The following is a 55,529-nucleotide window of genomic DNA, read 5'->3' on the forward strand; positions in this document are numbered from 1 at the left end:
GAGGCCACCGAGTTCCGCCTTCAGGTCGAAGGGGCCGGAGGCCCGCGGGGCCGTGCTCATGTGGACGCTGCTGCCCGTGACCGAGCCGGCCATGATGCCGACGGTGCTGCCCCGGGCGGTATTGCTCACGTGCCGCCCGGACCGGTCGTCCGCGTGGGCCTTCTCGTCCCGGTGCGCGGCACGTTCCTCCTGTTCCCCCGCCAGCTCCACTGCCAGCCGTGCGGCGAACGCCGCCGCGTTCGCCGCGGCCTGCGGCTGCCGGCTGCGGTCGTCCGCGCTGTTCTTCGTCCCGTCCGCACGGTCGCTGATACCCCGGATGATGGCCACCGGCGCCCCGTTGAGATGGGCGGCCTGCGCCACACCGGCCGCCTCCATCTCGATGGCCAGGGCGTCGTTGTAGTGCTGCCGGATCCACTGGGCTTCGGCCGAGATCCTTGAGTTCTGGACGACCTCACCGGCGGCGATCGCCCCGAAGCGCACCTGCGGCGTGTCCTCGGGATCGGACGCGGGGTCGGTCCAGTCGTTCAGCCGGGCCACGTGCGAGGCGATCTGGCTGATGCCGTGCGGTGCTTCCCACACCCGCGGCCGTGCTTTGAGCCCGTCGTCCTCGCTGGTACCCCCGTGGTACGCGTACACATGGGACGCCACCACCACGTCACCCAGCCTCGTGGCGTCCCACAAGGCGCCCGCGACCCCGACGAACAGCACGGCGAGCGGTGAGAACTCCTGGATCGCGCGTTCGGCGATCACGGCGGCGGAATGGTTCCCCTTGTTCGTCAGACCGAGCGCGACACGGCACGACGTACCGTGCACGGTCCCCACCTCGAACCGCGTTCCACGTTCGTGGCGGTGCACCTGCGGACCGGTCAGCTTCTGACGGACGGCCTGGTACTCCAGATTGAGGGCGGTGAGAATCACCACCGGAGCCTTCGACATCTACTCCTCCTCTTTCGTCTTCTCTCCCGTGGCCGACGGCACGGGGCGGATCAACGGGGGGAACAGCACGGTCCTCGGGCCGGCCCGGTACAGCCGGGCCGGGCGCCCACCCGTGGTTCTGCGGTCCGCGCCGGCAGGGACGATGAATCCCTTCACGGCCTGGACCTTCCGGTAGAAGTTCCGGGTGTCGAGTGCGGTGCCCCAGACGGCCTCGTACACCTGTTGCAGCTCAACGATGGTGAACTCCTCGCCGCAGAACGCCGTGGCCAGCGATGAGAACTCAAGCTTGGTGCGGGCATGTTCGATGCCGTCCGTGGCGATGCGGCGATGGTCGAAGGCCAGCTCCGTCCTGCCCGACAGCACGGCCTCCGCAGGAACCCATGCCGCGTCGCTGGCATCCGTCCCCGCGACCGGATCGGGAAGCTCCGGCGCGATCGCAAGGTGCGCCACGGAAACGACGCGCCCCCGGGGATCTCGGCCCGACTCTCCGTACACACCCAGCTGTTCAAGGTGCACCCAGCTGGATACCAGCGCCGTCTCTTCGTTCAGCTCGCGATGAGCGGCATCCAGAATCTCCTCACCGTCGTGATTCAGGAACCCGCCGGGCAGGGCGAACATGCCCCGGAACGGGGCCTCGCCCCGCTCCACCAGGAGGACGTGCAGCCGGTTCTCCCGCAGCGTCAGGATCACTAGATCCACCGTCAGCAGGACCGACGGTGGTGACCATGCGTCATCGTGCATGCTCTGCAAGGTAGGCGCGTTACTGTCACTTGCACAATAAGGCGGCAACGGGTTGGCCGGAACTGGCCTGTCCACAGAAGCTGCACATCAGAGGTGACAGTCCTGAGCGGTTCGACGTCCGCCCCGTCCGTCCGTGCCCCCACCCGTGGCGCGTGGGTGTCACGTCGGCGGGTGCGTGCGGATGGGGGCATGGCGAACCGACTTGCGCAGTCCACCTCCCCGTGCCTTCAGCAGGCTGACAATCTCGTGGGCTGGTGGGAGTGGTCACCCAAGGCCTTCGCGGAGGCCGATCGGCGGAACGTGCCGGTGCTGCTGAGCGTGGGGTACTCCGCGCGTCACTGGTGCCAATGAACTCGTGGCCCCAGTGGTCGGTGGTGCTTACACGTCTCTGATGATCACGCGCTTCCCGCAGAGCTTCGACCAGTCGTCACGGTCGGAGGTCAGGACGATTACGGGGGCCGGGGCGCGGAGCGCGAGCGCGGCGACGAGGGCGTCGATGGCGTACTTGTGACCGTGCAGCCCGCCGGCGTCCCGGAGCAGCGCCACTGCAGTGAGGGAATCCTCTTGACTGACCGGCTCCACTTGCAGTCGGGACAGCAGCCACTTCAGCCGTGCAAGATCGGTCTTCCTTTGTGCTGCTTCAACGATGGTCAACGCAGACACCAGGACGGGAACCCCGGCCTGCCGGGATACCTCGATGCGAGCCGCCATCCTGCGGTCGTTGCGCAGGAGCAGGGAGAGCGCCTCGGAGTCGAGCACCAGCGCGCGGGCCGGCTGCTCCTTCACGCGGCGCCCCGCTCGACATCCTCGACGTTCACGTCTCCGAACAACTCGCGACGTGCGGCTTCGATCTCCTGCTCTGTGAGCGCTCCGTGCTCTTCCTCGTGGGACGCCACGATGTCGGCGAGTCCGTCCATGGCGAGCTGGTGCCTGACGGCTTCGGTGATGTAGCCGGACAGCCCGCGGCGGCCGGTTCGGGAGCGGAGCTCGCTGACCAGCTCGGCGGGCATGGACACCGAGATGTTCTCGGTGGTTCCGGAGCGGGAGGGCTTCATGACCTCAGTGTAATACATTGTCTATTACAGGGGGAGGGTTTGTGAGGGGTTGAGGGCTTGCGGTGCTCCCCGTACTCCGAGGCCGACATGGCGGGGGGCCTTCCATGGTGTACCTCCTTCGAGGAGCCTCAGCAGTTCAGGTGCTGCCCAGGCCGGCCTGCTGACCGTCGATGCCGCGATGCCCGGCATCCGCGGCCCGGCTCCTCCCACCTGCCCTCTCACGTGCCCACCCGTGGCGCGCGAGTGTCCCGGGCGTGGGTGCGTGAGGATGGGGGCATGGCGAACCGACTTGCGCAGTCCACCTCCCCGTACCTGCTTCAGCACGCGGACAACCCCGTCGACTGGTGGGAGTGGTCACCCGAGGCCTTCGCGGAGGCCGAGCGGCGGGATGTGCCGGTGCTGCTGAGTGTCGGGTACTCCGCCTGCCACTGGTGCCACGTCATGGCGCACGAGTCGTTCGAGGACGAGGCGACGGCCGCGTACATGAACGCGCACTTCGTGAACGTGAAGGTCGACCGCGAGGAGCGGCCGGATGTGGACGCGGTGTACATGGAGGCGGTGCAGGCGGCGACGGGGCAGGGGGGATGGCCGATGACGGTGTTTCTGACGCCGGGGGCGGAGCCGTTCTACTTCGGGACGTATTTTCCGCCGGAGTCGCGGCACGGGATGCCGTCGTTCCGGGAGGTGCTCGAAGGGGTGGCCGGGGCCTGGACGGAGCGGCGGGAGGAGGTCGGGGAGGTGGCCGGGCGGATCGTGCGGGATCTGTCCGAGCGGAGTCTCGCGCACGGGGGCGACGGGGTGCCGGGGGAGCCGGAGCTGGCGCAGGCGCTGCTGGGGCTGACGCGGGAGTACGACGCGACGTACGGGGGATTCGGTGGGGCGCCGAAGTTCCCGCCGGCGATGGTGGTCGAGTTCCTGCTGCGGCACCATGCGCGCACGGGGGCCGAGGGTGCGCTGCAGATGGCGGCCGACACCTGCGAGGCCATGGCGCGCGGCGGGTTGTACGACCAGCTGGGCGGAGGGTTCGCGCGGTACTCGGTGGACCGCGAGTGGATCGTGCCGCACTTCGAGAAGATGCTGTACGACAACGCGCTGCTCTGCCGCGCGTACGCGCACCTCTGGCGGTCGACGGGGTCGGAGTCCGCCCGGCGGGTGGCGCTGGAGACGGCCGACTTCATGGTGCGGGAGCTGCGCACCGCGGAGGGCGGCTTCGCCTCCGCGCTGGACGCGGACAGCGAGGACGGGGAGGGGCGGCACGTCGAGGGGGCGTACTACGTGTGGACGCCGGCCCAGCTGCGCGAGGTGCTGGGGGAGGAGGACGCGGCGTTCGCGGCGGCGTACTTCGGGGTGACGGAGGAGGGGACCTTCGAGGAGGGCGCCTCCGTGCTGCGGCTCATGCCGACCGGGGTGGTCGACGCGGAGCGGGCCGCCGATGTGCGGGCCCGGCTGCTCGCCGCCCGGGACCGGCGGGCGCGGCCCGGCCGGGACGACAAGATCGTCGCGGCCTGGAACGGGCTGGCGATCGCGGCGCTCGCCGAGACGGGGGCCTACTTCGACCGGCCCGATCTGATCGAGCGCGCCACGGAGGCCGCCGACCTGCTGGTCCGGCTCCACATGGGCCCCGTCGCCCGGCTGGTGCGCACCTCCAAGGACGGCCGCGCCGGGGAGCACGCCGGTGTCCTGGAGGACTACGGCGATGTCGCGGAGGGCTTCCTCGCCCTGGCGTCGGTCACCGGGGAGGGGGCCTGGCTGGAGTTCGCCGGGTTCCTGCTGGACATCGTGCTCCAGCACTTCCGGGGCGACGGGGGTCAGTTGTACGACACCGCGGACGACGCCGAGCAGCTGATCCGCCGCCCGCAGGACCCCACGGACAGTGCCACCCCGGCCGGCTGGACGGCGGCGGCCGGTGCGCTGCTCTCGTACGCCGCGTACACCGGATCCGAACCCCACCGGACCGCCGCCGAGGGCGCGTTGGGCGTCGTCAAGGCGCTCGGGCCGCGCGCGCCCCGGTTCATCGCCTGGGGGCTCGCGGTCGCCGAGGCGCTGCTCGACGGACCGCGCGAGGTGGCCGTCGCCGGGCCGGTGGGCGGCGAGCTGCACCGTACGGCACTGACCGGGACGGCGCCCGGGGCGGTCGTCGCGGCGGGGGAGACCGCCGGGGCGGAGTTCCCGTTGCTCGCCGACCGGCCCATGACGGGCGGTGCGCCGACCGCGTACGTCTGCCGGCACTTCGTCTGCGAGGCGCCGACCACCGACCCGGAGGTGCTGGCCCGCGCGCTGGGCGGTCGGTGAAGGAGGGAGCGCGCCCTTGCGGGTGTCAGAGGCGCAGGCCGTTGCCCAGGGCGTCCAGCGCCTCGTCGATCATCGCCAGCAGATCGCCCTGCTGGCCGTGCTCGCCCCAGTACAGCGTGACCTCCCGCAGCGCGCTCAGCACCGCCGCGACGAAGATCCGGACGCGCAGGTCGTCCGCGTCGCGGCCGGTGCGGTCGGCGAGCACCCGGGCGAGCATCCTCGCCGTGTCCGACATGGTCTCCGTCATCCGGGCCCGGATGGAGGGGATCTCGACCATCAGCCGGGTGCGCCGGCGCAGTTCCTCGTCCTCCGAGGTGACGAACTGCCCCAGCGCCTCGCGCATCATCAGCCGCAGCGACTCCAGCGGCGGTTCGTCCGCCGGACGGCTCCGGAGCACGGCCTCCATGACCGGGTCGTACTCGTCGGTGAGGACGATGTCCTCCTTGGTCGCGAAGTAGCGGAACACGGTGCTCGGCGAGACCTCCGCCGCCTCCGCGATCTGCTCGATCGTCGTCGCCTCGTACCCCTGCGCCTCGATCAGCCGGTACGTGGCCCGACGGATCGCGACGCGGGTCTTGAGCTTCTTGCGCTCACGCAGGCCCATCGGGGGCTGTGCCCCGGCTGCGGTGAAGGAGGGGGTACGGGAGGAGGCGGCCATGGGCGCCATTGTCAGGCATCGACCGGTGCCCCGGCCACGTCGGCGGTGCGGCCGGCCGGCCGGTCCGCCGGGGGCAGGAACGCCCCGACCAGCAGCGCACCGGCCAGGGCGGTGGCCGCGACGACGACGAGGACCAGGCTCATCCCGTGCAGGTACGCCGCGTCGGCGGAGTCCGCGAGCCGCTGCGCGCCGAGCCGGGCGGCGACGGCGTGGGCGGCGACGACGGAGTCCCCCGCGGTGTCCGCGGCGGCGGCCGGCACTCCGGTGGTGTCGAGCCGGTTCCCGTAGGCCGCCGCGAGCACGCTGCCCAGCAGGGCGATGCCGAGGGCGCTGCCGGTCTGGCGGACGGTCATCAGCAGGCCCGAGCCCCGGCCCGCCCGGTCCGCGGGCAGGGCGCCGAGCGCCGCGTCCATCGAGGGGACGACCGCGAAGCCGAAGCCGATCCCGGCGACGGAGAGCCACAGGGCGGTGAAACCGTATCCGCTGTCGACGGTCGTACGGCTGCCGAGCAGCGCGGCGAAGGCGAGGACGGCGAGCCCGGCGGCGACGGTGGCGCGGGCCCCGAACCGGGCGGTGACCGGTGCGCCGGCCTTGGCGGTGAGCACCAGGCCGCCCATCAGCGGCAGGATCCGCAGACCGGTGCCGAACGCGTCGTGACCGAGGACGGCCTGGAGATAGCCGGGCAGGACGAACATCAGCCCGGCGAGCACGAACATCACCAGGGTCGCGGCGAGCGTGCTCAGCAGGAACGTCCGCTGCCGCAGCAGTCCCAGGTCGAGCATGGGCACCGCGGTGCCGCGCTCGCGTACGACCAGGCAGCCGAGCAGCACCGCGCCGGCCGCCGCCGTGGCGAGGACCAGCGGGTCGCCCCAGCCCCGGCCCGGGGCCTCGATGATCGCGTAGATCAGGGCGCCGAGGCCCGTCGCGGTGAGCGCGGTGGAGACCGGGTCGACGCGGGGTGCCGCCGGGTCGCTGGTCTCGGGGAGCAGGAAGACGCAGGCGGCGATCCCGAGCGCGACCATCGGCACGTTGACCAGGAAGACCGAGCCCCACCAGAAGTGGTCGAGCAGCCAGCCGCCGACGACCGGGCCGAGCGGCATCCCGATCGCGGAGGCGGCCGAGACGATGCCGACGGCCTTGATCCGGTCCTCCGGTTCGCCGAAGAGCGAGGGCAGGACGGACAGGGCCAGCGGCATGACGAACGCGGCTCCGGCGCCCATGACGCAGCGCGCCGCCACGACGGCGGGCACCCCGTCCGCCAGGACGCCGACGAGGCTGCCGGCCAGGAAGACGGCGAGTCCGCAGATCAGCATCCGGCGGCGGCCGAAGCGGTCGCCGAGCAGCCCCGCCGGGAGCATCAGGGCGGCGAACACCACCACATAGGCGTCGGCCATCCACTGCTGTTCGCCCGTCGTGGCGCCGAGATCGCCCGCGAGCGTCGGCAGCGCCACATTGAGGATCGTCATGTCGAAGCCGAGGACGAGCATGCTCGCCACGAGGGCTCCCAGAGCCCACCACCGTCGAGTCACCGTACGTCCACCCCGTTCTGTTTTGAGAGTTGCAGTCAAGTGGCAGTAACTCTCAAAATGGAGAGGGTGTCAATGTGTCGGTGTCCGGGCACGGAAAAGGGCCGCGGCTCGGAAGCCGCGGCCCTGATCGGGAAGGGGGGAGGTCAGGTGTGGTTGTACGCCACCAGCGAGATGCCGACGTAGTGCACGACGAACGCGGCGAGCGTCAGCGAGTGGAAGACCTCGTGGAAGCCGAACCAGCGCGGTGACGGGTTCGGCCGCTTGATGCCGTAGATGACCCCGCCCGCGCTGTAGAGCACCCCGCCGACTATGACCAGCACCAGCACGGCGATGCCGCCGGTGCGCATGAAGTCCGGCAGGAAGAAGACCGCCGCCCAGCCCATCGCGATGTAGCACGGGGTGTAGAGCCAGCGCGGGGCGCCGACCCAGAAGACCCGGAAGGCGATCCCGGCCACCGCCGCCGCCCAGACCGCCCACAGCAGCGGTGTCCCGGTGGACTCCGGCAGCAGGAGCAGGGTCAGCGGGGTGTACGTGCCCGCGATGATCAGGAAGATGTTCGCGTGGTCGAGCCGGCGCAGCACCGCCTCGCCGCGCGGCCCCCACGTGCCCCGGTGGTACAGCGCGCTCACACCGAACAGCAGGCACGCGGTGAGCACGTAGATCCCGCAGGCGACCCGGCCGCGCGTGCTGTCCGCGAGCGCGACCAGCGCGATCCCGGAGATCAGCACCGCCGGGAACATGCCGGCGTGCAGCCAGCCGCGCAGGCGTGGCTTCAACGGGAGGGCGTCGGTCCCGGCGGCGGGCGGAGTCGCGGCGGTGGCGGCAGTCATCCCCGCATCGTATCTACGCCTCCGTAGGTAGCGGATATGAGTGGTGATGCTCACGTGGGCGGCCCCCTGGACATATGGGCGGAACGGTCGGATGATCAAATGAGTGCGGTCGGCACCGGATGAGCGCCGGAGGGTTCGAAGGGGTAGAAGCATCCGGGCCGCAGCCCCCACGGGGCCAACCAGACAGACACCCTCATCAAGGAGCGATCGTGGCGCGCGACATCGCGGCTCCCCTCACTGTCCCCACCAACCACCGGGAGCTGGTCTCCTGGGTCGACGAGATCGCAGCCCTGACCGAGCCGGACCGCGTGGTCTGGTGCGACGGTTCGGAAGCCGAGTACGAGCGCCTGTGCGGGGAGCTCGTCGCCAAGGGCACGTTCACCAAGCTCGACGAGATCAAGCGCCCGAACTCCTACTACGCCGCCTCCGACCCGAGCGACGTCGCCCGCGTCGAGACCCGTACGTTCATCTGCTCCGCCGAGGAGGAGGACGCCGGTCCGACGAACCACTGGAAGGACCCCGCCGAGATGCGGGAGATCTTCACCGGTGAGAAGGGCGTCTTCCGCGGCTCCATGCGCGGCCGCACCATGTACGTCGTGCCCTTCTGCATGGGCCCCGTCGGCTCGCCGCTCTCCGCGATCGGCGTCGAGATCACCGACTCCGCCTACGTCGCCGTCTCGATGCGCACCATGACGCGTATGGGTCAGGCCGTCCTGGACGAGCTGGGCTCCGACGGCTTCTTCGTCAAGGCCGTCCACACCCTCGGCGCCCCGCTGGCCGAGGGCCAGGAGGACGTCCCCTGGCCCTGCAACGAGACCAAGTACATCTCGCACTTCCCCGAGGACCGCGAGATCTGGTCCTACGGCTCCGGCTACGGCGGCAACGCCCTGCTCGGCAAGAAGTGCTACGCGCTCCGCATCGCCTCCGTCATGGCGCGCGACGAGGGCTGGCTCGCCGAGCACATGCTGATCCTCAAGCTCACCCCGCCGCGCGGCGAGTCCAAGTACGTCGCGGCCGCGTTCCCGAGCGCCTGCGGCAAGACCAACCTCGCCATGCTGGAGCCCACGATCCCCGGCTGGACCGTGGAGACCATCGGCGACGACATCGCCTGGATGCGGTTCGGCGAGGACGGCCGGCTGTACGCGATCAACCCCGAGGCGGGCTTCTTCGGTGTCGCGCCCGGCACCGGCGAGCACACCAACGCCAACGCCATGAAGACCATGTGGGGCAACTCCGTCTTCACGAACGTCGCGCTCACCGACGACGGCGACGTCTGGTGGGAGGGCATGACCGAGGAGCCGCCCGCCCACCTCACGGACTGGAAGGGCAACGACTGGACCCCCGAGTCCGGGACGCCCGCCGCCCACCCCAACGCCCGCTTCACCGTCCCGGCCGGGCAGTGCCCGATCATCGCCCCCGAGTGGGAGGACCCGAAGGGCGTGCCGATCTCGGCCATCCTCTTCGGCGGCCGCCGCGCCTCGGCCGTCCCGCTGGTCACCGAGTCCTTCACCTGGCAGCACGGTGTCTTCCTCGGCGCCAACGTCGCCTCCGAGAAGACCGCCGCCGCCGAGGGCAAGGTCGGCGAGCTGCGCCGCGACCCCTTCGCCATGCTGCCGTTCTGCGGCTACAACATGGGCGACTACATGGACCACTGGCTGAAGGTCGGTGCCGACAAGGACCAGTCCAAGCTGCCGAAGATCTACTACGTCAACTGGTTCCGCAAGGACGACGCCGGCCGGTTCGTCTGGCCCGGCTTCGGTGAGAACAGCCGCGTCCTGAAGTGGATCGTCGAGCGCCTGGAGGGGAAGGCCGAGGGCGTCGAGACCCCGATCGGCGTCCTGCCGGCCAAGGGCTCCCTCGACACCGAGGGCCTGGACCTGTCCGACTCCGACCTCGACTTCCTGCTCACCGTGGACAAGGAGGTCTGGCGCGAGGAGGCGGCCCTGGTCCCCGAGCACCTCAACACCTTCGGCGACCACACGCCCAAGGGACTGTGGGACGAGTACCGGGCCCTGGTCCAGCGCCTGGGCTGACCCCGCCCCGTAGAACTCCGCGGCCGGTCTCCCGGCATCCACCCCGACCCGTGGGGTCGGGGGCCGCCGCGGCAGGGGACGTGCACGAACACGGCCCCCCCCGGCCCCCGGAACCTTCGCGGTTCCGGGGGCCGTACACGTTTCGTCGTGCGGTCGTGATGCTTCCGAGCTGTCGGCGGGAGCGCGCGGAGGCCTACGTTCGGAGCGGGCCGTACCGGGGGGTGCGGGAGGGGCGGGGGCCATGACGGACACGAAGTATCCCGAGTATCCGGAACATCTCACGGCGCGGTATCCCCGACATCCCCCTACGCCGCTGCCGCGGCGGCGGCGGAGGATACCCGTCTGGCTGGTCGTTCTGATCACGGTGCTCTCCGCGGTGGTGGTGCTGTCGCCGTTCGCCGCCGTCGTCGCCTTCTTCTACGCGTACGGCGAGGTCCACGCGAACCTGCGTTTCCCGTCCGACGACGTGACCCTCTCCTCCTGCCACCGGGACGCGGCGACCGGGGCCCCCGTGGCCCGTATCCGGGTGGAGAGCGGGGCTGCCCGGCCCGGCAGCTTCAAGGTGTACGTCCGCTTCCGCGACTCCCGGGGCGAGAACGGGGGAGCGGGCCGGGGCGTGCCGGCCGGGAGAAGCACCGTGGTCGTCGGGGAGCTGGCGGTCGGTGCCGTGGCGGACCGGGACATCGTCGGCCCGGTCCCCGTGCGCGGCCGTCCGGAGTGCGAGATCCACGACGTGGTGTTCCGGTCGTCCGAGCTGGCGGCCCAGGGGTCGCCCTTCCCGTCCGCCGGGCCCTGAGCGGGCCACCTTTCCGGTCGCGGACTCCGCCCCCGGCTCCGCCTCGGAACGCGGAAGAGGGCCCGGGGCGGAGAACAGCACAGCGGCCCCCGTTCCGTAGGTCCTACGGAACGGGGGCCGCACGAGGTGGCACCCGGTCCACGCGCCTCCACGGCCGTGGACCGGGGCCGTTCAGTGGGCGCCGACCAGGCGCGCGGGGGTGGGGGACGGGTCGGTGTCGGCGGCTTCGGCGGCCGCGGTGTGGGCGTCCATCCGCTCGGCGGAGAGGATCGCGGCCACGGTGTCCGCCCGGGACGCGGCCACCACCAGGGCCCGGCCCGCGAGGGCGTGGGCGCGGCGGTGGAGTGCGGCCGCGGGGGCGTCGGAACGGCCGGCGTGACGGGCGGGCGGTGCGCCGCGCAGTCGGGCGACCTGCTCGGCGATGCGGTCGCCCGCGGTGTCGAGCCCCAGTTCGTCGGTGACCGCGAGAAGCGCGGCCAGATGGCCGGCGAGCTGGATGTCCAGCTCCTCCTCGCGGCTGCGGTGCGGGAAGTCGTCCGAGTGCTCGGCCGGTGTGTGGACCGATGCGGTGCGGATCGGTTCGTACATGGAGGGCCTCCTCGTGACGCTGGGAGAGCCATCCTAGCTTGGATTGAGTCTAAAGTTGTCCATCTTCGAGATCGACGGGGGCGGACGGGGCCGCGCCCCTCGCTACACCTGGCTGTATCCGTCGAGGAAGTGCGCGATCCGGCCGATCGCATCGGTCAGATCCTCCGTCGAGGGGAGGGTCACCACCCGGAAGTGGTCGGGCTCCGGCCAGTTGAACCCGGTGCCCTGCACCACCATGATCTTCTCGGCCCGCAGCAGGTCCAGGACCATTTGACGGTCGTCCTTGATCTTGTAGACCTTGGGGTCGAGACGCGGGAAGAGATACAGCGCCCCCTTCGGCTTCACACAGGTCACGCCCGGGATCTGCGTCAGCAGGTCGTACGCCGTGTCCCGCTGCTCCAGGATCCGGCCGCCCGGCAGCACCAGATCGGTGATCGACTGCCGTCCGCCGAGCGCGGTGGCCACCGCGTGCTGCGAGGGCATGTTGGCGCACAGCCGCATATTGGCGAGGATGGTCAGCCCCTCGATGTACGAGGAGGCGTGGGCCTTGGGACCGCAGACGGCCAGCCAGCCGGAGCGGTATCCGGCCACCCGGTAGTTCTTCGACAGCCCGTTGAAGGTGAGCACCATCAGGTCCGGGGCGATCGTCGCCGTCGGGGTGTGCGTGGCGCCGTCGTACAGGATCCGGTCGTAGATCTCGTCGGAGCAGACCACCAGGTTGTGCCGGCGGGCGATCTCCGTGAGCCCGCGCAGCAACGCGTCGTCGTACACCGCGCCCGTGGGGTTGTTGGGGTTGATGATGACGAGGGCCTTGGTGCGGTCGGTGATCTTCCGCTCGATGTCCGCCAGGTCGGGCATCCAGTCCGCCTGCTCGTCGCAGCGGTAGTGCACGGCGGTGCCGCCGGCCAGTGCGACGGAGGCCGTCCACAGCGGATAGTCCGGGGCCGGGACGAGGACCTCGTCGCCGTCGTCGAGCAGCGCCTGCATCGACATCTGGATCAGCTCGGAGACGCCGTTGCCCAGGTAGACGTCCTCGACGTCCAGGTCGATGCCCTTGGTCTGGTAGTGCTGCATGACCGCCCGGCGTGCGGACAGCAGCCCCTTCGCGTCGCCGTATCCGTGCGCCCCGGACAGATTGCGCAGGATGTCCTCAAGGATCTCGGGCGGGCACTCGAAGCCGAACGCGGCGGGGTTGCCCGTGTTCAGCTTGAGGATGCGATGACCCGCTGCTTCCAGCCGCATCGCCTCCTCGAGCACGGGGCCCCGGATTTCGTAACAGACGTTGGCGAGCTTCGTGGACTGGATCACCTGCATGTCTGCGAGCTTACGACTGTGTTTCACGGGCCGCCCGGCTTTGCCCGGCCCGTCACCCGCGCGAGGAGCGCGGCCCGGCCGCCCCGGCTTCCATCGCCATGCGCCCGCCGTCCCGGACCGTGGGAACCCCGGGCGCGGGGCGCGGCCCGGCTTGGAATGGGGTGGAGGAGGGACGTGACGGAGCGGATCGGGTGAGATGCGCCACGACGCGGGGCGGGGCCGGGCCCGGGACCGGGCCCGCGGAGGTGCCGCGGGCCCGGTGCGCGTGCTCGCGCGTGCCCGCTCGGCGGTCGCGTGCGCTCACTCCGGAAGTACGGCTCCCTCCGGCACCCGGATCCCGAAGGTGTCCGTGAGCAGGCGGACCGTCTCGGCCTCGTCCGCGAGCTTCCGCTCCTCCCGGCTGCCGTCGTTGCCCGTCACCACCAGCGTGCGGCCGGTGAGCGACAGATGGGCGTCCGGGGTGACGTGCTGGGCGTACAGCCGCTGGGAGAACGGGGAGCGCGGGTTGGTCGCGATGTGCCAGTTGATGGCCTCGAAGTCGGGCGCCTCGAACGGCTCCTCCGTGAACACGTACTGCGCCTGCCACTCCTCCGCGCCTCCCGCACCCTCCGCGCCCTCGGAGCCCTTCGCGGCCCGCAGCTCCCAGAGCGGCAGCGGCCCGTCGTGCGCCACCCGGACCAGCCGGTGGCGGCGCGGGGCGTCCGCCACCTCGGCGCCGTCGGTCAGCGGGACCGGCTCCAGCAGCGCGCCGATGCCGCCGAAACCGACGTCCGCGACGAACGGCACGGGCTCGTCCGCCGCCGTGACCAGCATCAGCATGTGCGTGCGCGGCCGGACGTCCCCCGGGCGGGCGCCCAGCACGACCCGCGCGGCCAGCAGCCGCACCCGGAAGCCGAGGGCCCGCAGCGCGGCGGCGAGCAGCGTGTTCTGCTCGTAGCAGTACCCGCCGCGGCCGCCGCGCACGAGCTTCGCCTCCAGGTCGGGCAGGGCGAGCGAGGGCACCGTGCCCCGCACCGGGTCCAGGTTCTCGAACGGGATGCCCAGCGTGTGCGCGCGGTGCACCGACCGCAGCACGGCGGCGGTGGCGGCGCGCTCCCCGGACCAGCCGATACGGGCGAGGTAGGCGTCGAGGTCGAGTCCTGCGGAGGCGTCACGAGTCATACGGAAATCCTGCCAGGAGGGTCCGACAACGCCCCGCGGGCGGGCCCCCGCCGGGACCGCGCGGAATCCGTGTGACGGCCGCGCGGCGGCATCGTAGGGTCGCCGCATGGACCGGTACACCAGGCACGATTCCGGCGACCGGGCCCTGCGGCACGTCGCCTCCCTCTCCTCGGGGGACCCGCTCGATCCCGCCCTGCGGCTGACGCTGAACCTGCACCCCGACCGCGTGTCCGCGGGCCTGCCGGTCCTGGAGGCCATGGCCCGGGACGGCGTCTACCACTCGCAGTTCGTCACCGGCACCAGCAACGGCGGTCTCACCGCGCACCCGGGCGGCGACCGCTGGCTGTGGGAGAGCCGCATCTTCGGCGGCGCCTACGACGAGGCCCCCGCCGAACAGCGGCCGGTGTACGGGGCGTTGAACTTCCGGCGCTCGCCCGTCGGGGCCGCGCCCCGCTTCGGCTCCGCCCATCTGCGGCTCACCGGCGAGACCCTGCACCGCGCCACCTTCTGCTATCCCGACAGCGCCGCCGAACCGTCCGACTTCGGCGTCGCGGCCGGGACGCATCTGATCGCCCTGGCCGAGGCCGACGACCAGGACGCGCTGGACGACTACATCGAGGCCCAGGTGCACGGTCCGGTGCTGCTGGACCGCGATGTCGAGGCCCTGGTCCTCGACCCCTGCTACCGGGGCACCGCGGTCGAGACGGCCGCCCGCGCCCTGCCCTTCCGTACCGAATGGCACGCCGGATTCCGGCTCACCGTGGAGCGGCTGCGCGGGCACGGCGGCTACCGGGGCGAGGAGTTCGTCGTCCTCGGCGAGAGGATCGCCGAGGACGGGGTCCTCGATCCGCGGATCATCGGGGACGCCGCCCGGACCGGCCGCCACGACCTCCAGGCGCTCAAGCGGGTCTGGCACCTGCTGGCCCGGTTCGGCGCGCCGCCCCTGCCCGGCGGCCGCACCCGACCGGACCGGGCACAGGATGTCGGGCCCGGCACCCCCGCCCTTTCCTAGCGTGGTCGGCGTAAGGAAAGAAGGAGACTGGAGTGCTGGAACAGCTGAATCTGGCCATGGACCACATCGAGGAGCGGCTGACCGGTGAGGTCGACGTGGCCGAACTGGCGGCGATCGCGACGACGTCCGAGTACCACCTGCGGCGGATGTTCTCGGCCCTGGCCGGGCTGCCGCTGTCGGAGTACGTCCGACGCCGGCGGCTGACGCTCGCGGGTGCCGAGGTGCTGGCCGGTGAGCGGACGCTGCTGGACGTGGCCGTGCGGTACGGATACGGCTCGGGCGAGGCGTTCGCCCGCGCGTTCCGGGCCATGCACGGCATCGGTCCGGGCGAGGCCCGGCGCACCGGCGCCGCGCTCAGCTCCCAGCCCCGGATGTCCTTCCGTCTCGTCGTCGAAGGGACCAGCAGCATGCGATACCGGATCGTGGAGAAGGAGGAGTTCCGTGTGGTGGGCAGGAAGGCGCGTGTTCCCCTGGTGCACCAGGGGGTGAACCCGGCCATCGCCGAGTTCATCAGAGGGCTCGGCCGGGACACGGTGGAGCGCATCGCCGCCCTGTCCGACCAGGAGCCTGAGGGCATCGTCGCGGTCAGCGACGATCTCGACCCGAGCCGGGCGGAGGGCACCGAACTGGACTACTACCACGCCGTGGTGAGCTCGGCGCCCGCGCCCGAGGACATGGACGTGCTCACCGTCCCGGCGGGCACCTGGGCGGTGTTCGACAACGAGGGTGCCTTTCCGCAGGCCCTCCAGCTCCTCTGGCGGGACGTGTTCACGGAGTGGTTCCCGTCCAACCCGTACCGCAGCCGCCCCGGCCCGGAGATCCTGAGCGTCCGCCTCTCGCCCGACGGGGCCGAAGCGCGGGCGCAGTTGTGGATCCCGGTGGAGCGCGCCGCCGCCGGCTGACGGGCCGTCCGTCCCAGGTGGCGGCCGCCGTCCCCCGTGAGAGCTACGCGCAGGTGTCCACCGCGCGGTGACGCTCTCCGTTCGCCGGATCCGTAGCGTCGGAGCGAAGCCGCGGAAGAGGTCCGGGGCTCCGGAACGAGGGGGACGGCATGAGGACCGCAGAGGGACGGACGAAGGCCGCACGGGGACGCGTGGGCGTCGTGTGGCAACTGCTGACGGTGGTCGCGGTCTGGGCGGCGGGCGGTCTGACCGTCCAGGCCGTGGGCGGGAATCCCTGGCTCGCGCTGGTGACCGGGACCGTGACCGCCGTCCTCTCGGTGGTCGCCTACCGGTGGATCGTGGGGCGCACCGAGCGCCGGCCCGTCACGGAGCTGTCCGGCGACGGCGCCGCGCGGACCACGGCGCTCGGCACCCTGCTGGGCGCGGGCCTGTTCGCCGCCGTCGTCGTGAACCTGGCGTTCCTCGGGGACTACCGGGTGGACGGCATCGGTTCGGTCTCCGGCGCGGTGGGGCTGGTGGGCTTCATGGCGGCCGCCGCCGTGACGGAGGAGGTGGTCTTCCGCGGAGTGCTGTTCCGGGTGGTGGAGGAACGGCTCGGGACCTGGGCCGCACTGGCCCTGACCGGTGCGGTGTTCGGGCTCATGCATCTGTCCAACCCGCACGCCGACCTCTGGGGCGCCTTCACCGTCGCGGTCGAGGGGGGCGGGATGCTCGCCGCCGCGTACGCCGCGACGGGACGGCTGTGGCTGCCCATCGGTCTGCACTTCGGCTGGAACTTCGCGGGGGCCGGGATCTTCGGTGCCGAGGTCTCGGGCAACGGCTCCTCCGACGGCCTGCTGGACGCCTCGACCTCCGGCCCCGATCTGCTCACCGGCGGCTCCTTCGGCCCCGAAGGCAGCGTCTACGCCCTCCTGTTCACCGTGCTGGTGACGCTCGTCCTGCTGCGGATCGCCCACCGGCGCGGCCGGATCGTGCCCCGGCGGGGGCGGCGTGCGGAGGCGTCCGGGGCGCGCACTACGGTCGCCCCGTGACCCTTCCCCGTACCCTCCCGGCGTTCTGGCAGCGGCTGGACGTCACGGTCCGCGACCTCCCGCTCGGACTGCTCCTCGCGGTCATGTCGTACCTCCCGGGCCTCCAGCACCGGGGGACGGAGCTGGGCGGGCTGCCGGGGCGCTCCTTCGACGCCCTGACCGCGCTCGCCGTCGCCCTCCAGTGCCTGCCGCTGGCGGTGCGGCGGCGGCTGCCGGCGGTCTGCCTGGCCCTGGTGACGCTCGGCTTCGCCGTGGACCAGCTGCGCGGCTACCACCTGATCGCGGGCATCGCGCTGCCCGTCGCGCTGCTGAGCGCGGGCTCCCATCTGGAGCGGCACCGGCGCACCACCGTGCTGGTCTTCACCACGGCGTACGCGGCGCTGGCGGTGGCGCTCTCGGCGGCCGGCCCCGGCGAGACCCCCGTCGGCTACGCCGGGTTCCTGTCGGCGCTGGCCCTCGCCTGGGGCGCCGGAACGTGGCTGCGGCACACCCGCGCCCTGGAGGCCGAGCACCGCCGCCGGGTCGCCGAGGACACGCTGTTGTCCGAACGCACGCGAATCGCCCGGGAGTTGCACGACATCGTGACCCACCATGTGACGGCGATGGTCGTGCAGGCCGAGGCCGCCCGCTATCTGACCGCCGCCCCCGACCGGCTCGACCGGACCCTGGAGACCGTGGGCGACACGGGCCGCCGGGCCATCGCGGATCTGCGGCAGCTGCTGGACCTGCTCAGCCCCGGGGAGGGCGGCGGGCCGAGGACCCCGGCAGTCGGCCGGATCCGCACGCTGGTGGAGCGGACCCGCGACTCCGGCCAGCCGGTGGAGTTCACGGAGGAGGGCACCCCCGCCGCCGCGACCGGCAGCGCGGAGCTGGTGGCCTACCGTGTGGTGCAGGAGGCGCTGACCAACGCGCTCAAGTACGCGCACGGCAGCCGCACTTCGGTGCGGGTCCGGCACACGGGGAGCGAGATCACGGTGGAAGTGGGCACGGACGGGTCCGGGACCCGGGCCCCGGTCGCGGGCGGCAGCGGACGCGGGCTCGCGGGGCTGCGGGAGCGGGTCGGCGTCCTGGGCGGCGACTTCGCCGCGGCCCCGAGCGGCGACGGCGGATTCCTCGTCACCGCCCGGATACCCGCCGGGAGCACCTCGTGACCGAGCCCGCTCCCGCCCCCGTTCGCGTCCTGGTCTGCGACGACCAGGTCCTCGTCCGCACCGGACTGGCCACGATCATCGACGCCCAGCCGGACCTGGAGGTCGCCGGGGAGTGCGGCGACGGGCGGACGGCGGTCGAGATGGCCCGCCGGCTCCGGCCGGACGTCGTCGTGATGGACATCCGCATGCCGGTCCTCGACGGCATCGAGGCCACCCGCCTGCTGGCCGGGGCCGGGGTGGCGGACCCCGTGAAGGTGCTCGTGGTGACCACCTTCAACCTGGACGCCTACGTGTACGAGGCGCTGCGCGCCGGGGCCAGCGGCTTCCTGCTGAAGGACGCGCCGCCGGCCCAGCTGCTGCACGGGATCAGGACCGTGCGCACGGGTCAGGCGCTGCTGGACCCGGAGGTGACCCGGGCGCTGGTCGGGCGGTACGCCGCACGGATCCGGCCCTCCGACGCCGGCCCGGAGGTCACCGCGCTGACCCCGCGCGAGCGGGAGGTGCTGCGGCTGATCGCGGACGGCCTCTCCAATGGCGAGATCGCGGCGGCCCTGGTGATCAGCCCGGAGACGGTGAAGACCTTCGTCTCGCGGATCCTCGCCAAACTCGGCCTGCGCGACCGCGTGCAGGCGGTCGTGTACGCGTACCGCCAGGGGCTGGTGTCCTGAATTCGCTCCTTGTGGCGATCCCCCGTGTGCGTAACCATGCGCATGTCAAACCGGAAGAACTTCGGTTGCAGAGGCCCCACACGCTCTGCACAGGTCACTTGAGGGGACCCCCACATGAAAAAGCCTCTCGTCGGTGCGCTCTTCACGGTGCTGCTCCTCGGCGCCGGCACCCTGCCCGCGGTCGCGGCCACCGGCCAGGACGCGCCGACGCCCCGGGCGGACGTCCGGGCGAAGGTCAAGCCCAAGGCGGTGAACTTCGCCGGGACCGTCGCGCTCAGCAACTGCTCCGGATCGGTCGTGCGCACCCCCGACTCCCAGCCGGGCGACCCCGCCCTCGTCCTCTCCAACGGGCACTGCCTGGAGACCGGGTTCCCCGGACCGGGCGAGGTCGTGTTCAACCAGCCCTCCACCCGGTCCTTCACCCTGCTCAACGCCTCCGGCAGCGGTGTGGGCACCCTGCGGGCGAGCAAGGTCGCGTACGGCACGATGACCGACACCGACATCTCGGTGTACCAGCTCACCTCCACGTACGCCCAGATCGAGAGCACCTACGGCATCAAGGCACTGGAACTCAACACCGCGCACCCGGTCCAGGGCACCGCCATCACCGTCGTCTCCGGGTACTGGAAGCGCACCTACAGCTGCAACGTCGACGGCTTCGTGTACCGGCTGAAGGAGGGGGCGTGGACCTGGAAGGACTCGGTCCGTTACACCTCCGCCTGCCAGACCATCGGCGGCACCTCCGGGTCCCCCGTCGTCGACAACGCCACCGGCAAGGTCGTCGCCGTGAACAACACGGGCAACGAGGACGGCCAGCAGTGCACGGACAACAACCCGTGCGAGGTCGACGAGAACGGTCAGGTGACCGTCCGCGAGGGCATCAACTACGCCCAGGAGACCTACGGCATCGCCGCGTGCATCGGCACCGGCAACGTCTTCGACCTGAACCGCACGGGGTGTGTCCTGCCCAAGCCGTGACGGCCGGACCGCTCACCCCGGGGCGGAGGGGTGCCCCGCCCCGGGGCGCGCGGCGGTGACGCGGGTGACCCGGACAGCTCAAACAGCCTGCTCAATGGGCGTTATGGGCGAAATGCGGCTATAGGCTCCGCGCATGATCAGCCATGCCCTTCCCCTGGCGGCGTCCGGTCTGAAGATCGACTGGACCAAGATGCCGACGTACAACACGATCATGTCCGTCGCCGCGGGCGCCGGACTCCTGCTGGTGGTGGCGCTCGGGTACCAGCTCCTCGACTCCCGGCGCACCGTCACCCCCGAAGGCTGGGCCCTGGCGTTCGGTGCGATCGGCTTCACCCTCGTCACCACCGGCCTGCACATGACCCTGACCTGGCCGCTGGCCGGACAGGGCTTCCCCTTCGACAACGTCATCTTCGGCGAACCGGCCCTCGCCTTCGGCGTCTTCCTCCTCGCCGCGGGCTTCTACCTCTGGAAGCAGGGAGCCGTCGTCGCCGGCGACGCCGACCGCGTCGCGCGGACGGCCCGGATCGCCGGCCCCATCTCGGTCTTCGTCTTCGGCCTCGGGCTCGCCTGCTTCGGGATCGCCGCGGCCGGCTGGAAGTACACGCTCTTCGCGGCACCCCCCGAGGAGCCCATCTCCGGCGAGTTCGCGGACATGCCGATGCTGGAGGCCAGCTTCATGTCCGGGCTGTACGTCCTCGTCGGCATCGGCGCCCTCCTCTTCCCGTTCGCGCTGCGCCGGCCCCGGACCTGGATGAGCCCCGTCATCGGCGTCGTCTGGGCACTGGCCGGCCTGGCTTTCCTGTTCTTCGGCGGGCTCAACTACTTCACCCACATCGGACTCATCGTCAACACGATGTGAGCCGTCCCGCGCCGCGCCAGGGCCCGTGCTGGCAGCATGCTGCCGCCGGCTGGCAGCTGACTGCCGCACGGCGCGGCCCCGGCGGCCCCCGCCGGCTGCCAGACTCGGCCGCGACGCTCCGGGCGCACCGCCCGGAGCGAGCGACGGACCTCCGCGGGGGCCGCGGAACGGGGGAGCAGCGCGAGATGAACGACGACAGGAACCGCAGGGGGGCCCGCACCGGGGGACGGGCGCGGCGTACGGTCTTCGGCGCGCTGGCCGCCGCATGCCTGGCGGCGGCCGTCGCCGGCGCCGGAGGGCTCGCCCCGTCCGACACCGCGCCGGAGGGCACGCGCATCGCGGCGGTGGGCTTCGACCCCCGTGTCTGCGACGTGAAGTGCGTGGCCAACGGCTGGCAGCGGGACGACCGGTAGGCCGGGGGCGGGCGGTTCAGATCCAGCCGCGCTCACGGGCGAGCAGTGCCGCGTGGGCGCGGTTCTCCGCGCCCAGGATCTGGAACAGGTCGGAGACATGGCGCCGGTACGTGCGCAGGGACACCCCCAGCTTGCGGGCCCCCGCCTCGTCCTTGGCGACGGTGCACATCGCTTCGAGGACCCGCAACTGGAGCGGTGTGACCCCGACCGCGGCGTCCTGCGGCGTCTGCCCGGCGGCGGTCTCGAAGTCCTCCGCCGCCTCCCAGAGCCGTTCGAAGTTGTTGATGATCGTCGTGACGATGCCGCGTTCGCGCGAACAGAGCGCGCCCATGGCGGTGTCCGAGGGGTCGATCGGTACCAGCGCGGTGTGCCGGTCGTAGATCAGGATCAGCTCGTCCAGGCCGTCCAGGACCCGGATCCGCGCCCCCGCCGCGTTCAGCTCGCGCAGATAGGACAGCGTGAGCGGGTCCGCGAGCGCCGAGGCCCGGACCAGATTGCGGATCACCACGCCCCGGCGCAGGCACCTCATGTCGAGCGGGCGCGCGTGGGCGATGTTCTCCGGTGTCAGGGCGTCGTAGGGCTCAGCCGACTGGACCTCCGAGCGGGCGAAGAAGGAGAGCTCGTCGAGACGGGTGCGGATGTCCGCGATCTCGGTGAGGCGCTCGGTCGGGCCGTCCGCCGCCCCGGACTCCCGGGCCGGGGACTCGCCGGCCAGCGAGTCGATGACCGGTTGCAACCGGGAGAGCATGCGGATGCTCTCGTACAGTTCCTCGAGGCGCTGCTCGGCCAGGCGCCCCACGACGGCCTCCGGGGAGTGGGCCCACACCCGCCCGCCCTCCTCCTTGAGCAGCCGCAGCTCGCGGAAGCGGCGCAGCGCGCCCTCGGTCTCCTCGGGCGCGCACCGCAACAGGATGTGCACGTCGTCCAGTTCGGCGCCCGGGTTGCGCAGGAGATGCCGGTAGACGTCCTCCTCGGCCTCCGTCAGCCCCAGTATCTGCATGGTGTGCGCGAACAACGCCGACGCCCCTCCCCCGTGAGCCGCGCTCCGGTGGGGCCGCGCGGTCCGGGGGAGTGTAGAGCGCGAGCGCTCGGACGGTAAAGGGGCGCCCGTGCAGGGGAGTTGAGCAGGGGCGCCGCTACGCGTCCGGGTGCGCGGCGAGCACGGTCAGCGACCAGCGGACGCCCTCGGGGGCGTCGACCGACAGCCCGTACTCCTCGTCGCTCAGCACGCCCGCCTCGAACTGGTTCCTCGACTCGGTGACGGCCGGCCACTGGTCGCCGCACGGTACGTCGAAGGTCGGCTCGGGCGTCATCGCGACGGTCACGGAGCCCTTGCCCCGGCAGTCGACGTAGATCCAGTGCTCCCGCCCGCCGTCGGCCCGGAACGAGCCCAGGTCCTTCTTCCCGGTGCCCGGCCGGGCGGTGAGCACGACCCGGCACGGCTCGGGGTCGCTCTCCCCGCACGGTCCGGAGCGCGGCACCCCCACCTCGGTGGCGGGGGCCGGTGGCTTCGACGCACCGGCGCGCGCCGCCGTCCGAGGGCCGGGGTCCGCGCCGCATCCGGCGGCCAGCAGCAGGGCGCCGCAGGCGAGCAGCGCGCCCACCGGGCGGGCCGGTGGCGCGAACCGTCGTGTTCCCCGCATGGTTCCTTCTCTTCTCGTCCGCATCGGTACTCCGCCTCACTTCGGGGACGGGTGCCGGCCGGCCGCACGGGAAACGGCCGGCCGGCACCCGGGATCAGATGCGTCAGCGGGAGACGACGGTGAACTTCCACCCGTTCTCGTGGGTGGGGGCCCAGGCGCTGTAGCCGCTCGCCAGGGTCGTCGTGGAGCAGTTGCCGTTCACCCGGTAGTAGCGCCAGTTGAACTTCTTGCCGAACGAGCCGTAGCGGGACTGGAGGTACTTGCCGGACGGGATGTTCTTGGTCACCTTGTGCCCGACCGTGATGGAGGAGGTCTTGGTGACGGAGGCGCCGGTGGTGACCTTGGCCTGGGCGATCACCCCGCCGACGCTCGCCTCACCGCTGACGGAGAAGGAGTACTTCAGCGATCCGCTCTTCTTGACGGACACGGTGACCTTCCCCGGGCCCTTGCCGTCCTTGAACCGTGCCGAGGCGATCGAGTGGTGGACGGTCTTGACCGAGGTGACCGAGTAGTTGCGCTCGGTGGGGCAGCCGGTGGCGACCCGGCCGGTGGCGGCCGCGGGGGTCGCCGCGAGCAGGCCGCCCAGCAGGACGACCCCCGTTCCCACGGCGGTGGCGCGAGCGGTGAACTGTCGGGTGGACATGGTGGACTCCTCGTCCTCGGCGCGCGGAGCGCGCTCGGGCTCATCGTGGAAGACCCGCTCCCATGGGCCGGCTGTGTGCCGTCGTCCCCGGCGGGCAGCGCCAACGATGGCAGGACGCGAAGGGCGGCGGGCCGCTCCTGACGTGCACCAAGTGGCCATGGACTGGCAGCATCCTGTCGCCCCGTCAGGAAGCCGGAGGCCCTCCTCGGGCGTCGTCGGGCGTCCCGTGCTCAGCCCCGCCTCCGCCCCGCCCCCCGGACCGCCCGCCCCGCCAGGGCCTGGGTGCGCTGGCCGTCCTCGATGACGAAGCGGCCGTCGACGAGGACGTGGGGGATGCCGGTGGGCGGGGTGCGCGGGGCGTCGAAGGTGGAGCCGGCGGCCACCGTGTCCGGATCGAAGAGGACGAGGTCGGCCCGGTAGCCCTCGCGGACGTGTCCGCGGTCGGGCAGGCGCAGCCGGGCGGCCGGGCGGGAGGTGAGGTGGGCGACGCACTCCTCCAGGGACAGGACGCCCAGCTCCCGTACGTACCGGCCCAGGTACTCGGGGAAGGTGCCGTAGGCGCGCGGGTGCGGTTTGGCGCCCTGGAGGATGCCGTCGCTGCCGCCGGTGTGGACGCGGTGGCGCATGATCCGGCGGACGTTCTCCTCGTGGCCCACGTGCTGGAGGATCGTGGTCCCGAGCCGGTCGCCGAGGAGCAGCCGGCGCGCGGTCGTCCAGGGCTCCTCGCCGCGCAGCCGGGCCGACGCGGCGACCGTGCGGCCGACCTCGCCGGCGAGCGCCGGATCGCTGACGCCGGAGATCTCGATGGTGTCCCACTCGATGGGCACCCCGTGGCAGCCGTCCGAGCCCACCACCTCCAGGTCGTGGCGGATGCGTGCGGCGGTCTCCTCGTCGGCCAGGCGGGTCAGGACGGCCCCGGGCCCGCCCTCGCCCGCCCAGCTCGGCAGCATCGCGACCAGGGTCGTGGAGCCGGGGGTGTACGGGTAGGTGTCGAGGGAGATGTCGGCGCCCTCGTCCAGGGCCCGGTCCAGGAGCGCGAGGAGTTCCGGCGCGCGGCCCTCGTTCACCCCGAAGTTCATCGTGGCGTGGGCGAGGTGCAGGGCGCAGCCCGCGGCGCGGGTGAGCCGCACCATCTCCTCGTACGCCTCCAGCGCCCCGGCGCCGTACGAGCGGTGGTGCGGGCAGTAGTAGCCGCCGTAGGAGGCCACCACCCGGCACAGGGCGGTGAGTTCGGCGTCGTCCGCGTACATGCCGGGGGTGTAGGTCAGCCCGGAGGACATGCCGACGGCGCCCTCGGCCATGCCCCGGGCGACCAGCTCCCGCATCCGGTCCAGTTCGGCGGCGGTGGCCGGGCGGTCCTCCCAGCCGAGCGCGTACATCCGGACCGTGCCCTGCGGGATCAGATAGGCGGCGTTGACGGCGATGCCCTGCCCGCCGAAGTTGCGGTCCAGACGGTCGAGGTACTCGCCGACGGTGGACCAGTCGAAGTCGATGTCGTCGCCGTCGCCGTTCCAGCCGGTGATGGCGCGCCGCACCTCGGCGCGGGTGCGGTCGTCGACGGGGGCGTACGACAGGCCGTCCTGGCCGAGGACTTCGAGGGTGACGCCCTGGGCCGCCTTGGCGCTGTGGTCGGGGTCGCGCAGCAGCGCCAGGTCGCTGTGGGCGTGCATGTCGACGAAGCCGGGGGAGAGCACGAGCCCGGAGGCGTCCAGGACGCGGGGCGCCGACGGTCGGGGGCCGGGCGCGTCCGCGCGGTGGATCTCCGCGATCCGGCCGCCGGCCAGGGCCACGTCGGCGCGGTAGGAGGGGGTGGCGGTGCCGTCGACGACGCGGGCGTCGCGGATGACCAGGTCCATGGGGTGCCTTTCGGCGGGTCCGGGGCGGCCGGGGCGGTGCCTTCGGACCCGCCCCGGGCCCGGACCCGGGCTCGTCGATGGGCTCAGAAGTACGTGCGGACGTAGTCCGTGACGGTGCCGTCCGCCTCCACCAGCGGGATCAGCTGCCACTTGTCGAAGCTGGTGCAGGGATGCGACAGGCCCAGGCCCACCCAGTCCCCGACCTCCAGCTCCGCCCCGGCCCCGGTCCGCAGCCAGGTGTGCTGGTCGGACAGGCCGGTGACCTCGATGTCCGTGGCCGGCCGCTCCGAGCCGTCCCGCCCGGACCGTACGACCTGCGCCTCGGGCAGGTCCAGGTCGTGCGCCGCGTCGCGCTTGCCCGCGTTCAGGAAGGCCTGGCCGGCGTCGGGACGGGAGACGACCTGGGCCCAGAGCCGGAACGCCGGCCGGAGCGCGCCCTCGTCGGGGACCCGGTTGAACGGCGTGAGCCGGCGGTAGTGCCCGTCGTCGTGCGAGACGTACGCCCCCGAGCGCAGCAGCTTCAGCACCGGGCGCGAGAGCGCGGGGATCCCGGCGAACACGTCCGCGACCGCGTCGAACCAGGCGCTGCCGCCCGCGCTGACGACGACCGGCTCGTCCTCGCCCAGTTCGGCGAAGCGCCCCGCCGCGTCGAACTCCGCGGCCAGCGCGACCAGCCGGCCGAGCCACGCCCGCACCCGCTCGCCGGTGGCCTGCGGGACCTCGCCCTCGTACCCGGCCACCCCCACCAGGCGCAGCGTCCCGGCCGCCGCCACCGCGTCCGCCACGGCCGCGCAGCCGGCCTCGGTGCGGACGCCGGTGCGGGCCCCCTCGCCCGCGCCCAGCTCCACGACGACGTCCACGGGGCGGGAGGCGCCCGCCGCGCGCAGCGCCTCGTCCATCAGCTCCACGCCGCGCACCGAGTCGACGTAGCAGACGAACGTGAAGTCCGGATCGGCGTCCAGCTCACCGGCGAGCCAGCGCAGTGCGGCCGCGTCGACCAGTTCGTTGGCGAGGAAGATCCGGCGGACCCCGAACGCCCGGCAGACGCGCGCCTGGTGCGGGACGGCCACGGTGATGCCCCAGGCGCCGTGCTCCAGCTGGCGGGCGAAGAGCCCCGGGGCCATCGAGGTCTTGCCGTGCGGGGCGAACGCGAGGCCGTGGCGCTCGGCGTACGTCTCCAGCAGCGTGAGGTTGTGCGCGACCGACTCGGCCGACAGCGCGAGCACCGGGGTGGTGAACCCGCCCGTGAACAGGTTCCGCCGCTCGGCGGCGAGCGCGCCGACGGTCAGCCCTGCGGCGTCGGGCGGCAGCCCCTTGAACCGGTGGTCGACCGGCTCGTCCGCGAGCCCGGCGAGTCCGGGCCGTCCGGTCACGGGGTGCTCGACAGCCATGGGGCCTCCTCGGCCGAAGTGGGTCCTGCGCGGATCCCGTACGGGCGGTGCCCCGCCCGTACGAGGGGATTGCAGCATATGCAATGCCCATTGCGTATATCGCTCAGGGCTGTCTAACATCCGAGCCGATACCCGGTCAATGCCACGACCGGTGGAGCCCGCCCGACCCCGAGGAGCCCGCGTGCCCGGAACCCCGGCCAGGACCGACGCCGCCACGGCCCCCGACGTCGTGTGCCTCGGCGAGTCCATGGTGACGTTCCTGCCCTCGCGACCGGGCCGCCTCGCCGACGTCCCCTCCTTCGGGCGCGGGATCGGCGGCGCCGAGTCCAACGTCGCCTGCGCGCTCGCCGCGGCCGGGCACCGCGCCGCCTGGGTCAGCCGGGTCGGCGCCGACGGCTTCGGCGACCACCTCGTCGACACCGTCGCCGGCTACGGGGTCGACACCTCCGCCGTGGAGCGCGACCCCGCCCGGCCCACCGGCATCTACTTCCGCACCGCGACGGACCGCGCCACGGACGTCCACGAGGTGGCCTACTACCGGGCCGGCTCCGCCGCCTCCGCCATGTCCCCGGACAACGTCCCCCGGGCGGCGCTGTCCGCCGGCCGGATCCTGCACCTGTCCGGCATCACCGCCGCGCTCTCCGACAGCTGCCTGGACCTGCTGCGCGCGCTGACCGCCCCGCGCCCCGGCCGCCCGCTCGTCTCCTTCGACGTCAACCACCGGCCCGGACTGTGGCGCGGCCACACCCGCTCGCCCGGGGTCCTGCTGGAGCTGGCCCGCCGCGCCGACCTCGTCTTCGTCGGCGAGGACGAGGCCGAGGAGGCCTGGGGCCTGCACGGCACGGCGGCCCTGTGCGCCGCGCTCCCCGAACCGTCCGTGCTCGTCGTCAAGCACGGTGCCGAGGGCGCCACGGTCGTCTCCCGCGCCGACGGCGGCGAGACCGTGACCCATGTCCCCGCCCTGCGGGTCGACGTCGTCGCCCCCGTCGGCGCCGGTGACGCCTTCGCCGCCGGCTTCCTCTCCGCCACCCTGCGCGGACTGCCCGACCGCGAGCGGGCCCGGCACGGCCATCTGATGGCCGCCGCCGTCCTCACCGTCCCCGGCGACCTCACCGACCCGCCCGCCCGCCACCGCGCCGACCGGCTGGCCGCCCTCGACGACGCCGCCTGGGGGAGACTGCGTCTCGGCCCCGGGTGGACGGGGGACGACCAGGAGGTACGTACGCCATGAGCCAGACCGTCGACCGGGCGCTGAGCATCCTGCCCCTGCTCGCCCAGGGGCCCGCCGACCTCGGACAGGTCGCCGACCGGCTCGGCGTCCACAAGTCCACCGCCCTGCGGCTGCTGCGCACCCTCCACGACCACGGGCTCGTCTACCGCCAGGACGACCAGCGCTACCGCCTCGGCGCCCGCCTCTTCGCCCTCGCCCAGGAGGCCGTCGAGAACCTCGACGTACGGGAGATCGCCCACCCGCACCTCGTCGCCCTCAACGCGGACTGCGGACACACCGTCCACCTCGCCGTGTACGAGGAGAACGAGGTCCTCTACATCGACAAGGTCGAGAGCCGCTACCCCGTACGGATGTACTCGCGCATCGGCAAACCCGTCGCGATCACCGTCGCCGCCGTCGCCAAACTGCTCCTGGCCGACCTCTCCGAACCGGAGCGGCGGGCCGTGGCCGAACGGCTCGACTACCCCATGTACACGTCCCGTTCGACCCCCGGTCCCGGCGCCTTCCTCAAGGAGCTGGCCACCGTGCGCGAACAGGGATGGGCCACCGACCTCGGCGGCCACGAGGAGTCCATCAACTGCGTGGGCGCCCCCGTCCGCGGCGCCGACGGGCGCGTCGTCGCCGCGATGTCGGTCTCCGCGCCGAACGTGGTCGTCACGGCCGAGGAACTCCTCACCCTGCTCCCCCTGGTCCGGCGCACCGCCGACACCATCAGCCGGGAGTACTCCGGCACCACCCGACCCAAGAGAGTCTGATCAGCGATGACCGACAAGACCGCCCTCACCCCGAGCACCCACACCACGCCGCCGGCGAAGTTCTCGCACGGCGTGCGGAAGGGGAACATCCTCCAGGTCGCCGGCCAGGTCGGCTTCCTGCCCGCCGTCGAGGGCCAGGCCCCGACCCCGGCCGGCCCCACCCTGCGCGAGCAGACCCTCCAGACCTTCGCCAACGTCAAGGCGATCCTGGAGGAGGGCGGCGCGAGCTGGGACGACGTGATGATGATGCGCGTCTACCTCACCGACGTGGACCACTTCGCCGAGATGAACGAGATCTACAACGCCTACTTCGCCGAGCAGGACCTGACGCAGGCCCCGGCCGCCCGCACGACGGTCTACGTCGGCCTGCCCAAGGGCCTGCTCATCGAGATCGACGCCCTCGCGGTCCTCGGCTGACCCGCACCGGACGGACCCGGCACGGCGCCCCCTGACAGGCGCCGTGCCGGGTCCTTCATTCCGAGGGGCCCGCGCGGTCTACGCGGCCGAGGCGCAGATGATGCTCCGGCCCTGGTTCACCGGCCAGTACCAGAACCGCTCGCCCCGCCCCGCCGGACAGGTCCAGTTCTCCCCGGCCTTCGGCGCCCGGTAGAAACCGGTGATGCGCAGGATGGACTGCCCGGCCTCGGGCACGGTCGACGCGTTGCAGTTCCACACCACGGTCAGGTCCGCGTTGGTCGCGCCCCGGACCTTCGCGGGGAAGCACTGGCCCACCTGGTACACCCGGTCCAGGCAGAGCGTCCGCGTGATCCCGTCGTCGCCGGACCGGCTCCACCAGGTGAACCCCGCGCCCGTGTCGCACGAGGCCGAGGCGCCGTCCCGGGTGCTGACCCGGTTGACGTGCATGTACGCGTTCGAGGCGCGGCAGCCGACCCGGATCGGGCGGTCGGCGCTCATGTTGTCGTGCCCGTCGTTGTACACGTTCAGGCAGTCACCGGCCCGCACCGCCGCGAACGCCCGGTCGGTGGCGTCCGGGGTCGGCGTGGGCGTGGGCGTGGGCGTCGGGGTGGGCGTGGGCTCCTCCGTCTCCTCGTCCTCCGAGGAATCGTCCGAGGAGCTGTCCGTCGAGCCCGTGGTGCTCCCGGCGCTGTCCGTATCGGTGTTGCTGTCGTCCGTGTGGGTGCCGAGGCCGCCCGAGGCGACGGAGCCCGCACTGCTGCCCCCGGACGAACTCCCGCCCCCCGAACCGCTCGTCGTCTCCCACGGGTGCCAGACCAGCAGGGCGACGACGAGCCCGACCGCCACCAGCCACCCCAGCGCCGTCGAACCGCCGGAGGACCCCGAGGACGGCGTGCCCGGGGCCGCCGGACGTCCGGACCCGGACGAGGACGGTGTGCCGCCGGACGACGACCGGGACGGGGACGAGGGCGAGGACGGGGACGACGCCGCACGGGCCTGGGCCCGCGCCGCCCGGCGCCGCGCCTCCTGCTCGGCCCGCTCCCGCGCCGCCCGCTGCCGCTCGGCCTCCTCCCGGGCCGCCCGCTCCCGCGCCTCCCGCGCCCGCTCGGCGCGCTCCCGCTCAAGGCGCTCCCGCTCCGCACGCCGCTGGGCGCGCTCGCGCTCGGCCCGTTCGTGCTCCTGCGCCGCGCGCTCCCGCTCACGCCGGGCGCGGTCGGCCTCGGCGCGCTGGGCGGCCAGCCGCTCGGCCTCCTGGCGGGCCGCCTCCGCCCGCTCGGCCTCGGCCCGCTCCTGCTCGGCCTGCTCCGCCCGCCGCTGCTCGGCCAGTTCGGCCAGGGCGGCCATCTCCCGGCGCGCCCGGTCGGTGCGCGTGCGCTCCTTGCGGGCCCGGTCCCGGGCCGCGCGGGCCAGCCGCTCCGGCGGGTAGACGAGCGTGGGCGGGGGCGGCGCGGTGCCCACCCGGGTGGGCCCGGGGACGGTCGCCGCCGTGGGGGCGCCGCCGCCCGCCGCCGGGCCGCCCGCCAGCTCCAGGCCCTGGGCGGCGTACGTACCGATCAGCTCGGTCCAGCGCGGCGGCAGCCACCGCGTCCCGCTGTGCGAGGCCGGCAGATGGGCCTGGTCGCGGCGGAAGCGGGTGAGCAGGTCCGCCGGGGTCGGACGGCCCTTCGGATCGAGGGCCAGACAGGGCCGGATCGTCGCCACCAGCTCCTTGGGGAGCCCGGTGAGGTCGAGTTCGCCGCGCTGCACCCGGGCCAGCAGCCGCAGGGTGTCGCCGTCGGCCCGGTAGGGCGGGCGCCCGGTGGCGAGCAGGAACAGCGTGGCGCCCAGCGAGTAGACGTCGGACGCCGCCGTCGACGCCTCGCCGCGCGCCTGCTCGGGCGAGGTGAACGCGATGGTGCCGAGGGTGAGCCCGGTGAGGGTGAGATCGCTGGCGTGCGAGATGCCGAAGTCGATGACCCGGGGACCGTCCAGTGGCAGCAGCACGTTCTGCGGTTTCACATCGCGGTGGACGATGCCCTCGCCGTGCAGGGTGACCAGGGCCTGGGCCGTGCCGGCGGCGATCCAGCGGACGGCGGAGGCGGGCAGCACCCCGCAGGAGCGCACCAGCTCGGAGAGCGGCGGGGCCGCGATGTAGTCGATGGCCATCCAGGGCCGCTCGGCGTCCGGATCGGCGTCCCGCACCCGGGCGGTGAACGCGCTGTCCACGCGCTGCGCGAGCGCGACCTCGCGGGCGAAGCGGCGCCGGTCGACGTCGCCGACGGTGCCCTCGGCCAGCAGCGTCTTCACGGCGACGAGCCCGCGCCCGCCGGGCCGCGCACGGGCCAGATAGATGCGCCCCATGCCGCCGGACGCCAGCCGTCCGATCAGCCGGTACGGTCCGAGCGTCGCCGGATCGTCCCCGCCCAGCGCCTGAACCCGCGCCCCGGCCATGTCACTTACCCCCTGTCCGCACCACCCTCGGGCCCCACAAAGGTGCCACGCGTGCGCCCGAACAGCCATCGAACCGGCCCGTCCCGGGCACACTGTTGCGCGTCCGGGACAGGGCCGGTACGGACCGCGGGACCCCGGACGTGCAGCAGCGCCACCGGGGGAGCGGCGGCGCTGCTGGTCAGAGGTGGTCCGGGGCGCCGGGGGCGCCGGCCGGCCGGTGGCCGGGGGATGTGACGCGGGGACGCGCGGTCCGCGCCCCCGTGTCACCCACCTGCTACGGGAGGCCGTGGACCTTCGGGGCGACCGCGTTCGACCAGGCGTTGCCCGCCGTGGCGTCCCAGTTGGTCGACCAGGTCATCGCACCGCGCAGACCCGGGTAGGTCTTCGACGGCTTGAAGGTGCCGCAGTTGGTGCCCGCCGTCAGGCAGTCCAGGGCCGCGTTGACGACCGAGGGGGCCACATAGCCGCTGCCCGCGCCGCGGGTGGAGGCGGGGACGCCGATCCCGACCTGCGAGGGGTCGAGGCCGCCTTCCAGCTGGATGCAGGCGAGCCCGGTGAGGAAGTCCACCGAACCCTGCGAGTAGACCTTGCCGTCGCAGCCGAGCATCGCACCGCTGTTGTAGTACTGGGTGTTGACGACGGTCAGGATGTCCTTGATGTTGAGCGCCGTCTTGAAGTACTCGGTGCCCGTCGACTGCATGTCGAGGGTCTGCGGGGCCATCGTGATGACGAGACCGGAGCCCGCCTTCTGCGACAGCGAACGCAGCGCCTTCGTCATGTACGTGGAGTTGATGCCGTTCTCCAGGTCGATGTCGACCCCGGTGAAGCCGTACTCCTGCATGAGCGAGTAGACGGAGTTGGCGAAGTTGGTGGCGGAGGCGTCGCTGTTGACCGCGACGGACCCCTTCTCACCGCCGACCGAGATGATGACGTTCTTCCCGGCGGCCTTCTTCGCGGCGACGTCGGCCTTGAACTGGTCGACGGTGTAGCCGTTCAGGCCGGCCGAGTCCAGGTTGAAGGCGACGGTGCCCGGCGTGGACGTGGCGTCGGCGAAGGAGACCGCGATGATGTCGTAGTTCGCGGGCACGTCGCTGAGCTTCTGCACGGTCGCGCCGTTGTTGAAGTTCTGCCAGTAGCCGGTGACGGCGTGCTTCGGCACGGTGGTGCCGGGGTTCGGGTTGCCGCCGCCGTCCTTGGCAGTACGGCCGCTGACCGTCGCGGACTTGACGGACTCGCCGGCCGCGTTGGTCGCGGTGACCGCGAACTGGTACGCGGTGTCGGCCGCCAGTCCCGTGATGGTGGCCGAGGTGCCGGTGGAGGTGGTGGCCTTCACGCCGTCCTTGTAGACCGTGTAGCTCGTCGCGCCGGAGACGGAGTTCCAGGTCAGGCCGAGGGAGGAGGTGGTCGCCGTTCCGACGGCCAGACCGCTGGGGGCCCCGGGGATGGACGGACCCGGGTCCGTGCCGCCGCCGCCGTCGGGGCCGGTCACCGAGATGTCGTCGGCCAGATAGGCGGCCTGCCCGTACCAGCCGTGCGTGTACACGGTGACGGAGGTGGTGCTGGGCCCGGTGGTGAAGCTGGTGGAGAGCTTGGTCCAGCTGCTGGAGCCGGGGGACCAGGTCGCCACGTCGGTGGTGCCGGTGCCGCTGGCACCCAGGTAGGCGTAGCCGCCCTGGACCCAACCGCTCAGCGCGTAGGTCGAGTTGGGCTTCACGGCCACGGTCTGGGTGCACTTGGCGTTGTCCTGGCCGGCCGGGGTGGCCTGGAGGGCCGCGGTGCCACCGTGCACGGGGGAGGAGACGGTGGTGCCGGTGCCGCCGGAACAGGTCCAGTTGGCGAGGCCGGACTCGAAGCCGGCGTTCTTGGCGACGTTGACGTCCGCGGCCTGGGCGCTGCCGACGAGGCCGGTGAGGGTCAGGGCGCCGGCGGCCACCACGGCCATGGCGGAGCCGAGGAGCGGACGGGTGTGCCGTCTGCGGCGGAGCGGCGCACTGCTTTCCGGGGAACGTTCCACTTGCTGCCTCCGTGGGGGAGTCGGGGGGAAGACGGGGATGTGGGGGAGGGGAGCGGCACGGGGGTGCCGGGGGTGTGGAATCGAGGAACGGTGGCCACCGCTGGGCGCTAAAACTGGTCCAGACCAATCAAGTTGTCAAGACCTCTGGCAGTGATGGCTCACAACGTGCGTGGTGGGAGGGGGTGCGGGCGGCTCGCGACAGGTGCGCGTGGGAGCGCGACCGGGCGGCCCGTGCGACCGCGGCGGACATCCCGAACGGATACCGATCCGATCCCGGGGCGGCGCTCTGGGCCCGGGGGCCCCAATCGGGGCCCAGAGTTCACCTTGGGCCCACCCGCCTCGGAAGGGCCCCGGGAATGAAAGCGCTCACGCGCGCCTGACGTGCGCGGAAGCCGAATGGATCATGAATTGCCTTGGTGGGCACGACTAAGCCGCTGAATCGTACGGAATTTAACAACAAGCCACTTGGGTCGATTTGTCATGCGAACGCCCCGGCGTGAGTGGGTGAGCCCCACCTCACTGGGCCCTGAAGGGTGTTCTCTGCCTCCCCGTACGTGGATAAAGTGCAGAGGTAGGGGTGCCCGAACGAGGAGCACAAGGCAGGACGATTGCGGCCGGCTGTACGCGGCGGCCGGAAGCCGAACGGGGAACAGCGTGCCGACAGCAATAGCAGTGACCAGTGCTGACCTCGTGCTGCCGCCGACCGATCAGCAGACACCCACGGCCGTCGTGCTGCGCGCTCCCGACGAGCAGCCGCTCGAACAGGCCATCAGCGATATGCACATGCTGCTTGAGCAGCACGGATACGTCATCGCGGTCTATCCGGCCAGCATCGCGCCCACGCACGAACGGCGGCTGCACACCATCCGGTCCGTGCTGGAAAGCGACCGTATCGCCCTGCTCAAGGTGGATCTGCCTCCCCTGGGTGTTGCGGTGCTGGTGCGCCAGTTGCGGCAGTTGTCCATCTGCGACTTCAGTGCCGGAGTTGTCGCCTCCGCCGCGCGGCTGCTCTCCCACTACATCTACTCGGGCGCGCTCCTCAACTCGGTCACCAAACTCGACCGGGTGCCCGTCAGCCTGAAGACCCATGCGAAGTCCTGGGTCCCGGGATCCCAGTTCGGAGTAGTCGCCAACCCGACCCCGCAGCTCATCAAGATCGGGAACGGCGACCTCACCGGACCCGAATTCGGCACCCATCTCCTGGTCGCCAAGGGGCAGTTGCAGTCCGACTGGGTGGCGAACACCATCGCACCGGCCTGGCAGGTCCAGGCAGTGCACGACGCCGCCCTGCCCGCGGAATCGCCGCGCTGGTGGGGCACGTCGAAGATGATCGAATTCGCCGCGTTCCTGCCCGACATCTCCCTGATTTATCAGCTGGTTTCCTCGGTGCGCAGGGAGGTCTGCACCTGGTGCGGAAATGAGCTGATCGGCGACCGGTGCGGCCTGTGCTCGGCCCCGCTGAAGCCGCCGGAGAACCAAACGTACGGATCCGGTGTCCTGAACCAGGGAGCACCTATGCGCCAAGGCTCGTAGCCACCGCGGCGCCCGTGCCCCACCGGCGCGCCCGCGGCCCGGGAAACGGCGCGCCGCGCCGTTCCGCCCACGCTCTGCTCCACCCGCTCTGTCCGCTCATCGGCCCACGTCTCCCAACGAGGTTGCTCCGCTCATGAACTCACGGCAACGCCGCGGCGTCATCCTTCTCCTTCTCTCGGTCCTCTGTGCCTTCGGTGCGTTCGCCGGTGTGCTCTCCGTGATCAGTGATGTGAACTCGAAGGTCGGTCCGGAGGTGACTGCCTACCAGGTCAAAAACGACATAGCCCCGTACCGGCCCCTGGACCCGAGTCAGTTCGAGAAGGTCTCGATGCCGAAGCGCTGGCTGTCGAAGAACGCGGTCACCGACCTCTCGGTCCTCAACGGCAAGATCGCCGTCACCAACCTCCGCAAGGGTTCGCTGCTCCAGGACGACATGCTCGTCAAGCGGCCGAAGCTGGAGAACGGCCAGCAGGAGATCGCCATCATGATCGACGCCGCCACCGGCGTCGCCGGCAAGATCCGGCCCGGCAACCTGGTCAACATCTACGCGACCTTCGCGGGCCAGACCGACAAGGACAAGCCGACCTCGCGCGTGATCGTCCCCAACGCCAAGGTCATCGACGTCGGCCAGCTCACCGCGCTGGAGCCCAAGGAGGACGACCGCAGCGGCCCGAAGCAGGCCGTGCCGATCACCTTCGCCCTCGACACCACCGACGCCCAGCGCGTCGCGTACGCCGAGTCCTTCGCAGAACACGTCCGTCTCGCCCTGCTGCCCGACGACAGCCCGACCACGCTCCGTCCGGGCGAGGGCAGCTACAACCTCGACGAAGACAAGAACAAGTGAGGACTGGATGAGCACGCGAATCCTCCCGGCGGTCGGTGACGCCGACGCCGCCCGATCCATCACCACGCTGCTCGCCCAGCTCCCCGACGCGGAGCCGGCCGGGCCGCTGGGTGATTCGACCTCCCTGCTCGACACCCTGGCCCGGCTCGCCTCCGAGTCCCTGGACGAGCTGCCCGAGGTCGTGCTGGTGCACGAGCGGATCGGTCCGGTTCCAGCCCTTGAGCTGATCCGGGAGGTGGCCCTGCGCTTTCCCGCGGTCGGGGTCGTGCTCGTCACCGCCGACGCGAGCCCCGGGCTCTTCTCGGCAGCCATGGACTCCGGCGCCCGCGGCTTGGTCGGCCTGCCCCTCTCGTACGAGGAGCTGGCCCAGCGCGTCCAGGCCGCCGCCGGCTGGTCCGTCGGTGTCCGCCGCCACCTCGGCCAGGGCCCCGAGGTCTTCACGGGGCCCGGCGGCACCGTCGTCACCGTCAGCGGCGCGAAGGGCGGCGTCGGCACCACCGTCACCGCCGTCCAGCTCGCCCTGGCGGCGGCGGCCTCCGGACACTCGGTGGCCCTCGCCGACCTCGACCTCCAGTCGGGGGACGTGGCGTCCTATCTGGACGTGCAGTTCCGCCGTTCCATCGTCGACCTCTCCACCATCCAGGACATCTCGCCCCGCGTGCTCCAGGACGCCCTCTTCATGCACGACAGCGGGCTCGCCCTGCTGCTCGCGCCGGCCGAGGGCGAGCGCGGCGAGGAGGTCAGCGACCGGGTCGTACGCCAGACCATCAGCGCCCTGCGCCACCGCTTCGAGATCGTGATCATCGACTGCGGTACGCAGATGAACTCGGCCAACGCCGCGGCGATCGAGATGGCCGACCGGACCCTGCTCATCACCACCCCGGACGTGATCACCGTCCGGGCGGCCAAGCGCATGGTCCGCCTCTGGGACCGCCTCCAGGTCCGCAAGGCCGAGGAGACGGTCACCGTGATCAACCGCTTCACCCGCAACACGGAGATCCAGCCGCCGCTCGTCGAGAAGATCACCGCCACCAAGGTGGCCCGGATCGCCGTCCCGGCGAACTTCAAGGAGCTCCAGGCCGTCGTCGACGCCGGCCGCATGCAGGACCTGGAGGCCAAATCCACCGTGAAGCAGGCCCTCTGGGGCCTCGCCGGAGATCTCGGTCTGGTGAAGAACGCCGAAGGCGCCGATAAACAGGGCAAGTTCAAGGGAGACCGGGGTTCGGTCGGTGGCCGGCGAGGCCGGTCGAAGTGAACCCCGGAGGACGAAGCGATACGAAGCCGACCGATACGCACACGTGACGTCACCAGCGAAACGATGGGACCGAGGGGGACCGTTGAGCCATGACTCTTCTACGAACGGACCGGCCGCCGACCGCGGCGGACAGCGGTAGCGCGGGCATAGGCCGCGGGACGGGCAGGAAGCGGCGTGACCGGGGGCAGACGGCCGTCGAGTTCGTCGGCACCCTGCCGCTGATCCTGGTCACGCTGGCGCTGCTCTGGCAGGCCGGCATGGTCTGCTACACGTACGTCCTCGCGGGCAACGCGGCGGACAAGGGCGTCAGGGCGGCGTCGGTCACGGACGGCAGCCGGATGTCGGCCTGCCGGCGGGCGGTCCGGGAGGACGTTCCCAGCGCCTGGACCACCCAGGCCACGTGCTACGAGGACCCGTTCACCGGGCTGGTCACCGCCAAGGTCAAGGTGAACGTGCCACTGGTCTTCCCCGGCGCCTTCGATCTGCCCTGGCACGCGACCGGTGAGGCCAAGGCCAAGAACGAGAAGGGTGGAATCTGGTGACGTACGTATGGGAACGACTGGGCACTGCCCGCATCGCGGTCGGCCGCCGCACCCGTGAGCGCGGCCAGGCCGCGATCGAGTACGTGGGGGTCCTGACCCTCCTGCTCGTCGTGGCGATGGCCGTGGTCCAGCTCGGCATCGGCATCTACGCCGCCCAGCAGGCCGGAACGGCGGCCCGCTCGGGTGCGCGCGTGGCATCGGACAAGTACCAGTCATTCCGGGCCGAGCCGGTCGCACGCGCCTCCATGAGCAGCTGGCTCGCGGACGAAGCGACCATCGTCCCGACCGCCGGCTGGGACGACGTGACGGTCCGGGTCACGGTTCCGATCCCCTCCCTCCTGCCGATCTTCGACTTCGGGAGCGTCACGAAGACCGTCACCATGCCCCGTGACTGATCCGCACCACCGCACCACACCAGGGAGTTGACGACATGAGCCTGCGGGCGCGCATCACCAGTCCCGAGCCGACCAGCGGGCTGACCGAGGAGAGCCGGCTGGTCCAGGTCTACCGCGCCAAGCTCCTGGAAGAGATCGACCTCGCCGAGATGTCCGCCCTCGCGGCGGCCGAGCGCAGGGCGCGGCTCGAACGCGTCCTGGGCCACATCATCAGCCGTGAGGGACCCGTTCTCTCCCCGATGGAGCGCGCCCAGCTCATCCGCCGGGTCGTCGACGAGTCCCTCGGACTCGGCATCCTGGAACCCCTGCTCGAAGACGCCTCCATCAGCGAGATCATGGTCAACGGACCGGAGCAGGTCTTTGTGGAGCGCGGCGGGCGCCTGGAACTGCTCCCCATGCGCTTCTCCTCCAACGACCAGCTGATGCAGACCATCGAACGCATCGTCTCCACGGTCAACCGCCGCGTGGACGAGGCGAATCCGATGGTCGACGCGCGTCTCCCGTCCGGCGAGCGTGTCAACGTGATCATCCCGCCGCTGTCGCTCAAGGGCCCGATCCTCACGATCCGGCGGTTCCCCCGGGCGTTCACGCTCCAGGAGATGATCGGCCTCGGCTCGCTCGACGAGCACATGCTGATGCTGCTCGCCGGACTGGTGCGCGCCAAGTTCAACGTCATCGTCTCCGGCGCCACCGGTACCGGGAAGACGACCCTGCTCAACGCCCTGTCCGGACTGATCCCCAACGGCGAGCGCATCGTCACGATCGAGGACTCCGCCGAGCTCCAGCTCCAGCAGTCCCACGTGATCACTCTGGAGAGCCGTCCGGCCAACGTGGAGGGCAAGGGCCAGATCACCATCCGCGACCTGGTCCGCAACTCCCTGCGTATGCGCCCCGACCGCATCATCGTCGGTGAGGTCCGTGGCGGCGAGACGCTCGACATGCTCCAGGCCATGTCCACCGGTCACGACGGCTCGCTCGCCACGGTCCACGCCAACAACGCCGAGGACGCGCTGATGCGTCTGCAGACCCTGGCGTCCATGTCCGAGGTCGAGATCCCGTTCGTCGCGATCCACGACCAGATCAACAGCGCCGTCGACGTGATCGTGCAGCTGACCCGTCACTCCGACGGTTCGCGCCGCATCACCGAGATCGCCGTCGTCGACTCGCACGGCCGGGAGGACTACCGGATCGTCTCGGTCTGCCGGTTCGCCGCGCAGCCGATGGCCTCGGACGGCCGCATCTACGGACAGTTCGAGTACTACCCGCTGCCCCGCAAGATCGCCCAGCGCCTCTACGCGACCAGCGAGGCCATCCCCGCCGCATTCGGCGTCGCCCAGTCGGAGGAGCAGCTCCAGATGCGCAAGTCCGCCGCCTGACCCCGCAGCTCCGCCCCGCACCCTCCCCAGCCCGCCGCTCACCCAGAAGGCCTCGCCCGACATGGATAATCTTCCGCTCCTGACGATCGGCGTGACACTGTTCGCCGGTCTGTTCGCCGTCATAGGCGTCCACATCTTCACCTCGGGCAAAGCTCAGCAACAGGAACTCGTCGACCGGATGTCCCACACGGGACAGCTGACCATCGGCGGCCGCAACCGGCGGTTCCGGGGAGTCGACCGGCGGCTGCGCAAGACGAACCTGGGCAAGCGCATCGAGCGCAAGATCGCGGCCACCGGCCTCGACCTCACCCCCGGCGAGTACTTCGTCTACGTCGTGGCGGCGCTGCTCGCCCTCTACTTCGTGGTCGGCTCGATCTTCGCCCCCTTCTTCGGCCTGCTCGCGGCGTGCATCGGCCTCTGGGGCGGCAACGCCTTCCTGAACTACCAGCGCGCCAAGCGCACCGAGGCCTTCATCAACCAGCTCCCCGAGCTGACCCGGGTACTCGCCAACGCCACCCAGGCCGGTCTGGCGCTCCGTACCGCCATCAGCATGGCCGTGGACGAGCTCGACGACCCGGCCCACGAGGAGCTCCAGAGGGTCGCCGACCGGCTCGCCGTCGGACACTCCCTCGACGACGCGATGAACGAACTGATCGAGCGGCTGCCCTCGCGCGAGCTGACCGTCCTGGTCTCGACCCTCATCCTCTCCAACCGGGCCGGTGGCACCATCGTCTCCTCGCTGCGCAACCTCACGGGAACGCTGGAGGAGCGCAAGGAGACCCGGCGCGAGGTCACCACCCTGCTGTCCCAGGTGAAGGTGACGGCCGTGGCGGTCCCCATCCTGGGTATGGGCTTCCTGCTCATCATCAACGGCATGCGGGCCGGCGCACTCGACGACATGACCGCCGCCACACCCGGGCGGATCGCCGTCCTCGTCGCGGCCGGTCTCTACGCCCTCGGCTTCTTCCTCATCAACCGCATGACTCGCGTCCGCATCTGACGGCCGGAACCCAGAAGGAGAGGACATCATGGATCTTCTGATCGCGGCCGTCTTCGGACTCGCCGTCTACGGAGCCTTCCACGGCATCCGCATGTACCGCGCCGAGGCCAAGCTTCCGGGCGACATCGAGCTGGCCCTGGAGATCGGCTCCACCCGGACCACCGCGGCCGGCGGGCTGGCCGACCGGGTGGGCATGCGCTACGCGCCCCGGGTGCTGTCGATGATGGGACCCAAGCGGGTCGACAAGGTCCGCCGCAAGCTGGACATGGCCGGTAACCCCGGCGGTATGACGGTCGACCGCTACGCAGCGCGCCGCGCCTTCTACGGAGGCCTCGGCGCACTGGCCGCCCTGGCCATGCTCATGAACGGCCAGCTCATCCTGGCGATCATCCTGCTGGTCTACGGGTTCTTCTGGACCGATGCGATCATCCGGTCCGCCATCGGCCGCCGCAAGGACGACATCGACCGCACGCTCCCCGACTTCCTGGACGTCCTCGCGGTCGTCGTGTCGGCCGGTCTCGGCTTCCGCCAGGCCCTGGAGCGCGTCGCCGAGAAGTACCAGGGCCCCTGGGCCGACGAACTGCGCATCACCCTGCGCCAGATGGACATGGGTGTCAGCCGGCGAGAGGCCTTCGACCAGCTCCGCAAGCGCAACGAGTCCGAGCAGGTCTCGATGTTCGTCTCCGCCCTCCAGCAGGGCGAGGAACTCGGCGCCCCCATCGTCGACACACTGATTCAGATCGCCAACGACATGCGCCGCACCGACGCCCAGAACGCCCGGCGGAAGGCGTCGAAGGCCGTTCCCAAGGCGACGCTGATCGTCACCAGTTTCATGCTGCCCGGCACGATGATCCTCATCGCGGTCGGCTTCTACTACGCGGCCGACGTCAACATCGGCGACGTGTTCGGGGGCTGACACACGCGCCCGCGCATGTGCACCCGAACCGACGAGGAGTGAGAGGACCAGATGGGCCCACGACCGACCGGGCCCGCCCTGACAGGCGGCCCCGACGCGCAGACACCGGAGAGCAGCCCCGGCCATGTGCCGGCCCTGCCGATCCAGTTGAACGCGTTGCAGGCGCTGTGCCGCCAGCTGTTCGGCTTCCGGCTCGCCATGACTGCTCTGGCGACGCCCTTCGCCCTGCGCGGGGTCGAGGACGATCTCGGGAAGTGGCTGGTGGGCGCGGCGGTGCTGGTCACCGTCATGGTGTCCTACGTGCTCATGCGCGACTGGGAGCGCTTCGGCCCGATCCTGCTCCGTCACCCCGCGCTGCTGGCCGTCGACATGCTCTTCGGCGCGATGCTGCTGTTCGCCGCGACACCCGGTTCGACCCTCTCGTACGTCACCGTCTGCACCCCGCTGCTCGCCGGTCTGGTCTACGGCTGGCGCGGCGGGGCGATCTTCGCCGTCCTGCAGTCGCTGCTGCTGGCCGCGTCGTACGGTGCCAACCGCGAGGTCGATGCCGAGGTCTCGGCGCTCCTGGTGGTGGGCCTCTGCATCATGGCCGGAGCTGTTGGCGCCTCCCTGCGGGGTCTGCTCCTCAGGTTCGGCGCCGCGTCCCAGGCGCTGACGGAGACCCGGGCGCGGCTGGCCGTCAGTGGCGCGGTCGAGGAGGAGCGCGCCCGTCTCGCCCGTGAGATGCACGACTCCGTGGCCAAGACCCTGCACGGCCTGGCGATGGCGGCCGACGGACTCGCCAGCACCGCCGACCGCATGGACCCCATGACGGTGAAGCACCAGGCGGAACTGGTGGCACGCTCCGCCCGCCGCGCGGCGGCCGAGTCCCGCGAACTCCTCTCCGACCTGCGGCGTGAGTCCGGTCTCGACGGCGGCGTGGACGTCCTGGACGAACTCAGCGCCCGTACGGCCGACTTCGAACGGCGTCACGGGGTCAAGGCCGTCTACCGCCGGATCGGCGACGGCGCCGTCCCCCTCATCCCGCACGCCGTCGCCCGGCACGCCCTCACCATCGCCACCGAGGCCATGGAGAACGCCCAGCGCCACGCCCGGCCCAGCTTTGTCGAGGTCTCGGCGGGGCTGGTCCGCGACGTGGTGCGCATCAGCGTGTACGACGACGGCGACGGCCTGCCCCGGGGCACCTCACTGGACGATCTCCGCAAGGCCGGCCACTTCGGCCTCGTCGGCATGGTCGAACGCGCCGCCTCCATCGGGGCGCGTATCCGCATCGGTCGCGGTAAGGCGGAGCGCGGCACCGAGGTCCGTCTCGATCTGTCGCTCGCCGCGATGAACCTGGCCCCGCCGGCCACCGCACCACCCCCGCCCCTGCTGCCGCAGGTCCCCGGACAGCCCGTGCGGATCGACAACTGAATACGCGTAACCGCTCCAGACCACCCCACAGTCCCCATCCTTGAGAGAGGAGGCCCGCACCATGCCGGACGAGATCTCCCGCAGCTCAGGAGAGCAGTGGACGCAGCAGCCGCATGTCTCGCAGCACACGTCCTCGCACTCCAGCCCGCTCAGCTCGCCCCCCACCGCCGGTGTCCCCGCACCCACCCCTTCAGGCGGTCTCCCGGCCTTCCCCGGCCCGGAAGCCATGCCCGCCGTACAGGCCCTCAGAGTGGTCGTCGCCGACGACAACCCGGTCGTACGAGCCGGTCTGACCGTGCTTCTGCAGGGCCGCGACGACATCGACGTGGTCGCCGAGGCCGGTGACGGCCGGCAGGCCTACGAGATGGCCGTCCAGCACCGGCCCGATGTCGTCCTGCTGGACGTCCGCATGCCCGGCGTCGACGGCATCTCCGCCCTGCCCCATCTGGTGCGGCTGGCCCCGGTGCTGATGATGACGTACAGCCGGGAGAGCGAGATCGTCCACGAGGCCCTGCGCCTGGGCGCGGGCGGCTACCTGGTGCACGGCGAGTTCACCGCCGACCAGCTCGTCGCCGCGGTCCGCGACATCAAGGACGGCCGGGCCCACTTCACCTATTCGGCCAGCAGCGCCCTGCTGGACTCCGTGCGCGGCGGAGGCCTCGGCCAGGACGGCAGACCGCTGCCGGAGGGCCTGGGGACGGCCTTCACCGGGCCCGGCTACCGGCCCGCACCTCAGGGCCATGTATCTGCACCCGCACACGACACGCACGGACCATGGCCGTCTCGCGGGACAACGAATCACCAGGTCGGGGGCGTGCGCGAGGAGTTGGGCGGGCACGGATTCCCGCAAAAGGCTTCGCTTCCGCAATCATCTGTGGCACATTCTTCCCAGGGGGTTCCCGTTGCGGCCCCTCAGGGTGTGCCAGGAGATCTGAGTGAACGGGAGGTGGAAGTGATGGACCTGATCGCGTCGGGCATGACAAATCAGCAGATCGCGGCCACCTGCTTCATCAGTCAGAAGACCGTCAAGAACCACATCAACCGCATCTTCGCCAAGTTGAATGCCGGCAGCCGCGGCGAGGCCATCGCCGTCTGGCACCGCATGTCGTCCGGGGGGTCGACGAGGCATGGCTGAGCACATGATGGGCCCGAAGGCCCAACTGAGGGAGTGGGCCCGGAGTTGGGCCCGCAGGCCCATGCGAGTGGGTGTTGCCCCGGCGTACGTTTCTCATGTCGACAGCGAGACCGGCCAGGAGGAAGCCGGAAGCGCGAACGACACGAAGACTTACGTATCAGCGTCGGCCGACTCCCGGTCGGCCGAACTCGGAGGGGAACACCATGTCGAACATCACCCTGAAGGCCGCCGCCGCCACCCAGACCTACATCAACGGCTGGAAGAACACCGCCGTGGACGCGATCAAGCGCCGCAGCGACAAGGGCCAGGGCGCGATCGAGTACGTCGGCATCACGATCCTCGTGGTGGCCATCGTCGTGGCGCTGCTGCAGACGAACCTCGGCGAGACCATCGCCAGCACCTTCAGCGACAAGATCAACGAGGTCCTCGGCGGGTGATCCGTCGACTGAGGAACGAGGCAGGGCAGGCCGCACCGCTGTACATCACAGCGGTGACGGGCCTGCTCTTCCTTGCGTTGATCTTCTTTGCGTTCGGTGAAGGTGATGTCAAGCGCAACGGCGCCCAGAGCGCGGCCGACTCGGCGGCACTCGCGGCGGCGAAGGAGTCCCGGAGCCTCCTCAAGCTGGACCTGAAGGCGCATGTCATGGACAGGGCCTACTACATCGCGGTGTTCAACGCACCGTTCGTCGGATTCGACGGCTGTGTGAACGCGATGTCGTTCGCCGCTCAGAACGACAGCACGGCTCGGTGTCGGGGGCTGTACGACGGCCGCTGGGGCTACCACGTCGTTGCGAAGTCGAACAAGCGGATGACGGCGAATCTCGTCCCGGGTGTCAAGGGCAAGCGGGCGGAGGCGGAAGCGACCTCCGCGGTCATCAACCGGTGCAAGTTCGTTCCGAACCCGGATCTGACCTCGACCTCGATCGGGACGGTCTTCTGCAAGAGCGGCCTGGTCTGGGTCGTCAGCCCCAAGGACCTCGCCACCATGCCTGACATGACTCAACTCTTCGATGTCCGTCTGGTCGAAGACTGACCACCGAACACACGCAAAGGAATTGGACCGATGGGTAATCCGCACATGAGGACCATGCGCCGTGCCGGGGGTGTCGCTGTGCTGGCGGCCACCCTGGCACTCTCGATGACCGCTTGTGGCAGCGACGACGGGAAGAAGCCGAAGGACGCCGCGTCCCAGGCCTCCAACTCGCCGTCGGACAAGGGCAACGGTGGCGGGGAGACCGTCCCGGACACGAGCACCGTTCTGGTGACGTCCAAGAACGACGCCGGCATCGAGATGGCCATCAATTCCGCCAAGCGCGACAGCGGCGGGTTCCTCACGGTCTCCGGCCAGTTCAAGAACACCTCCTCGAAGACGTTCAGCATCCCGATCGGATGGAACGGCAAGGAGGTGGCGGTCGCGCTGAAGGACCGCTCCCTGGCAGACATGACGCTGGTCGACTCGCAGGGGAAGAAGCGGTACTACGTGCTCAGGGACACGGACAACCGTCCCCTGACTACCACGGGGTACAACGCCTTCTTCAAGGCGGGGGCCACCCTGACGTTCTTCGCCCAGTTCCCGGCCCCGCCGGAGTCCACCACCAAGGTCGACCTGCTCTTCAGCGGGTTCGCCCCCGCACCGATTGAGATCTCCTGATGAGCGCCGTCACCACCGGCGCCCGTCGGGTGTCCGCCCACCTCGCGGTCACGGTTCTGACGGGTGCGCTCGCCTTCGGGGTCATGGGTGCCCCGCAGGCGTTCGCGGACGACAGTCCGTACCCGTCGGCCTCGGCCGAACCGCCGGTCAAGATCGATCCGAACGACTCCGATCTGAAGCTCCCCGAGGGCGCCACGCTCGCTCCCGCCAAGGTGCTCGACATCAAGTCGGTCATCGAGGACATGGGCGGGGAGGAGCGCCGCGAGGACACCAACTCGGACATCAAGTTCGCTCTCCAGGCCGAGGTCCTCTTCGGCAAGGACAGCGCCACACTGAGCGCTGCGGCCAACGGCCGGATCAACGAGATCGCCCAGGAGATCAAGAAGCAGGACGCCAAGAAGGTCCGGGTGTTCGGCTTCACGGACAATCTGGGCTCGTCCGCCCACGGTGACGTCCTCTCCAAGCAGCGTGCCGAGGCCGTGCACGGGGTGCTGCAGAAGGCGCTGTCCGGCAGCGGAATCTCCTTCGAGGTGAAGGGCTACGGCGAGCAGTACCCGATCGCCAGTAACTCCACCGAGGAGAGCCGCAAGAAGAACCGCCGCGTGGAGGTCTCCTTCGCGCGCGCGGAGGGCTCGAAGAGCTGAGCCACCGCTTCAGGCGCCCGGCCCCCGCGAGCTGATCGCGGGGGCCGGGCGTTTTTCTGCCGCGCCGCCGTGGAAGGGTCGTGCCCATGACCGAGAACTGGACCCTCACCGACGGCGGACCGACGGTGCCGGCCGACGAGGCCGTTGCCGAACTGCGCCGCAGGACCGACGCCGGCGCACACGAGTCGTGGTTCACCAGCACGGACGGGCGCAGCCTGGCCTTCGTCACCAACACCGAACGGGCCATGGTGATGCTCCTCGCGGGCGAGGGCGACCCGGGGGAGCACGCCTGCGACCCGGCGGCCGGCGAGGAGTGGAGCGACGGCTTCGTCCTCGCGAACGGCCAGGACGACGAGTACCCCGACACGGACACCGTCCCCGTGGAGGAGGCGCACCGGATCGTCCACCACATCGTCGCCCACGGCCGCCCTCCGGCGGATGCCGCGTGGATCGTGGACCGCTGAGCCCGTACGGGCCCGTTGTCAGTGGCGCGCGCCATCATGAGGTCATGACCGCTGCGCGCCCGTCGACCGATTCCGCCGTCTGGCGGCTCCACCACCACGACCGGGAGATCGCCCGCCTCCGTGTGACCGGTGGCGACATGCCCTGGCTCCACGGCGAGCTGGAGGAACTGCCCGGCTTCGATGCGTTCCGCGAGGTCTTCGTGGCCGAGACACGGGCCGTCGACGAGGAGGACTGGGAGCGCGCCGAAGCCTGCCACGAGGAGATACGCGACGCACTCACCCTGACGTACCCGGACGGCACCCCCGTCGCGGAGTTCCTGCTGCGCATCCACGGCGACGGCACGGCGGGCTGGCGCTGGCACGGCACACGTCGGGCGCAGTCGGAAGGGGGAGCGGCGCCCGCCGACGGCGCCCTGGTCGCCCACGGCGGGAAGGCGGATGTCGATACGGGCGTGGGCACGGGCGCCGGCACGGACGCGGATCCGGGCGTGCGGCTGGTTCGGAACCTCGTCGCTGCCGTTCCCGCCTTCGAGGACCTCTACGAGTCGCATGTGTTCAACGAGGACGGCGTGCTGCCGCACGTCTTCTTCTGGGAGGTCACGCAGGAGACGGTGAAGTCGTTCCTCGGGCTGGACGCCGACGCGCCGGACTGGCGGGCGACGCTGCGGTTCCTGGAGGAGCAGAGCGCGCGGGGGGTGCCGGGAATCGACGAGGTCGTGGTGACGTCGTTCCTGGAGTATCTGCCGTTTCCGGGGCAGCCGGGGCACGCGATCGTGGGGGAGCTGGGGCCGGTGATGGCGGCCGCGTTCGCGAAGGTGCGGTCCGCGGGGTAGGGGTCTTGCGTTCGGACCGTGCTGGGCTCGCGCGAAGGTTTCCGGGCGGGGAACGGGGAGGGGATGTCCGGCGCCCTGGTCGGGGGCGCCGGACACCCCTCGTGCGTGCGGGGTTGGTGGACCCCCCTGCAGTCCACCACTCCCGCCGCCGCTCGTGCCGGAAGGAGTTCCGGCCGGAACGGACGTGCGGTGGGTCAGGCGACGAGGCGGCTCCAGGTGCGGGCGTCGACGACGCCGTCGGCGGGCAGGGAGCGGGTGGTCTGGAAACGGGTGACGTTCGTCCGGGTGCCGGGGCCGAAGTCGCCGTCGGTGTCGGTGGGGATGCCGTGGGCGGTGAGCTGGAGTTGGAGGGCCTCGACGGCGGTGCCGGAGTCGCCCTGGCGGGCGGGGGCGGCGAGCTGGTTCCAGGTCTGGAGGCCGGCGACACCGTCGGGTGTGGCGTGTTCCGCGTCCTGGAAGGCGTACACCGCGGCCTCGGTCGAGGGGCCGTAGTCGCCGTCCGCCGTGAGGGCGGCGCCGCGGGCGTTGAGGAGGAGCTGGAGGGTGCGGACGCCTTCGCCGTCGGCCCCGGAGGACAGGACCGGCCAGAGCGGCGGGGTCGGGTCGCCGCCGATCCTGGCGGCGACGTCCTGGCGGAGCTGGGGCAGCAGGGCGTAGAGGCGGTCCCCGGGGCACAGGGTGCTGTTGAAGTCGCGGTGCCCGTAGATCTGGTACGCGGGCAGACCGTACTGACGGCACACCAGCTCACACAGGTCCACGAGCGCGGCGTACTGCACCCCGCGCGGGTCGACCGTGGAGTAGGTGCCCTCGTTCTCGATGCCGATGGCCACCGTGTTCTGCCCGGTGCAGTGTGCCGACTCCACCTGCCGGGTCCCGGCGGTCAGGGCGGCGAGGCTGCCGTGCCGGCCCTCCATCACGTACGCGCCCCGGCTGATCGTGAAGTGCTGGCCCGTGTCGGTCCACTTCTCCACGTCCAGCTGGTACGCCTGCATGGACCGGGCCAGTTCGAAGGCGTGGGCCTGCGAGTAGTCCGTGACGTTCGGGTCCGCTGTGTGGTGGACGATGATCTTCTGCGGCGGGGTGGGGAGCAGATTGACCGGGCTGCTCGGCGGCCTCGCGCCCCAGGTCGCGCAGTCCGCGATCACCGGACCGGACGCGGCGCGCGCCCGGTCCGGTGCCACGAACGGCAGCAGGACCGCGGCCCCCGCCGCGAATGTTCCGGTGAGGACGGTGCGGCGGCGCGGACCGGGTCCGGGGCGTGCGTGCGCGGTCATGGCGGAGCTCCCTTTCGGGCGTGGCGAACGGGACGGCGGACAGGTCGGCGAGCGGGTCCGGGGCGGTGCGGGCGACGGTGCCCGGCGGGTTCCGGGCGACGGTGCCCGGCCTCCCTCTCCGCCGTAGCCGCCCGGAGCCGCCCGAGCCACCCGGAGCCGTCCGAGCCACCCGAAACCGGCCACGGAAACGAAGGAGCGGGCGGGGGAGCGAGCGGACGGGCGCATGGTTCCGGTGCGCGACGTTGCGGCGGAGGAGGCGGAGGAGGCGGAGGAGGCGGAGAAAGCGGAGGGTGCGGAGGTGCGTGGCCCCGGGTGCGCCGCACGGCGCGGCGGCCGGGCCGACTCCCTGAAATCTACCGACCGTTCTCCGGGCTTCCGGGCCATCCGCCGTCCCGGGTGACCGGGGAGCCGTCCCGGGTTCGTCTGGGACGCCTCTGGGACGGGCCCTCCCGCTGCCCTGACCTGCGCAGACGCGGGCGGCCCGGTGACGCGCACGAGGCGGGCCCCGCGGTCCCTCCCGGGAACCGCGGGGCCCACCCCTCGTACATACGATCTCCGTGCGGGCCCCGTACAGGGCCCGTGCGGGCGTCTACAGCAGGTTGTACGCCTGGAAGCCGTGCCCGATCTGGACCGGGCTCTTGAACACGGCCGGCGCGTTGCCCGTGCCCGAGTACCGGAACAGGTCGCCGTTCGGCTTGCGGGCGACCAGGTCCGTCTTGCCGTCCGAGTCCATGTCACCGATCGACAGGAGGCGGTCGTACACGTTCCAGCCGCCGCCGATGCGCTCACGGGTGGCGAACGGGGCCTTGTAGTCGCCGGTGCCCTTGTACAGCCACAGGACGCCGGACCCGTCCCGCGCGACGATGTCGGCCTTGCCGTCCCCGGTCAGGTCCGCCTGGCCGGCGAGCTGCGTGTACTGGCCCCAGCCGCCGCCGATCCGCTGGCGGGTGGTCAGCGTGCCGTCCGGGTAGCCGAGGTAGCCCCAGAGCACACCGTCCTTGTCCAGACCGATCAGGTCGGCCTCGGGAGCCCCGCCGAGGTTGCCCGGCGAGAGGACCGTCGTGTAGATGTTCCAGCCCTTGCCGACCTGCTTCGTGTACGCCTGGAGGTCGTCGTCGATCCAGGTGTAGTGCAGGGTGCCGTCCTTGCGCAGGTTCCAGGTCCCGTCGCTGTAGCCGTCCTTGTCGTTGTCGACGTCGATGGACCCGGCGGCGAAGTCGTAGTTCACCCCCACGTCGTACTGCGGCTCGAAGCCGCCCTGCCGGTCCGAGAAGTACAGGAAGAGATTGCCCGTCTGCTTGTGGACGGCCGTCATCGGGAAGGTCGGCGTCGCCACGACGGGTCCGTCGGCGGCCTGCGGGGCCGCGCTCGCGGCGGACCGGCCGTCCGCGCCGTTCTGCGCGGCCGCTCCGGCCCGCGCGCGGTCGGCGGCCGACGGGTCGTCCGAGGCGGTGGCCGTGCCGGCGGTGGTGGCCAGCGCCACCGTGAGGGCGGTCGTGGCGAGCGTGCCTCTCAGCGCACGCCTGCGTCGACTACTGATCATGAAGAGGTCCCCCCTGGGATGTGGCCTGTGGGAAACACTGATCCGCTCAACAGGGCGAGTGTTTCCCGCCGTTGATCAACACCCTCTCACGGCCCTCTGACACCCGGACGGGGGGCTGCCGGGGATCACGGGGTCCGGGGCCGCCCCGACAGGACCGCGCGCAGGTCCGCCAGCTCGGACTCCGTCGCGCCGTGCGCCAGCAGCCAGTCCGGTACGGATCCGTGGTGGCTGCGGATCCACAGCAGCGCGTGGAACAGATGCGTCGCGGCGACGGGCAGCGCGCCGTGACCGGGCCGGGGCGAACCGCCCCCGGGCCGTTCGCCCGCCACCAACCCGTTGACGGCCAAAGGCTGTTCACCCGCCACCGGCCCGCCGACCGCCGAATGCGCCCAAGTCCCCAGCCCCAGGGCCTCGTTCGAGCGGAGGAAGTCCTCGGTGACCTCTGCCTCGGAGGCGCCGAGCAGCGTCTGGAGCACGGCGACGGTCAGGCCGGTCCTGTCCTTGCCCGAGGCGCAGTGGACGAGTACGGGCACGGCCCCGGGGGCGGTGATCGCGCGGATCACCGCGACCGTGGAGCGTCCGGCCCGGCCGGCCATCGCCGGGTACAGCTCCCGCTGCTCCGCGGGCCACCGCCGCTCCACGAAGACCGGGGCGCGGCGGTACGTGAAGCCGAGCCCGTCCCGTACGTCCGGGGCCGCCGCGACCTCCGGCGTACTGCGGAGATCGATCACCGTGCGCAGCCCCAGCTCCCCGAGCCGCTCCGCGCCCCGCGCGGTCAGCGCGTCCAGCGCCCCCGAGCGGTACAGGATCCCGGGCCGCAGCTCACCGACCCCGCCCGCGTCGCGGAGGTTCCGGACGCCGGGCACGTCGATCGGGGTGCCGGGACCGCCGGAGACGGGCGGGCGGGGCGGGGGTGCGGGGGCGGTGCCTTCGGTCGGTGTGCTCACCGGACGAAGGGTACGACCCGGACCGGACCCCGCCCGGACCCCGCCCGGACCCCGCCCGGACCCGGCCCGGACCCCGCCCGGATGCGGGACGGGCGCGGGGGCGCGGCTCAGGAGCCCGTGGTGCCGTCGATGGTCTCCCGGATGATGTCGAGGTGCCCGTTGTGCCGGGCGGTCTCCTCGATCAGGTGGAGCAGGATCCAGCGCAGATCGGGGTGGCGGCCGTCGCTGCGGGGCTGCTGGGCCGGGGTGTCCAGATCGTGGGAGGCGACGAGCGCGCGGTAGCGGGTGCTCTGCTCCTCGTACTCCGCGAGGACCCGGGCCAGCGGCATGTCGACCGCGATCCGCATCTCGCGGTCGGGGTCCTCGTCGGTCCAGGGCCCCTCGTCCTCGCCGCCGAGGAAGACGACCTCGAACCAGAAGTACTCGACCCAGCGGAGGTGGTTCACGATTCCGGCGAGGGTCATCAGGGGCGAGCCCGGGAGCGGGGCGCGGACCGCGTCCTCCTGGGAGAGCCCTTCGCACTTGGCCAGGGCGGTGGCGCGCGTGTAGTCGAGGAAGGTGGTCAGCTGGGTGCGTTCGTCCCAGGCGGAAGGTGCGTCAGTACGTGTCATCGCCGTACACCCTGACGGTGCGGCGCGCCGCTGTCCACGGCTTATCCGCGGGCCGGGCCCGGCCCGCGGAGCGGAGGGGCGCGTCCCGCATTGGGGTCCGGGCGTGGGCCCGTGGGCCCACGCACCACGCCGCGCCGCTCATTACGCTCATGACGACCGAACGTGAACCTCTCGCTACGCCACCGGAAGGCGGCCGTACGAGGGCGGGCGCGTGCACAAGGATCTTCACGCTCTACCTGACCAGCAGGGCGGCCCAGTCCCCTCCGGCATGTGCCCGGAAGGATCGGTGCGTCCGCACTTTCTTCGCGAGGGACGTGTCGATGAGTGACGGATTCTTCTCCTCCTACCATCTGGGCTGGAGCCGCCCCGACGCCGAGTCGCTGCTCGGCGATCTGGAGTCGGCGGGCGTACGGCCCGACCACCCGGTCACCCGGCGCATCACCCTCGTCGGCACCGGCGCCCAGCACACCGGAACCCAGTCCTGGGTCACCCGCGACCAACTCGTCCTGCTGGCCGGTCTGCAACGGCTGGACCGGGTCGACTTCCTGCTCTGGCTGCGCACCGGGGCCGGCATACCCACCCGGGTCCGCCGCACCGACACCGGCACGGTCGCGCTCTGCTTCTCCCTCTCCCGGCTGAGCCGCGACGAGGGGGAGACCGTCGTCCGCGCCGCACGGGAAGCCGTGGGCCGGGCGTCGGTGCTCTGCGTCGGATTCGTCGTCGACCGCGAGGGGGCCTCGGCGGCGACCGACTGGCAGGGGTTCATCGAGAAGGGCACGGTCTACTTCGACCACTGGCCGGACACCCTTGCGGTGCGGCCCGAAGTAGCCGCCGTGCAGCCCCAGTTGACCGGGGTCGGTTCGTTCCCGCAGTCGCCCTGGGTGGTGTACGGGAGCGACGTGCCCAACCGGTGACGCCCGTCCTCCGTCTGTCTCCTCCCTGGCAGGACCGGGGAGGAAGCAGACGGAGGACGGGCCGGAGCAGTGCTTTCCCGCGTCAGGCGAACCGTGTCGAGCGAACCGCGGCACGCGACACGTCACACGGGGCTGGGTTCCGGGCGAACCGCGTCACGCGACCCCGGCGACGGCCAGCGCCGCGAGGACCCCGGTGGCCACGCTGATCCCGCCGATGTAGTCCGCGGCACCCGCTCCGCCGTCCCGCCACGAGTACGGGGCCGCGTGCGGCGACACCGTGTCCGTGTCGTCCATGAGCCCGTCCACCGCGAGACCGATCGCCGCCCCGGTGGCCAGCGCGACGACCGGCATCAGCACGCCCTCCGAGCCCGAGGCGTGCGACTGCGTCGCATAGAGGTAGACGAGGGCGCCCACGGGGGCGCCGAGGGCGGCCGACAGGTGCAGGGCACGCGAGGCGCGCTGCTCGTAGGGCAGGACGCGGGCGGCGGCCAGCACCGCGAGCACCGTGGCGAGCACGACGGGGACGTGCTCCAGGGCCAGGCGCCAGGTGAAGTCGTCGAGGCGTTCGTCGCTGGCCAGCAGGTCGACGAGCCCCCGGGAGATCACGTATCCGGCGATCACGTAGACGAGGACCCCGGTGATCCAGCTTCGGGCCAGCGCCAGCGCGGAGCCGGCCCCGCCCCCGCCCGGTCTGCCCGTCCGGCCGGGACCGTGCCCCGGGGGTACCTGCCCCGCGCTTCCGCTTCCCCAGCCGCTGCCACCGCTCACGGTGCTTCCTCCCTCTGCGACGCCGTCCCGACGGCTTCCGTTGCGCTGCCGTTTCTCGGGTGTGGCGTGAGCGTACGGCCGGTCCGGTGCCCCTGACCTGGGCCCGGGGCCCCAACCTCGGGCCCAGCCTGGCCCCGGGAGCCCCCCTGTGCCCCCGGGACACAGACGTGGCGCCCGCGAGCCCCCGCCCCCCGCCGCATCCCGCCCCCTCCGCATCCCGCGCCTTCCGCATCCGCCCGCCGGCCCCCGTGCGGCGGCAGACATAATCGGCCGTATGCCCGCCGACCCGTCCACCCGGACCGCCCCCGTCCTGCCCCGGCCGAGGCGGGACGGGGAGAGACCGGTCCGGGGGCGGTTCGCCGCCGCGCTCGCCTCCGCCGCACCCGCGCTCGCCGCGTACGCCGCCGTGCGGGTCGTCGGGCTGGCCGTGCTGTGGGCGGCCGCCGAGGCGTCCGGCAAGGACGCGGCGCATGTGCTCGCGGAGCGCTGGGACTCCGTCTGGTACCAGCGGGTCGCCGCGCACGGTTACGGGTACACCGTCGTCCTCCCGGACGGTGGCATCCACTCCGACCTGGCGTTCTTTCCGCTGCTCCCGGCCCTTGAACGGGGCATCGCCGCCGTGACCCCGCTCGGTCTCGCGGGCGCCGGACTCCTCGTCGCCTGGACCGCCGCGCTCGCCGCCGCATGGGGGATCCACGCCGTGGGGGCGCGGCTGGCCGGGCGGCGTGCCGGGGTGGTGCTGGCGGCGCTCTGGGGGGCGGGCCCGACGGCGTTCGTGCAGTCGATGGCGTACACGGAGACGCTGTTCACCGCGCTCGCCGCCTGGTCGCTGTACGCCGTGCTGACCCGGCGGTGGATCACGGCCGGTGTCCTGTGCGTGCTCGCCGGGCTGACCCGCCCGTCGGCCGCCGCCCTGATCGCCGCCCTCGTGGTCACCGCCGTCGTCGTCCTCGTCCGCGACCACCGGGTCCGATCCGGCGACCGGCCACCGGCCGTCACCGACGACGCCCCCGTACGCGACCACCGGTCCGCCGGCCCGGACGGGCTGCTGCGGCGCAACGGGCGGATGCTCGCCGGGGCGGCCCTCGCCCCGCTGGGCTGGCTGGCGTACGTGGTGTTCGTCGCCGTGCGCGAGGGGGACCCGTTCGCGTACTTCGACGTCCAGGCGCAGTGGGGCAACAGCATCGACGGCGGGGCCGCGCTGGCCGCGTTCGTCCTCGGACTGCCGTGGCCCGCCACGCTCGGGCTGTGCGCGGCGCTGGCCGCGCTGGGGTGGCTGGTGAGCCTGTGCGTACGGCAGCGCCAGCCGCTGCCCGTCCTCGTGTACACCGTCGCGATCGTCGTCGTTTCGCTGATCGGCTCCGGCTACTTCGGCTCCCGGCCCCGGCTGATGATGCCCGCCTTCCCGCTGTTCCTGCCGCCCGCCCTCGCCCTGCTGCGGCTGCGCTCCACCGCCCGCACGGCGGCCGCCCTTGCGGTGATCGCCGCCGCGTCGGCGGCGTACGGGGCGTGGACGCTCCTCGGCTCCGGGCCGCCCTGAGGCGTCTTCCGAAAGGCCCCGGCCGCGACCGCTCGCCGCGAAGGGTTGGGCCCGTGGGCCCAAGCGCCCGGCGGCTCCGGGTTGTTACCGTGCGGTGTCCGTGGGTGGGGGAACAGCGTCGGCGGGGAACCGCCGCCGGTCAGGAGCGGTCAGTGATGAAGGCACGTACGGCAGCCATGGCGGCCACCACGGCAGTGCTCTGCCTCGCGGCCACCGCCTGCGGTCCGGACGACAAGCCGTCCGGGAAGGACGGCGACAAGGCGGCCGGGACGAGCGCGCCGGCCTCCTCGCCCGCCACCGCCTCCTCGCCCGCGGCCGCCCCGTCACCCACCTCGACGCCCACCAGCAGCGGCAAGGTCCTCGACAAGGCCGGACTCGCCGCGGCGGCGCTCACCACCGGCGAGGCCGGCACGTACGAGGTCACCCCCATGCAGGGCGGCGACGAGACCGGCACCGAGCGCTCCGAGAAGAAGGAGTGCCGGCCGCTCGTCGCCGTGATCAACGGAGCACCCGAGCCCGCCCCGGCGGCCACCGTCTTCCGGACCGTCATGGACAAGGCGGAGGAGGGCAAGGACGACCAGACCGTCGTCACCGAGATCCTCAC

Annotated in this window: 55 protein-coding genes and 1 pseudogene (2 of these 56 cut by a window edge); 34 read left to right on the forward strand and 22 right to left on the reverse strand. The window is 71.9% G+C overall.

Features of this window, described 5'->3' with window-relative positions; genetic code table 11:
* Both ACFVDM_RS34990 and ACFVDM_RS34995 read right to left on the reverse strand, forming a co-directional pair.
* Nucleotides 1-936 carry the 5' portion of a purine phosphorylase gene (locus ACFVDM_RS34990; RefSeq protein ID WP_383650259.1) on the reverse strand. The gene continues 228 nt to the left of window position 1, outside the view, so 936 of the gene's 1,164 nt are visible here — the first part of the coding sequence; the start codon lies at nt 934-936; its stop codon lies off the left edge, out of view.
* Entirely contained in the window at nt 937-1,677 is a 741-nt protein-coding gene (locus ACFVDM_RS34995; protein ID WP_383650261.1) for an NUDIX domain-containing protein, read from the reverse strand. It abuts the gene before it with no gap.
* A 189-nt stretch (nt 1,678-1,866) separates the two neighbouring features.
* Between ACFVDM_RS34995 and ACFVDM_RS35000 the strand changes: the two are divergent.
* A pseudogene (locus tag ACFVDM_RS35000) lies at nt 1,867-2,022 on the forward strand (DUF255 domain-containing protein); the annotation flags it as partial.
* A gap of 33 nt (nt 2,023-2,055) precedes the next feature.
* Here the strand turns inward: ACFVDM_RS35000 and ACFVDM_RS35005 are convergent.
* Together ACFVDM_RS35005 and ACFVDM_RS35010 are read right to left on the reverse strand one after the other, a co-directional pair.
* Nucleotides 2,056-2,463, reverse strand: a complete 408-nt coding sequence (locus ACFVDM_RS35005) for a PIN domain-containing protein (protein ID WP_383650263.1) — start codon at nt 2,461-2,463, stop codon at nt 2,056-2,058.
* Nucleotides 2,460-2,732, reverse strand: coding sequence for a hypothetical protein (locus ACFVDM_RS35010; RefSeq protein ID WP_383650265.1), 273 nt, complete (start codon nt 2,730-2,732; stop codon nt 2,460-2,462). The genes ACFVDM_RS35005 and ACFVDM_RS35010 overlap by 4 nt, the downstream gene beginning before the upstream one ends.
* Before the next feature lie 276 nt (nt 2,733-3,008).
* Between ACFVDM_RS35010 and ACFVDM_RS35015 the strand changes: the two genes are divergently transcribed.
* A complete protein-coding gene (locus ACFVDM_RS35015) occupies nt 3,009-5,024 on the forward strand; it encodes a thioredoxin domain-containing protein (RefSeq protein ID WP_383650267.1) in 2,016 nt (671 codons plus the stop codon).
* Nucleotides 5,025-5,049: 25 nt separating this feature from the next.
* On the opposite strand, the gene ACFVDM_RS35020 is transcribed toward ACFVDM_RS35015, so the two are convergent.
* From ACFVDM_RS35020 to ACFVDM_RS35030, 3 genes are all read right to left on the reverse strand, one after another.
* On the reverse strand, nt 5,050-5,682 hold the full coding sequence (locus ACFVDM_RS35020) for a TetR family transcriptional regulator (protein WP_383650269.1): 633 nt from the start codon (nt 5,680-5,682) through the stop codon (nt 5,050-5,052).
* An 11-nt stretch (nt 5,683-5,693) separates the two neighbouring features.
* Nucleotides 5,694-7,211: an MFS transporter gene (locus ACFVDM_RS35025; RefSeq protein WP_383650271.1), complete on the reverse strand. Its 1,518-nt coding sequence runs from the start codon at nt 7,209-7,211 to the stop codon at nt 5,694-5,696.
* 143 nt (nt 7,212-7,354) lie between these two features.
* A complete protein-coding gene (locus ACFVDM_RS35030) occupies nt 7,355-8,041 on the reverse strand; it encodes a hemolysin III family protein (protein ID WP_383650273.1) in 687 nt (228 codons plus the stop codon).
* A 209-nt stretch (nt 8,042-8,250) separates the two neighbouring features.
* On the opposite strand from ACFVDM_RS35030, the gene ACFVDM_RS35035 reads away from it, so the two are divergent.
* The gene (locus tag ACFVDM_RS35035) at nt 8,251-10,074 is read left to right on the forward strand and encodes a phosphoenolpyruvate carboxykinase (GTP) (RefSeq protein ID WP_383650275.1); all 1,824 of its coding nucleotides are present in this window, start codon (nt 8,251-8,253) and stop codon (nt 10,072-10,074) included.
* Nucleotides 10,075-10,315: 241 nt separating this feature from the next.
* Entirely contained in the window at nt 10,316-10,870 is a 555-nt protein-coding gene (locus ACFVDM_RS35040) for a hypothetical protein (RefSeq protein ID WP_383650280.1), read from the forward strand.
* Between the two features lie 171 nt (nt 10,871-11,041).
* Here the strand turns inward: ACFVDM_RS35040 and ACFVDM_RS35045 are convergent, their stop codons facing one another.
* The 3 genes from ACFVDM_RS35045 to ACFVDM_RS35055 all read right to left on the reverse strand — a co-directional run bounded on the left by ACFVDM_RS35045 (nt 11,042) and on the right by ACFVDM_RS35055 (nt 13,933).
* Nucleotides 11,042-11,458, reverse strand: a complete 417-nt coding sequence (locus ACFVDM_RS35045; RefSeq protein WP_383650282.1) for a hypothetical protein — start codon at nt 11,456-11,458, stop codon at nt 11,042-11,044.
* Between the two features lie 102 nt (nt 11,459-11,560).
* The gene (locus ACFVDM_RS35050; RefSeq protein ID WP_383650287.1) at nt 11,561-12,772 is read right to left on the reverse strand and encodes a pyridoxal phosphate-dependent aminotransferase; all 1,212 of its coding nucleotides are present in this window, start codon (nt 12,770-12,772) and stop codon (nt 11,561-11,563) included.
* Between the two features lie 300 nt (nt 12,773-13,072).
* Nucleotides 13,073-13,933 carry an arylamine N-acetyltransferase gene (locus tag ACFVDM_RS35055; protein WP_383650290.1) on the reverse strand — a complete coding sequence of 287 codons (861 nt, stop codon included), beginning with the start codon at nt 13,931-13,933 and terminating at the stop codon, nt 13,073-13,075.
* 106 nt (nt 13,934-14,039) lie between these two features.
* Here ACFVDM_RS35055 and ACFVDM_RS35060 point away from each other — a divergent pair, with 106 nt between their 5' ends.
* The 8 genes from ACFVDM_RS35060 to ACFVDM_RS35095 all read left to right on the forward strand — a co-directional run bounded on the left by ACFVDM_RS35060 (nt 14,040) and on the right by ACFVDM_RS35095 (nt 20,947).
* Nucleotides 14,040-14,945 (forward strand): DUF3626 domain-containing protein, encoded by a 906-nt coding sequence (locus tag ACFVDM_RS35060; protein ID WP_383650292.1) that lies wholly within the window; start codon nt 14,040-14,042, stop codon nt 14,943-14,945.
* Nucleotides 14,946-14,977: 32 nt separating this feature from the next.
* Nucleotides 14,978-15,847, forward strand: a complete 870-nt coding sequence (locus ACFVDM_RS35065) for a GyrI-like domain-containing protein (RefSeq protein WP_383650296.1) — start codon at nt 14,978-14,980, stop codon at nt 15,845-15,847.
* A 191-nt stretch (nt 15,848-16,038) separates the two neighbouring features.
* Nucleotides 16,039-16,878 carry a CPBP family intramembrane glutamic endopeptidase gene (locus tag ACFVDM_RS35070; protein ID WP_383650488.1) on the forward strand — a complete coding sequence of 280 codons (840 nt, stop codon included), beginning with the start codon at nt 16,039-16,041 and terminating at the stop codon, nt 16,876-16,878.
* Nucleotides 16,875-18,029: a sensor histidine kinase gene (locus ACFVDM_RS35075; RefSeq protein WP_383650300.1), complete on the forward strand. Its 1,155-nt coding sequence runs from the start codon at nt 16,875-16,877 to the stop codon at nt 18,027-18,029. The genes ACFVDM_RS35070 and ACFVDM_RS35075 overlap by 4 nt, the downstream gene beginning before the upstream one ends.
* Nucleotides 18,026-18,697 carry a response regulator gene (locus ACFVDM_RS35080; protein WP_383650303.1) on the forward strand — a complete coding sequence of 224 codons (672 nt, stop codon included), beginning with the start codon at nt 18,026-18,028 and terminating at the stop codon, nt 18,695-18,697. Before ACFVDM_RS35075 ends, ACFVDM_RS35080 begins: the two co-directional genes overlap by 4 nt.
* A gap of 114 nt (nt 18,698-18,811) precedes the next feature.
* Complete coding sequence (locus tag ACFVDM_RS35085) at nt 18,812-19,675, forward strand: serine protease (RefSeq protein WP_383650308.1); 864 nt, start codon at nt 18,812-18,814, stop codon at nt 19,673-19,675.
* A 133-nt stretch (nt 19,676-19,808) separates the two neighbouring features.
* The gene (locus ACFVDM_RS35090) at nt 19,809-20,534 is read left to right on the forward strand and encodes a DUF981 domain-containing protein (RefSeq protein WP_383650311.1); all 726 of its coding nucleotides are present in this window, start codon (nt 19,809-19,811) and stop codon (nt 20,532-20,534) included.
* Nucleotides 20,535-20,719: 185 nt separating this feature from the next.
* A complete protein-coding gene (locus ACFVDM_RS35095) occupies nt 20,720-20,947 on the forward strand; it encodes a hypothetical protein (protein ID WP_383650313.1) in 228 nt (75 codons plus the stop codon).
* 16 nt (nt 20,948-20,963) lie between these two features.
* On the opposite strand, the gene ACFVDM_RS35100 is transcribed toward ACFVDM_RS35095, so the two are convergent.
* The 5 genes from ACFVDM_RS35100 to ACFVDM_RS35120 all read right to left on the reverse strand — a co-directional run bounded on the left by ACFVDM_RS35100 (nt 20,964) and on the right by ACFVDM_RS35120 (nt 26,480).
* Entirely contained in the window at nt 20,964-21,947 is a 984-nt protein-coding gene (locus ACFVDM_RS35100; protein WP_383650490.1) for a helix-turn-helix transcriptional regulator, read from the reverse strand.
* A gap of 136 nt (nt 21,948-22,083) precedes the next feature.
* The gene (locus ACFVDM_RS35105; RefSeq protein WP_383650315.1) at nt 22,084-22,590 is read right to left on the reverse strand and encodes a hypothetical protein; all 507 of its coding nucleotides are present in this window, start codon (nt 22,588-22,590) and stop codon (nt 22,084-22,086) included.
* A gap of 103 nt (nt 22,591-22,693) precedes the next feature.
* A complete protein-coding gene (locus ACFVDM_RS35110) occupies nt 22,694-23,233 on the reverse strand; it encodes a hypothetical protein (RefSeq protein WP_383650317.1) in 540 nt (179 codons plus the stop codon).
* Between the two features lie 230 nt (nt 23,234-23,463).
* Nucleotides 23,464-25,089, reverse strand: coding sequence for an amidohydrolase family protein (locus ACFVDM_RS35115; RefSeq protein WP_383650319.1), 1,626 nt, complete (start codon nt 25,087-25,089; stop codon nt 23,464-23,466).
* A gap of 83 nt (nt 25,090-25,172) precedes the next feature.
* Nucleotides 25,173-26,480, reverse strand: a complete 1,308-nt coding sequence (locus ACFVDM_RS35120; RefSeq protein ID WP_383650321.1) for an amino acid deaminase — start codon at nt 26,478-26,480, stop codon at nt 25,173-25,175.
* Between the two features lie 181 nt (nt 26,481-26,661).
* Between ACFVDM_RS35120 and ACFVDM_RS35125 the strand changes: the two genes are divergently transcribed.
* From ACFVDM_RS35125 to ACFVDM_RS35135, 3 genes are read left to right on the forward strand one after another with little or no spacing between them, the layout of a single operon-like run.
* Nucleotides 26,662-27,711 carry a sugar kinase gene (locus ACFVDM_RS35125; RefSeq protein ID WP_383650323.1) on the forward strand — a complete coding sequence of 350 codons (1,050 nt, stop codon included), beginning with the start codon at nt 26,662-26,664 and terminating at the stop codon, nt 27,709-27,711.
* Complete coding sequence (locus tag ACFVDM_RS35130) at nt 27,708-28,466, forward strand: IclR family transcriptional regulator (RefSeq protein ID WP_383650325.1); 759 nt, start codon at nt 27,708-27,710, stop codon at nt 28,464-28,466. The genes ACFVDM_RS35125 and ACFVDM_RS35130 overlap by 4 nt, the downstream gene beginning before the upstream one ends.
* 6 nt (nt 28,467-28,472) lie before the next feature.
* On the forward strand, nt 28,473-28,883 hold the full coding sequence (locus ACFVDM_RS35135; protein WP_383650327.1) for a RidA family protein: 411 nt from the start codon (nt 28,473-28,475) through the stop codon (nt 28,881-28,883).
* A 78-nt stretch (nt 28,884-28,961) separates the two neighbouring features.
* Here ACFVDM_RS35135 and ACFVDM_RS35140 read toward each other — a convergent pair whose 3' ends face one another.
* Both ACFVDM_RS35140 and ACFVDM_RS35145 read right to left on the reverse strand, forming a co-directional pair.
* Entirely contained in the window at nt 28,962-31,313 is a 2,352-nt protein-coding gene (locus ACFVDM_RS35140; protein WP_383650329.1) for a serine/threonine-protein kinase, read from the reverse strand.
* 274 nt (nt 31,314-31,587) lie between these two features.
* Nucleotides 31,588-33,327, reverse strand: coding sequence for a chitinase (locus tag ACFVDM_RS35145; RefSeq protein WP_383650333.1), 1,740 nt, complete (start codon nt 33,325-33,327; stop codon nt 31,588-31,590).
* Between the two features lie 672 nt (nt 33,328-33,999).
* Between ACFVDM_RS35145 and ACFVDM_RS35150 the strand changes: the two genes are divergently transcribed.
* The 16 genes from ACFVDM_RS35150 to ACFVDM_RS35225 all read left to right on the forward strand — a co-directional run bounded on the left by ACFVDM_RS35150 (nt 34,000) and on the right by ACFVDM_RS35225 (nt 47,328).
* Nucleotides 34,000-34,860 (forward strand): hypothetical protein, encoded by an 861-nt coding sequence (locus tag ACFVDM_RS35150; protein ID WP_383650337.1) that lies wholly within the window; start codon nt 34,000-34,002, stop codon nt 34,858-34,860.
* 133 nt (nt 34,861-34,993) lie between these two features.
* Complete coding sequence (gene cpaB, locus ACFVDM_RS35155; RefSeq protein WP_383650342.1) at nt 34,994-35,704, forward strand: Flp pilus assembly protein CpaB; 711 nt, start codon at nt 34,994-34,996, stop codon at nt 35,702-35,704.
* A gap of 7 nt (nt 35,705-35,711) precedes the next feature.
* Nucleotides 35,712-36,959, forward strand: coding sequence for a CpaE family protein (locus ACFVDM_RS35160; protein WP_383650346.1), 1,248 nt, complete (start codon nt 35,712-35,714; stop codon nt 36,957-36,959).
* An 89-nt stretch (nt 36,960-37,048) separates the two neighbouring features.
* Entirely contained in the window at nt 37,049-37,501 is a 453-nt protein-coding gene (locus ACFVDM_RS35165; protein WP_383650350.1) for a TadE family protein, read from the forward strand.
* Nucleotides 37,498-37,896 (forward strand): TadE/TadG family type IV pilus assembly protein, encoded by a 399-nt coding sequence (locus tag ACFVDM_RS35170; protein WP_383650354.1) that lies wholly within the window; start codon nt 37,498-37,500, stop codon nt 37,894-37,896. The genes ACFVDM_RS35165 and ACFVDM_RS35170 overlap by 4 nt, the downstream gene beginning before the upstream one ends.
* 35 nt (nt 37,897-37,931) lie before the next feature.
* Nucleotides 37,932-39,272, forward strand: coding sequence for a CpaF family protein (locus ACFVDM_RS35175; RefSeq protein WP_383650358.1), 1,341 nt, complete (start codon nt 37,932-37,934; stop codon nt 39,270-39,272).
* 61 nt (nt 39,273-39,333) lie between these two features.
* Nucleotides 39,334-40,272, forward strand: coding sequence for a type II secretion system F family protein (locus ACFVDM_RS35180; protein WP_383650362.1), 939 nt, complete (start codon nt 39,334-39,336; stop codon nt 40,270-40,272).
* Between the two features lie 28 nt (nt 40,273-40,300).
* The gene (locus tag ACFVDM_RS35185) at nt 40,301-41,188 is read left to right on the forward strand and encodes a DUF5936 domain-containing protein (protein ID WP_383650366.1); all 888 of its coding nucleotides are present in this window, start codon (nt 40,301-40,303) and stop codon (nt 41,186-41,188) included.
* 51 nt (nt 41,189-41,239) lie between these two features.
* Nucleotides 41,240-42,601: a sensor histidine kinase gene (locus ACFVDM_RS35190; protein ID WP_383650369.1), complete on the forward strand. Its 1,362-nt coding sequence runs from the start codon at nt 41,240-41,242 to the stop codon at nt 42,599-42,601.
* A gap of 61 nt (nt 42,602-42,662) precedes the next feature.
* Nucleotides 42,663-43,736, forward strand: a complete 1,074-nt coding sequence (locus ACFVDM_RS35195; RefSeq protein WP_383650372.1) for a response regulator — start codon at nt 42,663-42,665, stop codon at nt 43,734-43,736.
* A gap of 203 nt (nt 43,737-43,939) precedes the next feature.
* The gene (locus tag ACFVDM_RS35200) at nt 43,940-44,173 is read left to right on the forward strand and encodes a hypothetical protein (RefSeq protein WP_383650375.1); all 234 of its coding nucleotides are present in this window, start codon (nt 43,940-43,942) and stop codon (nt 44,171-44,173) included.
* Entirely contained in the window at nt 44,170-44,769 is a 600-nt protein-coding gene (locus ACFVDM_RS35205; RefSeq protein WP_383650378.1) for a pilus assembly protein TadG-related protein, read from the forward strand. Before ACFVDM_RS35200 ends, ACFVDM_RS35205 begins: the two co-directional genes overlap by 4 nt.
* Before the next feature lie 30 nt (nt 44,770-44,799).
* Entirely contained in the window at nt 44,800-45,387 is a 588-nt protein-coding gene (locus ACFVDM_RS35210; protein ID WP_383650381.1) for a hypothetical protein, read from the forward strand.
* On the forward strand, nt 45,387-46,031 hold the full coding sequence (locus ACFVDM_RS35215; RefSeq protein ID WP_383650383.1) for an OmpA family protein: 645 nt from the start codon (nt 45,387-45,389) through the stop codon (nt 46,029-46,031). The genes ACFVDM_RS35210 and ACFVDM_RS35215 overlap by 1 nt, the downstream gene beginning before the upstream one ends.
* A gap of 86 nt (nt 46,032-46,117) precedes the next feature.
* Complete coding sequence (locus ACFVDM_RS35220) at nt 46,118-46,495, forward strand: hypothetical protein (protein WP_383650385.1); 378 nt, start codon at nt 46,118-46,120, stop codon at nt 46,493-46,495.
* A 44-nt stretch (nt 46,496-46,539) separates the two neighbouring features.
* Nucleotides 46,540-47,328 (forward strand): hypothetical protein, encoded by a 789-nt coding sequence (locus ACFVDM_RS35225; protein WP_383650388.1) that lies wholly within the window; start codon nt 46,540-46,542, stop codon nt 47,326-47,328.
* 194 nt (nt 47,329-47,522) lie between these two features.
* Here ACFVDM_RS35225 and ACFVDM_RS35230 read toward each other — a convergent pair whose 3' ends face one another.
* The 4 genes from ACFVDM_RS35230 to ACFVDM_RS35245 form a co-directional block, all read right to left on the reverse strand.
* A complete protein-coding gene (locus ACFVDM_RS35230; protein WP_383650390.1) occupies nt 47,523-48,602 on the reverse strand; it encodes an N-acetylmuramoyl-L-alanine amidase in 1,080 nt (359 codons plus the stop codon).
* A gap of 589 nt (nt 48,603-49,191) precedes the next feature.
* Nucleotides 49,192-50,145 carry an FG-GAP repeat domain-containing protein gene (locus ACFVDM_RS35235; protein ID WP_383650393.1) on the reverse strand — a complete coding sequence of 318 codons (954 nt, stop codon included), beginning with the start codon at nt 50,143-50,145 and terminating at the stop codon, nt 49,192-49,194.
* A 125-nt stretch (nt 50,146-50,270) separates the two neighbouring features.
* On the reverse strand, nt 50,271-51,092 hold the full coding sequence (locus ACFVDM_RS35240) for a tyrosine-protein phosphatase (protein ID WP_383650395.1): 822 nt from the start codon (nt 51,090-51,092) through the stop codon (nt 50,271-50,273).
* 107 nt (nt 51,093-51,199) lie between these two features.
* Complete coding sequence (locus tag ACFVDM_RS35245) at nt 51,200-51,703, reverse strand: DinB family protein (RefSeq protein ID WP_383650398.1); 504 nt, start codon at nt 51,701-51,703, stop codon at nt 51,200-51,202.
* Nucleotides 51,704-52,023: 320 nt separating this feature from the next.
* Here ACFVDM_RS35245 and ACFVDM_RS35250 point away from each other — a divergent pair, with 320 nt between their 5' ends.
* Nucleotides 52,024-52,617, forward strand: coding sequence for a hypothetical protein (locus tag ACFVDM_RS35250; protein ID WP_383650401.1), 594 nt, complete (start codon nt 52,024-52,026; stop codon nt 52,615-52,617).
* Nucleotides 52,618-52,770: 153 nt separating this feature from the next.
* Here ACFVDM_RS35250 and ACFVDM_RS35255 read toward each other — a convergent pair whose 3' ends face one another.
* On the reverse strand, nt 52,771-53,385 hold the full coding sequence (locus tag ACFVDM_RS35255) for a hypothetical protein (protein ID WP_383650403.1): 615 nt from the start codon (nt 53,383-53,385) through the stop codon (nt 52,771-52,773).
* A gap of 274 nt (nt 53,386-53,659) precedes the next feature.
* On the opposite strand from ACFVDM_RS35255, the gene ACFVDM_RS35260 reads away from it, so the two are divergent.
* A complete protein-coding gene (locus ACFVDM_RS35260; protein ID WP_383650406.1) occupies nt 53,660-54,925 on the forward strand; it encodes a hypothetical protein in 1,266 nt (421 codons plus the stop codon).
* A 155-nt stretch (nt 54,926-55,080) separates the two neighbouring features.
* On the forward strand, nt 55,081-55,529 hold the 5' portion of the coding sequence (locus tag ACFVDM_RS35265) for a hypothetical protein (protein WP_383650409.1). Its footprint extends 325 nt past the window's final position; only the first 449 of its 774 coding nucleotides appear in the window; the start codon lies at nt 55,081-55,083; the stop codon falls past the right edge of the window.

The sequence above is a fragment of the Streptomyces sp. NPDC057682 genome (assembly GCF_042799575.1).
Lineage (GTDB): Bacteria > Actinomycetota > Actinomycetes > Streptomycetales > Streptomycetaceae > Streptomyces.

What these genes read in the sequence shown, in the direction of transcription:
- ACFVDM_RS35110 (WP_383650317.1), bottom strand. Translation starts at nt 23,233, where the DNA reads ATGTCCACCCGACAGTTCACCGCTCGCGCCACCGCCGTGGGAACGGGG.
- ACFVDM_RS35105 (WP_383650315.1), bottom strand. Translation starts at nt 22,590, where the DNA reads ATGCGGGGAACACGACGGTTCGCGCCACCGGCCCGCCCGGTGGGCGCG.
- ACFVDM_RS35045 (WP_383650282.1), bottom strand. Translation starts at nt 11,458, where the DNA reads ATGTACGAACCGATCCGCACCGCATCGGTCCACACACCGGCCGAGCAC.
- ACFVDM_RS35215 (WP_383650383.1), top strand. Translation starts at nt 45,387, where the DNA reads ATGAGCGCCGTCACCACCGGCGCCCGTCGGGTGTCCGCCCACCTCGCG.
- ACFVDM_RS35235 (WP_383650393.1), bottom strand. Translation starts at nt 50,145, where the DNA reads ATGATCAGTAGTCGACGCAGGCGTGCGCTGAGAGGCACGCTCGCCACG.
- ACFVDM_RS35055 (WP_383650290.1), bottom strand. Translation starts at nt 13,933, where the DNA reads ATGACTCGTGACGCCTCCGCAGGACTCGACCTCGACGCCTACCTCGCC.
- ACFVDM_RS35015 (WP_383650267.1), top strand. Translation starts at nt 3,009, where the DNA reads ATGGCGAACCGACTTGCGCAGTCCACCTCCCCGTACCTGCTTCAGCAC.
- ACFVDM_RS35210 (WP_383650381.1), top strand. Translation starts at nt 44,800, where the DNA reads ATGGGTAATCCGCACATGAGGACCATGCGCCGTGCCGGGGGTGTCGCT.
- ACFVDM_RS35130 (WP_383650325.1), top strand. Translation starts at nt 27,708, where the DNA reads ATGAGCCAGACCGTCGACCGGGCGCTGAGCATCCTGCCCCTGCTCGCC.
- ACFVDM_RS35120 (WP_383650321.1), bottom strand. Translation starts at nt 26,480, where the DNA reads ATGGCTGTCGAGCACCCCGTGACCGGACGGCCCGGACTCGCCGGGCTC.
- ACFVDM_RS35135 (WP_383650327.1), top strand. Translation starts at nt 28,473, where the DNA reads ATGACCGACAAGACCGCCCTCACCCCGAGCACCCACACCACGCCGCCG.
- ACFVDM_RS35020 (WP_383650269.1), bottom strand. Translation starts at nt 5,682, where the DNA reads ATGGCCGCCTCCTCCCGTACCCCCTCCTTCACCGCAGCCGGGGCACAG.
- ACFVDM_RS35095 (WP_383650313.1), top strand. Translation starts at nt 20,720, where the DNA reads ATGAACGACGACAGGAACCGCAGGGGGGCCCGCACCGGGGGACGGGCG.
- ACFVDM_RS35085 (WP_383650308.1), top strand. Translation starts at nt 18,812, where the DNA reads ATGAAAAAGCCTCTCGTCGGTGCGCTCTTCACGGTGCTGCTCCTCGGC.
- ACFVDM_RS35040 (WP_383650280.1), top strand. Translation starts at nt 10,316, where the DNA reads ATGACGGACACGAAGTATCCCGAGTATCCGGAACATCTCACGGCGCGG.
- ACFVDM_RS35195 (WP_383650372.1), top strand. Translation starts at nt 42,663, where the DNA reads ATGCCGGACGAGATCTCCCGCAGCTCAGGAGAGCAGTGGACGCAGCAG.
- ACFVDM_RS35175 (WP_383650358.1), top strand. Translation starts at nt 37,932, where the DNA reads ATGAGCCTGCGGGCGCGCATCACCAGTCCCGAGCCGACCAGCGGGCTG.
- ACFVDM_RS34995 (WP_383650261.1), bottom strand. Translation starts at nt 1,677, where the DNA reads ATGCACGATGACGCATGGTCACCACCGTCGGTCCTGCTGACGGTGGAT.
- ACFVDM_RS35090 (WP_383650311.1), top strand. Translation starts at nt 19,809, where the DNA reads ATGATCAGCCATGCCCTTCCCCTGGCGGCGTCCGGTCTGAAGATCGAC.
- ACFVDM_RS35200 (WP_383650375.1), top strand. Translation starts at nt 43,940, where the DNA reads ATGTCGAACATCACCCTGAAGGCCGCCGCCGCCACCCAGACCTACATC.
- ACFVDM_RS35140 (WP_383650329.1), bottom strand. Translation starts at nt 31,313, where the DNA reads ATGGCCGGGGCGCGGGTTCAGGCGCTGGGCGGGGACGATCCGGCGACG.
- ACFVDM_RS35165 (WP_383650350.1), top strand. Translation starts at nt 37,049, where the DNA reads ATGACTCTTCTACGAACGGACCGGCCGCCGACCGCGGCGGACAGCGGT.
- ACFVDM_RS35230 (WP_383650390.1), bottom strand. Translation starts at nt 48,602, where the DNA reads ATGACCGCGCACGCACGCCCCGGACCCGGTCCGCGCCGCCGCACCGTC.
- ACFVDM_RS35185 (WP_383650366.1), top strand. Translation starts at nt 40,301, where the DNA reads ATGGATCTTCTGATCGCGGCCGTCTTCGGACTCGCCGTCTACGGAGCC.
- ACFVDM_RS35180 (WP_383650362.1), top strand. Translation starts at nt 39,334, where the DNA reads ATGGATAATCTTCCGCTCCTGACGATCGGCGTGACACTGTTCGCCGGT.
- ACFVDM_RS35100 (WP_383650490.1), bottom strand. Translation starts at nt 21,947, where the DNA reads ATGCAGATACTGGGGCTGACGGAGGCCGAGGAGGACGTCTACCGGCAT.
- ACFVDM_RS35060 (WP_383650292.1), top strand. Translation starts at nt 14,040, where the DNA reads ATGGACCGGTACACCAGGCACGATTCCGGCGACCGGGCCCTGCGGCAC.
- ACFVDM_RS35160 (WP_383650346.1), top strand. Translation starts at nt 35,712, where the DNA reads ATGAGCACGCGAATCCTCCCGGCGGTCGGTGACGCCGACGCCGCCCGA.
- ACFVDM_RS35030 (WP_383650273.1), bottom strand. Translation starts at nt 8,041, where the DNA reads ATGACTGCCGCCACCGCCGCGACTCCGCCCGCCGCCGGGACCGACGCC.
- ACFVDM_RS35250 (WP_383650401.1), top strand. Translation starts at nt 52,024, where the DNA reads ATGAGTGACGGATTCTTCTCCTCCTACCATCTGGGCTGGAGCCGCCCC.
- ACFVDM_RS35010 (WP_383650265.1), bottom strand. Translation starts at nt 2,732, where the DNA reads ATGAAGCCCTCCCGCTCCGGAACCACCGAGAACATCTCGGTGTCCATG.
- ACFVDM_RS35190 (WP_383650369.1), top strand. Translation starts at nt 41,240, where the DNA reads ATGGGCCCACGACCGACCGGGCCCGCCCTGACAGGCGGCCCCGACGCG.
- cpaB (WP_383650342.1), top strand. Translation starts at nt 34,994, where the DNA reads ATGAACTCACGGCAACGCCGCGGCGTCATCCTTCTCCTTCTCTCGGTC.
- ACFVDM_RS35260 (WP_383650406.1), top strand. Translation starts at nt 53,660, where the DNA reads ATGCCCGCCGACCCGTCCACCCGGACCGCCCCCGTCCTGCCCCGGCCG.
- ACFVDM_RS35220 (WP_383650385.1), top strand. Translation starts at nt 46,118, where the DNA reads ATGACCGAGAACTGGACCCTCACCGACGGCGGACCGACGGTGCCGGCC.
- ACFVDM_RS35115 (WP_383650319.1), bottom strand. Translation starts at nt 25,089, where the DNA reads ATGGACCTGGTCATCCGCGACGCCCGCGTCGTCGACGGCACCGCCACC.
- ACFVDM_RS35245 (WP_383650398.1), bottom strand. Translation starts at nt 51,703, where the DNA reads ATGACACGTACTGACGCACCTTCCGCCTGGGACGAACGCACCCAGCTG.
- ACFVDM_RS35050 (WP_383650287.1), bottom strand. Translation starts at nt 12,772, where the DNA reads ATGCAGGTGATCCAGTCCACGAAGCTCGCCAACGTCTGTTACGAAATC.
- ACFVDM_RS35225 (WP_383650388.1), top strand. Translation starts at nt 46,540, where the DNA reads ATGACCGCTGCGCGCCCGTCGACCGATTCCGCCGTCTGGCGGCTCCAC.